Source organism: Paenibacillus algorifonticola (genome assembly GCF_050481745.1).
GTDB classification, from domain to species: Bacteria; Bacillota; Bacilli; order Paenibacillales; family Paenibacillaceae; genus Pristimantibacillus; species Pristimantibacillus algorifonticola_A.
This window is the reverse complement of the sequence record NZ_JBCNGR010000017.1, coordinates 230,686-288,356: the sequence shown is the minus strand read 5'-3', so window position 1 is coordinate 288,356 and position 57,671 is coordinate 230,686. Positions and strand designations below refer to the sequence as shown.

The following is a 57,671-nucleotide window of genomic DNA, read 5'->3' as shown; positions in this document are numbered from 1 at the left end:
GCCCGGGCAATTGCTACCCGCTGCTGCTGCCCGCCAGACAGCCTGGATGGATATTCATCCAGCTTGCCTTCCAATCCGACGCGCTTCAGCATTTTTTTGCCGATAGCGATGGCTTCGCTTTTGGGCAGCTTTTTCACGATGAGCAGTGATTCAATGACGTTGCCTAACGCCGTTTTGTGCGGGTACAAGTTAAACTGCTGAAAGACCATCCCGCTATGGCGGCGAATGGTTCGGACATTCTGCTTGAGCTCGCGTGGCTTCATTTGTGTATTCAGGCGAACACCGTTCATCTCAATACTGCCTCCACTCAGCGTCTCCAGCCCATTCAGGCAGCGAAGCAGTGTGCTTTTTCCCGAACCGCTTGGCCCGAGCAGCACAATGATCTCCCCCGCGTTAACCTGAAGATTAATCCCCTTCAGCACCTCGGCGCCCTGAAAAGACTTCGTTAATTTTTCCGTCGTAATCATAGTATTTCTCACGCCCCAACCCAAGCGCAAACGGCTGTCGCCGTCCTCTGGCGGCAAAGCTTCCGTTTCGCGATGAAATATAAGCCCATTATAAGAGTGAAACTTATCATTTCTTATATTTTTAATAGGCTTTGGACAAGCGCTTCTCAATAGCTTCCAAAATAGCTGAAAAAGCGGTGCTCATCACCCAGTACATAACTCCAATTCCCACATAAAACGGCATATAGACGTAATACTGTGCGATAAGCAAAGTCGCTTGGCGCAGCAGTTCGGTTACAGTAATAGCTGAAACAAGCGAGGTCTCCTTAAGCATTCCGATAAATGTATTGCCCATTGGCGGAATGGCCACCCTGGCCGCCTGTGGAAGCACGATCCGGTACAACGCCTGCCATGAGGTCATACCCGTTGCATAAGCGGCCTCCATCTGTCCTTTTGGAATGGACAAAATCGCCCCGCGGAACGTCTCCGATAAATATGCACCCACATTAATGCTTAGCGCAATTGTTGCTGCCGTCAGTGGCCCTAACACAATGTTATAATCTGCAAGCCCATAATAAACGACAAAAATTTGGATGAGCACCGGGGTCCCCCGAATAATCGAGACATACCCCCGAGCCAATAGCCGAATGGGGCGGTTACCTTTCAAACGGGCAATCGCTACTACTCCGCCGATAATAAGGCCAAAAAACATCGACATCATCGTCAGCAGCAGTGTATAATAAGCGCCCTTAAGCAGGAAAAAGAAATTTTCAAAAACGAGATTCATATCGTGAAGGTTCCCTTCATATGAGCGAAAAATGTTGACGAGAGCCGGGCTTATTCAGCCGCTGGCTCCTCGCCGAACCATTTTACAAAAATAGTTTTATACGTGCCGTCGGCTTTCATCGCCTTCAAAGCTTCATTCAGCGCGTCGCGGAATTCAGGATTGTCTTTGCGCACCGCGATGCCTGCATTGTCCGATTTGATTGGATCGCCAACTGCTTTGATTTTAAAGCCATTTTTCTCAACGATCGGTTTCAAAGCATACATATTGTTGATCGTCGCATCAATACGGCCTGCATTCAGGTCCTTTAGAGATGTGATGACATCATCATAGGTTTTGATGGTGAAGTTGCCGACTTCAGGCAGCACCGTTTTGCGAAGATACGTTTCGTCGTTCGTACCAAGTCCTACACCAATGTTTTTGCCTTTAAAATCAGCCAGCTTCGTAATTGTATCGTTTTTCTCGGCAACGATGATCTTGACTGAGTTCGTAATATACGGTTCGGTAAAATCCATCTGCTCCTTGCGCTCGTCAGTAATCGTCATTTGGCTAATGACGACATCAAATTTCTTCGCCTGCAGACCGGCAATCATGCCGGAAAACTCCTGTGCGACAAACTCAGCTTTTACGCCAAGGCGCTTCGCCATTTCTTTGGCAATATCCGCGTCGAAGCCATCCATTTCCTTGTTTTCGTTCAAAAAGTTATACGGGGCATAGGTTCCCATCAAGCCCACCTTGAGTACGCCAGCCTGTTTCACCTGCTCCAGCAAATTGGAAGAAGCTGTTGCTCCTGCTTCCGTTGTTGGCGAAGCTGAACCTGCATTACCGCTGTTGCCGTTTTTCGAGCCGCAGCCCGCCACAATAACCGCCAACAGCAAAATAGCTGACATCATCCATAACGTTGATTTTTTCATTTGAATCCTCATCTTCCACTCTCTCCTTCATAGCTTCTCTAATATTTATATTGTTGCTTATTAATGTGTCCGGCTTTCTCAGGGAAATGCAGCTAAATACCTAATAAGCCGAAAAATTCAAAGCGCGCCGTTTCCGCAGCCAGCAATTCAGCAGATTTCACCGCAATAGCATCGCTTTCCGGCGAGCTGCGAAACAGCCATCGGGACAGTACGCCTTCAATGAGGCTCATCAGAAATGCCGCTCGCAGCTTGGCATCAATGGTAGCCGGCAGCATGCCCAACTCAGTGGCGCGTTCAATATTGAGTACAAAAGATTGCTCCATCGCCATTTGAGTAACCGTTATTTCTTGTCTTACAACTTCGCTAAAGCCCGTGCCATCCAACAGCATGCCCATTAAATAACGATTTTCCTTGGCAAAATGGAACAGCTCGGTCAGCAAATGCTCGGAGGCCGAAACCATGTCCTGCACCGAACCAGCATTTTTACGGTAGCCTTGTCCAATAACCGTAAGCAGCCGCTCCCGGCCATCCTGTACAATCTCTATAGCTATCGCTTCTTTGCTTTTGAAATACCAATAGAAAGTTCCTTGTGCAACCCCTGCATCCGCTACAATATCCGAAACTTTGGTCGAATGGTAACCATGAAGGGCAAAACGCTTCAGTGCGGACTCCATAATCTGGTGTTTGCGCTCCGCATTGTTCGCCGTATTCCGATCTACGGTTTCGATAAAGCATCGCCCCCATTGATTGACTCGTCAGTCAGTTTTGATTAAATCCTATCGGATCACTGGTATATTGTCAAGTAGGCAAAAAAAATCCGCCCAGGTTGGATTCAACTTGGACGAACTTTTTTCGTTTTTCCCTATGCCAACCATACTTTGGTGATCATGATGTAATCAATAAACAAAAACAATCCCAAAGATACAGCTGTGAAACCAATCGCAAAAATGTTCTTCTTGCGCTCTTTGACCAACCGGACAAAGCCGATCAATAACAAAATAGTAAACGCAAGCATGAACCAGTCAAACGTGTTAATGTTGCTGGTCGTTTGTGCTGCTTCTTCTGCCAAAAACATTTGAATGACCCCTCCCACAGTTAAGCTTTGCTCCATTCCACTTGCTTAAGGACTTGTCTTCCAAACGAAGGTGAAACGGCATTCGCCGTCCTCTGACGGCGCGGCGCGTTTCATTCCGAGAAATATAGAGAAAGGATGAAAACATTATGCTTTCCTATATTTTAAAAACCCATTTGGCCATACGCATCCTATCCTAACCTATATGTTATCTTTTCCATGCGTCTGACGCAAGTCCGAATCTGTTTTCGTAACAACTTTGTCACGTTTGTCCATGAAGTACGCCGCATCCTAACTATCCGTTAGCGGGAGGCTTTGCTGCTATCTTCTTATACAGTGTCCAGCTTTGTCCAACCTTATAACCTGCGGCGGTCATGAAATGTAGCTAGAATCCAAATCAAACATAGAAAAGGCTAGCCCACATCGGTTGGCTAGCCTTATAATACCAAGCTTAATTAGATGCTGCTGCAACGGAAGATTCCGTCTCGCGCCGCTGGATAGTCCGTTCCCGGTCGCGCTCCATAATGGGCTTCAGGTATTTACCTGTGTAGGACTTGTCTACCTTGGCTACTTCCTCAGGCGTTCCCGTTGCCACGATCATTCCGCCGCCGCTTCCGCCTTCCGGTCCCAAATCGATCAAATAATCGGCAGTCTTAATAACGTCCAGATTATGCTCAATGACGAGTACCGATTCACCCGAATCAACAAGACGGTGCAATACCATCAGCAGACGGTCAATATCATCGGCATGCAAGCCTGTCGTCGGCTCATCCAAAATGTACATCGTTTTCCCCGTACTCCGGCGATACAGCTCGGAAGCCAGCTTAACACGCTGTGCTTCACCCCCAGACAATGTAGTGGCAGGTTGTCCCAGGCGCATATAGCCTAAGCCTACATCAAGCAGCGTCTGCAATTTGCGCTGGATTCTCGGAATATTTTCAAAAAACTTGCAGCCATCCTCAATCGTCATTTCGAGAACATCGGCAATGCTCTTGCCTTTATATTTCACTTCCAGCGTTTCGCGATTGTAACGCTTGCCCTTGCAAATTTCACAAGGAACGTACACGTCAGGCAGGAAATGCATCTCAATCTTGATAATGCCATCTCCACGGCAAGCCTCGCAGCGGCCACCCTTCACATTAAAGCTGAATCTGCCCTTCTTATAGCCCCTTACCTTGGACTCATTAGTCGAGGCATAAAGGTCGCGAACGTCATCAAACATGCCTGTATACGTAGCGGGGTTCGAGCGCGGCGTTCTGCCAATCGGCGATTGGTCAATGTCAATGACCTTCTCCAAATGCTCGATACCGCGCATTTCCTTATATTGTCCTGGACGTGTTCTCGCTCGGTTCAAATCACGAGCAAGCGTCTTATATACGATTTCATTGACGAAGGTCGATTTGCCCGAACCAGATACGCCAGTAACCGCCGTAAAAATGCCCAGCGGAATTTTCACATTGACACCGCGCAAATTATTTTCCTTCGCACCGCGAACCTCCAGCCATTTATCGCCCGCAGCGCGGCGCTCAAGAGGAACCTCAATAAACTTGCGCCCGCTCAAATATTGGCCTGTCAACGAATGCTCATTGTGCATAATCTCCGCTGGTGTTCCTTCAGCGATGACGGTACCGCCATGAATACCCGCACCAGGGCCAATGTCGATAATGTAGTCAGCCGCCAGCATCGTATCCTCATCATGCTCTACAACAATAAGCGTATTGCCGATATCCCGCATATGCACAAGCGTCTCAATCAGCCGATCATTATCCCGCTGATGTAGTCCGATACTCGGCTCATCCAAAATATAAAGAACGCCCATCAGGCTCGAACCGATCTGCGTTGCCAATCGAATCCGCTGCGCTTCACCGCCGGACAACGTTCCTGCCGCACGGTTCATTGCCAAATATTCCAGCCCGACATTAACAAGGAAGCCCAGCCGGCTGTTGATCTCCTTCAAAATCAGATTAGCAATCGTTTGTTCCTTCTCCGTTAATACCAATCCTTCGAAGAAACGCTGCGAATCGCCAATGGAAAGCGAAGTGACGTGAGCGATGTTCTGGGAGGCAATCGTTACAGCTAGTGTTTCCTTGCGCAGCCGCTGGCCTTTGCAGCCGCCACATGGCTTGGCACTCATATAAGCTTCGATATATTCCCGCATGGAATCAGACGCCGTCTCGCGGTAGCGCCGTTCCAAATTGTTAACGATACCTTCAAACGGCACATAGGCCTCTTTACGATGGCCAAAGTCATTCTCATATAGGAAGCGGACACGTTCTCCTCCCGTACCATAAAGCAGCTTATTCATTTGCTCGTCGCTGAGCTCAGAAACGGGCACATCCTGCGGAATGCCATAATGCTCACAAACCGAGCTTAAAAACTGCGGATAATAATTGGATGTGCTTCCGGCCCAGGCAAGAAAAGCTGCATCTTTAATGGATTTGCTCGTATCGGGAACGAGCAAATCTGGATCGACGATCATCTTCGCGCCTAATCCGTCGCAATCCGGACAAGCACCGAACGGGCTGTTGAACGAAAACATCCGCGGCGCGAGCTCCTCTACGCTAAAGCCGCATACTGGACAAGCCAGGTTTGAGCTGAACAACAGCTCTTCTTTCTCCATTACGTCAACGAGCACCCGGCCATCGGCCAATTTAAGCGCCGTCTCTATTGAATCAGCCAAGCGGCTGTGGACGTCTGCCTTCACAACGATGCGGTCGACAACGACCTCAATGCTATGTTTTTTATTTTTCTCCAGCTCAATCTTCTCACTAAGCTCCCGCAGCTCGCCATTTACGCGAACGCGAACAAAGCCCTGCTTCTGAATATCGGCAAACAGCTTCGTATGCTCGCCCTTGCGGCCGGATACGAGTGGAGCCAAAATTTGCAGCTTCGTCTTCTCGGGATATTCCATAATACGGTCAACCATTTGGCCTACGGTCTGCGAAGTAATCTCGATCCCATGCTCCGGACAATGAGGCTTGCCAATCCGTGCGAACAGCAAGCGAAGATAATCGTAAATTTCCGTTACCGTACCTACAGTCGAACGAGGATTGCGGCTGGTCGTCTTCTGATCAATCGAAATGGCCGGTGACAAGCCTTCAATGGAATCCACATCGGGCTTCTCCATCTGGCCGAGAAACTGTCTAGCGTAGGCAGATAAGGACTCCACATAACGGCGCTGTCCTTCGGCGTAAATCGTATCAAATGCCAGGGACGATTTGCCTGAGCCGCTCAAACCCGTTAATACAACAAACTTGTCGCGCGGAATGGTGACATCAATATTTTTCAAATTGTGTGCACGAGCGCCTTTGACTACAATTTTGTCGCTACCCAATCTTATTTCCTCCTCTATCCTATCCATCCTCTTGCTTCGCTTCTACAATCCTGCCCGCAGTTCCAGCAACGCATCCCGAAGCTCGGCTGCCCGCTCAAATTGCAGGTTCTTCGCCGCATCCTTCATTTCAACTTCCAATCTATTAATCATCGACTGACGGTCTTTCTTCGACATCTTGCCAGATCCGGCATCTGCCAAATAATCGGCCTTCTGCTCGGCAACCTTGGTCGCTTCAATCACTTCCAATACTTTCTTGCGAATCGTCTGCGGCGTAATGCCATGCTTCTCGTTGAACGCTTCCTGGATCGTCCGCCGACGTTCTGTCTCCTTCATCGCACGGCCCATAGAATCCGTCACCTTGTCGCCGTACATGATAACCCGGCCTTCGCTGTTGCGTGCCGCGCGTCCAATCGTTTGAATGAGCGAGCGGTCTGAGCGCAGGAAGCCTTCCTTATCCGCATCCAAAATGGCTACCAGCGATACTTCAGGCAAATCAAGCCCTTCCCTAAGCAGATTAATGCCCACCAGCACGTGGAACACGCCAAGCCTTAGGTCGCGCAATATCGCAATCCGCTCCAGCGTCTTAATATCCGAGTGCAAATAACGCACCTTCACGCCAATTTCCTTAAAATAATCGGTTAGATCCTCCGCCATCTTCTTCGTCAGCGTCGTCACCAATACCCGTTCATCCTTCGCCACCCGATCGCGAATTTCGCCCAGCAAATCATCGATCTGTCCCTTCGTTGGCCGAAGCTCAATGATCGGATCAAGCAGGCCAGTAGGGCGAATAATTTGCTCTACCATTGTCGGGCATTGCTCCAGCTCAAAAGGACCCGGTGTAGCAGAGACATAAATCGTCTGCTTAGCCTTCGCCTCAAACTCCTCGAACTTAAGCGGCCGATTGTCCATCGCCGATGGCAGCCGGAAACCGTGATTGACGAGCATTTCCTTTCTGGCCCGGTCGCCATTGTACATAGCGCGAATCTGCGGCAGCGATACATGCGACTCATCAATCACAATGAGCATGTCATCCGGAAAATAATCGAAAAGCGTATAAGGCGTTGCCCCCCGTTCCCGGAACGTCAATGGACCCGAATAGTTCTCGATGCCTGAGCAAAAACCCATCTCACTCATCATCTCAATATCATAGCGCGTACGCTGCTCAAGCCGCTGCGCCTCCAGCAGCTTGCCCGCTTCCTTAAGCTCGGCAAGCCGCTCCTCCAGCTCTCGCTCAATATTAACGAGCGCAAGCTTCATCGTCTCCTCATGAGTTACAAAGTGAGACGCTGGAAAAATTGCTACATGCTCACGCTCGCCCACGATCTCGCCGGTTAATACGTCAATTTCCGTAATCCGTTCAATCTCGTCGCCGAAAAGTTCAATTCTAATCGCCCGCTCATTATTGGCAACGGGAAAAATCTCTATAATATCGCCGCGGACACGAAATGTCCCCCGAATAAAATTAATATCGTTGCGTTGATATTGAATATCGACCAGCCTATGCAAAATCGCATCGCGGGGCTTCTCCATTCCTACGCGCAGCGACAACAGCATGCTGCCGTACTCCTTCGGCGAACCTAAGCCATAAATACAGGAAACGCTGGCTACAACTATGACGTCTCTTCGTTCGAACAGCGAGCTGGTCGAAGAGTGGCGCAGCTTATCAATCTCTTCATTGATGCTCGAATCCTTCTCAATATACGTATCGGTTGAAGGAATATAAGCTTCCGGCTGAAAATAATCGTAATAGCTGACGAAATACTCCACGGCATTATCGGGAAAAAAAGACTTAAATTCGCTGCACAGCTGAGCTGCGAGCGTCTTGTTATGCGCAATAACGAGCGTAGGCCGATTAACCTGCGCAATCATATTGGCAATCGTATAGGTCTTTCCTGTTCCAGTCGCCCCAAGCAGCGTTTGAAATCTCTGTCCTGCTTCAACGCCTTCAACCAGCTGCTTAATGGCACGCGGCTGGTCGCCTTGCGGCGTATAATCGGACTTAATCTCAAAGTTACGGGCTTGCGGTGCAAAATTACTCACTTCAGCCATCCACTCCTTCTTCGTTCCTCAGCTATCTATCATTATAGTCAATATCGTGCAAAAGAAGCAGCAAGCCTCAATTTGTTCATGCTATTACAAGTAATTCCAATTTACGTAGGCAAATCTACTCTATTATAAGAATATGTGTTCCCGTTTATTATAGCTCTAAGCATTCTCCGATGCAACCAGCTAATTTTCCCTACATGATGCCAAATAAAAAAGCGTAGTGACAGAATCGAAAAATCTGTCACTACGCTTTTGGAACAATATTTGCTATCAGCCTGTCCAACAAGACTAGACAAAAACCATTTAGAACGGAAGTACCGCAGCTTGTGCTATACGGACGTTTTTTCGCCAGACGCAGCATTATTTACAGAATCCGGCACTTTAGATGAACCCCGGCGATGCGCCGTACGCTTGCGCTTCAACAGGTCAATCAGCGAAGCAGGGCCTGAGGCCGCATAGAAATTCGCATCCTCGTCTGGCGCCAAAATAACTCCGAGCTGATGATGCTCATTTTCATAACGCGCACGCTGCACAAACTTTACTTCTCCGGCATAGTTCAGCACTTCCAGCTTGCAGAAAGCCGAGTTGAGATGCAGCGCGGCATGCAGATCAGCCTTCGAATGCACGCGAACGCCATTAACCTTGGAAATAATCTCACCTGCATGAAGCCCCAGCGCCTCAGCCGGCGTTTGCGGCAAAATGCCTAGCAAGCGCAAGCCGCGCTGGTCATGAACGAATAGCGGGCTGCTGGCATTTTCCAGCCTGCGGCTGCGCCAAATGATCGCTTCATGCAGCAGCAGCGAGCAGAGCGCGGCAATTGGCAGCAGCACGGGCAGCCACCAAGCGAGCAAAGCTGCTGCTGCGAGTGCGGCGCTGTAAAGCAGCAAGCCCTTCGCAGCGTGTCTGGCCTTCTCCTCAGGCAGCATCGAGCGTGTCAATTCGCTAAAGCCGATAATCATCGGCAGCGCGGCAATCGTCCAGCCCTGCGACCAGTCCGCGCCGAGCAGCGGCGTCCACGGCAATGCTGCTGTTGCAGCGCCAGTGCCAGCACCTCCACCAACAGGAACGAGCAGCAGCAAAGGCACCGGCCAAAAGCTTTGCAGCATGTAGCCGCCGACAATTTTCCCTCTCTTGCCCGAGAGGAACAGTGGCGTCGCCAGCTTGCCGCCCTGATTTCGCACAAGCAGCGCCTCTGCCAAGTGCAGCAGAGCTACCAGCATGAACAGCCCTATCATATCCATGGCAGCGAGTGAAGCCGCAACTTGACTGACTATGCCTTCGCCCGAAGCCAGCGGAGTAAACCCAACGATCCATTGCAGCAGACCGAGTACGCCAGCAGCATAAGCGAAGCATAAATAACGGATGCGAAACAGCATAAGCAGCGCTGAGACGCCCCATAACCACATCACGGATTGCTGGGTAACTGCAACGCCAATAAATGCGCCTACAAGGGATACAGCTAGTCCTACCAGCAAGCCTGTGACGATCGCCCGGCCGAGCAGCCGGGGCCATATATGCAGCTTGACGGCGAACAATTGCCGTTCAAGCTTAATCTGCTTTGTATATTGGAGCAAAATAAATAAAATAGCCACATAATAAAAAGGTTGTACCAGCAGTTGAAGCAACGCCAGCTGGAATTGCTGCAACAAAGCAAGAGCCTGATTCACCGCATACACTCCTTCATTTTTACCAACTTATTCCTTCAGCCGCCTTAGCGGCGTTTTCCCGTCTCACACCTGCTGCCGATTCAAAAGAAAAGGCTGACTCCGAAGACAGAGTCAACCTTGTAATGGATTCGACAACGAGGCGTTATTTCCTGCCTACCCGTTCAATCGCTTCCTGAAGCTGCACATCGTTGTTCTTGTCTTTAATCCATGCAATAACCGCCTTCTCCAATGCTGCGGCTGTTGACTTGTCCAGTTCTCCCGTTACCGAAAGACTTGAGTTTCGCTGAAATTGCTTAACTGCCTGCACGGTTTCCTCATTGAAATAACCATCATCACGCTTCGGCTCATACCCAAGCCCTTTTAGCATAATTTGCGCACTGCGAATTTGCTCATTGTTCATATCGCGCTTCAGCGTTTCGGTTATTGTCAGCCGCGCAACGGTGTAAAGCGAAGGCGGAGCTACGGCAACGGTCGGCTCAACGCCCTTCTCATGAATCCAGATGCCTTCTGGCGTCAGCCACTTGGCAATCGTCATTTTCACAAGACTGCCATCGCCCAGCGCTTTATTGTAGCTCACCTGTACCGTTCCTTTGCCAAACGTCGTCTCGCCGACCAGTATCGCACCGGCTTCCTCACCCAGCGCACCAGCCAATATTTCCGAGGCGCTGGCGCTGCCTTTGTTCATGACTACGGCGACCGGATAAGCTTTGCGGCTGCCCTTGGACAACGTCTTCTCCCGCTTGCCGTCGCGATCCTCCACCTGAACAATCGCATCACCCTTCGCAATAAACTGCTCGGCAATTTCCACAACGACCGGCAATACACCGCCAGGGTTATTGCGGACATCAATGACGAGGCCCTTAAGCCCTTGCCGTCCCTTATCGCCTGCTCCTTCGCTGACCTGAGCACCAGACTGTACCTGAGACTGCCCTACTGCCTGCTGCTTTGCTTCCTGCTCCAGACGAGCAAGCTCTTCCTTGAAGCGTTCGGCCGTATTGAGCGAAAATTGACGGATTTCAATGACGCCAATCCGGTCATCGGACATATGGGCATATACGGTTTCCACATCAATATCATCCCGTATTAAAATCAGCTGGATCGATTCGCTTGTGCCTGCCCGCTGGATCTGCAGCTTGGCCTTCGTCCCTTTCGGGCCGCGAATTTTGTCTACGGCCTCATTCAGCCCAAGACCCTCCAGCTTCTCTCCATTGACCGAAATGACGACATCCTTCGCCAGCAGTCCCGCCCGTTCGGCAGGAGAACCTTTGATCGGGGATACGACGACGAGCTTGCCGTTTTGCAGCGTCACTTCCGCCCCAATACCTGTGAAAGATCCTTCAATGGATTCGGAAAAATGCTGCGCTGACGTCTTCTCCATATAAACGGAGTAAGGATCATCCAGCGATTCCAGCATGCCTTTGACTGCGCCGTCTACCAGCTCTTCACGATCCGTCTTCTTCACATATTTGGTTTCAATCAAATCCAGTACCGCATTCATTTTGTCAATCTCGGCTTCATTCAGATCATGTTGCCCGCTAGTTTCGGCAGTTGCCGGAGCGGAGCCTGACGCCTGATAGCTGCTCACGACAAGATCGCGAGCCACTACAAGCGTGACCAGAACAGAAGCGAGCATCGTAATCATTACAAAAGCAATGACTGTACGGCCTCTAAACTGCATATTCAGGACACCACCTTCTCGTTTGACCACAGCATTAAATAGAACCTACTTCGGTTCATGCCTTCCCTCTTGGAAGGCACGCCCTAGTATATGACAAGTTCTGTCCATTTATTTGCGTCTGACCAGCGACCTGCTCATTCCATATTTTTCATTCCGAGAATATTTCAAGCGTAAATGGCGCTGCCATCCTTTGACGGCAACGCCCGTTTCACGCAAAAGCTGAACTAGAAGCTGACTTATTATCAAGTCATGTATAATTGCCTATATTTCGAACAAGGGCAGCCCAAAGGCTGCCGCTTGTTGTTGTTCCTTTATTTTAAATAGCTGCTTGGATCAGTTGTTGTCCCGTTAATACGCACCTCAAAATGCAAATGCGGTCCGGTAGAATTACCCGTACTGCCAACTTCGGCAATTTTTTGGCCTTTTGTAACACTGTCGCCTTTGCTTACTTTAATGCCGCCTTCGCGAATATGGCCATACAGCGTCCACATGCCGCCGCCATGGTCGATAATAACGGCATTGCCATAACCGCTCCAGCGCTGCGCCAGAATAACAACGCCGCTTTCCGCTGCATGAATAGCCGTTCCCTGCGGAGCTGCAAAGTCGATGCCTGTATGGAGCTTCTTAGCGCCCGTAATCGGGTGAATTCGATAACCATAGCCCGAGCTGATACGATACGAGTCAAAAATAGGCATGCCCAGCTTACCGCCCGTATAGACCGCACCGCCGTTTCCGCTGCTTCCATTGCCTTTACCCGCAGCAGCCGCCGCAGCTGCAGCAGCTTTTTCCCTCGCGATTCTTTCCGCTTCCAGCTTCGCCACCTTCTCGGCTTCCAGCTCGGATACCTTTTGCGCGAATTCAATCATAAGCGCTTCCTGCTCTGCGCTTATATCTTCGAGATCCTCAAGCTGATGATCATATTCAGCAACGAGCTTATTTTTCTCGGCTTCTTTTTTCGCTAGATCGCTTTGGTAGTTTTGCAGCTTGGTGTACATCGTTTTGACTTCTTCAAGCTTGTGCTCTACCTCAGCTTTTTTCTCCTCAACGAGCGCCTGGTCAACCTTGTTTTGCTCTAAAATGCTGCGATCCTGACTTAAGATCAGCTGAAGCGAATCGAAGCGGTCGATAAAATCGGAAAAGCTGCTCGCATTCAGCAAGACGTCAAGATACGACACCGAGCCGTTCTCATACATCAGCCGCAGACGCTGCTGAATTAGAATGTCGCGTGTTTTAACGCGGCCTTCCGCTTCGACCAGCTCCGCGCCAGCCTGTTGCAGCTCCGACTCCGTTTGATCAACCTTTGCTTGCGTATTATTCATATTGACTACAACAGCATCCAGCTGCGCCAATACGGCTTTGATAGAAGCTTGTACATCAGATTTGAGTGTCGATACTTCCGTCTTTTGCTGCTCTGTCGCGTCAGCTTCCTTCTGCGCCTTGTCAATGGCCTTCTTGGCATCCGAAAGCTGCTTATTAATGCTGTCCAGCGATGCAGCACTGCTGCTTAGTGGCTGAACAAGCAATACCGTCATTATCACCATAAGAACGATTAGATTTCTTCTCTTCACTGACGCGTCCACCTACACTTTCAAATATTTTCGAATGGATATCGTACTTCCCCATATGCCGATCAAGGTGCCCAGTCCAATTAATACACCGCTAATTTCAAGTCCAACCTGCTGAACCGATACGAGACTAAGCATCATCAGCCCAAGTCCCTCCTGCGTCAATGTAACAAACTGTGCGTAGCTGATGAGCAGCACAACCGTCGTCAATATCGAAGCAATCATGCCAATAAGCGCACCTTCAATGAAAAACGGCCAGCGGATAAACGCATTCGTCGCGCCTACCAGTTTCATAATGCCAATTTCCCGGCGCCTGGCTACAATCGTCACTTTAATCGTGTTGGAAATGAGGAACATAGCGGTTACCGTAAGCGCCAGCACGATCACGAGGCCAATGGTACGTACCGCATTCGTAATTTTGAACAGCGTCTCGATTTTGCCTTCCCCATATTTCACGCTCGTAATTGGCGCTGTTTCATCGCCTGTGTTAAGCGCCTCGATCTGCGCTGCTGCGCTGCTGACAGACTGAGGTTTAAATACTTCTACGGTAAAAGAGTCCGGTAGCGGGTTGCTCGCATCATCATAGCCGTCAAGCAAGCCTTCGTCGCTCAAATTTTTGCGGAGCTCCTCAAGTCCCTCTTCCTTCGTAACCAGCGTAACCTTCTTCACCTCAGGGATGAGGCGGATTTTATTCTCGACCTCCTCCATCTTCGCCTTGTCTATATCCAGCTGCAGAAATACGCGAATTTCCACCTTGCTCTCCACCGAGGAGGCAAAATTGTTTACATTCAGCGCCAGCAGCATAAACGCCCCAAGTAAAAATAACGAAATAAAAATTGAGCTAATGGAAGCAAACGACATCCAGCCGTTGCGAATAATATTTTTACAGCCTTCTCTAAGGTGGCGGAGCAGGGTTCTAAATTTCATAACCGTACTCCCCTCTTGCCTCATCCCGAACGACCAAGCCATTCTCGATTGCGATGACACGCTTGCGCAAGCTGTTTACTATATCGCGGTTATGCGTCGCCATGACGATGGTCGAGCCGCGGAAGTTGATTTCCTCCAGCAAAGCCATAATCTCCATGGACGTCTCCGGGTCCAAATTGCCGGTGGGCTCGTCCGCTACAATAACCGACGGGTTATTCACTATTGCCCGGGCAATCGACACGCGCTGCTGTTCTCCTCCTGAAAGCTGGGCTGGCAGGCTGGCATGCTTATGCTTTAGACCGACGAGGTCAAGAACCTCCATCGTCCTTTTTTTGATAATCCGCTTGGGAGCTTCGATAACCTCCATCGCAAAAGCGACATTTTCAAACACGGTCAGCTTCGGAAGCAATCTAAAATCTTGAAAAATAACGCCTATGTTGCGCCGTACAAATGGAATTTTGCGCGGCTTCAGCTTGCCTATATTAAAACCATTTACGGAAAGCTGCCCTTTCGTAGGCACTTCCTCGCGATAGATCAGCTTCATGAAGGTTGATTTCCCTGCCCCGGAAGGCCCTACCAAATACACAAATTCATTGCGGTCTATGCGTACGGACACTCCTCGCAGTGCATGAGTACCGTCGACGTAAGTCTTCCAAATGTCTTGCATTTCAATCACGTTATCACATCCTGTTTTTAGTCAGCATTAGTAATTCGACAATGACATGGGAAATCCTTTCTTTTCGACGGTTTCTTTCCTCATTTTTCACAATTCTCATATTCATTCTAGCTGCTTGCATATACATAACAGAGTCGCTTTCGAAATATAAGAATTTATAAGTTACGCACTTATAAATGGGCTTATATTTCTCGGAGTGAAACGAGCTGCGCCGCCAAAGGAAGGGGGATTGTCCCATTGAAAAAATTGCATCTCACCAGCATTTTTGTATTTGCCCTGCTGCTTGCAGCATCCGTCAGCTGGGGTGGACTCACCTATTATGCCGAGCAGCGCACCGTGCCGGCAGGCGTAACCGCGGGCGGGCTGAATATTGGCGGGCTGCCTATCCCGGAAGCGATTAAACTGCTGAGCGACTATGAGCAGGCGCTTGGCGCGCGTGAGCTGACCGTCGCTACCGGCAGTGCCGGCTCGGACAGACGCACGTGGAAGGCCGAAGCGTTTGGCTACAAGGCCGATACCTCGGAGGTGCGCGGGGCTTTGCAGCAGCTCGGCAAAGGAGCTTTATGGGAGGCGGTGAAATACCGCTATCATTTTCCGCGAAACTTTGAGCTTGCGCAGACATTTGATCAAGCTTTGTTCGAAAAGCTTATTCGCCAGCAGTGGGGCTGGCTGGAGCAAAATGAGCCCAAAGATGCCGTCCGCACGATTACGGACCAAGATGAAATTTTATTTGAGCCGGAAGCAGAAGCGTACCGTATTGAAATGAGCCGACTGGCCGCTGACGTGAAAAGCTGGCTTTGGCTCGCCGCCGATGCTAAATCCCCTGCGGAGCAAGCGGCATATAACACCGAACTCCCTATCCTTACCCTGTCTCCTTCCGTAACGCTCGAGCAGCTTAAGGCGCAAGGGGTTGAGCGCAAAATGATGTCATTCACGACCGACTTCGCTGCAAGCGCCGAGGGCCGCGCCTATAATGTCGCCTCAACGGCGGCTGCTCTCGACAACTGGCTGCTGGCACCGGGCGAGGTTTTTGATTACAGCAAAGTCATTCGCAGGGTCGAGGAAAAATACGGTTTTCGGGAGGCTCCCGTCATCTTGAATGGCAAGCTTGTTCCCGGTATCGGCGGCGGCATCTGCCAAGTATCCAGCACACTTTACAACGCTGCACTGCGCGCAGGCCTTGAAATTGTCGAAAGACGCAACCACTCGCTGCCCGTCTCTTATTTGCCCGTTGGACAAGACGCTACCTATGCCGACGGCGCCATTAACTTTCGGTTTCGCAATTCAACGGACAAGTACATCGTCATTCGCGCGACATCTGCGGGCCGCAAGCTGACCGTCAAGCTATTCGGAAAAATGTCCGAGGATGTACAATACCGCATTGAATCGGTTACCGTCGGCACTCTGTCTCCAGAGGTGCAGCAGCTTCAAGACCCTGCGCTGCCAGCTGGCTCACGCAAGGTGATTGCACCAGGACGCAACGGCTATGTCGTCGACACATTCAGAGTGACGCTGGAAAATGGAAAACCACCAATTAAGGAGCGTATTTCGCGCGACACATACCGTGCCCAGCCTACTGTCATTCATATTGGCACGGGGAAAGCAGGGGGCACCGATCAGACACCAGGACCACAGCCCGCTCCAGCTCCAAGCGCGCCCAACGAACCCGGTACACCGACAGAACCGCTGCTTGAGGATGGCATCAGCTGAATTTTAATATTAACTATCACAATTAGATAACATAAATATAACGTCAGAAAAATCGAATCTATAATTTATGTAATATTTATTAACACAATGAGATAACGGGACAAAATAGCTGATATAACTAGAAATTCAGTCATTCAACCGCTTACTTGGATGATTTACGAACCTTGCATACTCTATGCTCCCTACTATACTCTTAATTATGTTAGGTTACATTACATAATAGAGAGGGAGTTTAAAGATGCCACATCTTCTTTCATCATGGAAAAAACACAGTGCCGCTTTGCTTGTCGGGGCATTGCTGCTCACAGGGCCTTTAACAGCCTCTACTGCTGCGGCAGCAGCTGTCTATCAAGGAGAATCTTCGAAAGCGATAGAGCTGCAGCTGGGGGATGCCAGTATTTCCTCTGACAAGCTTATTCCTTCGGCAGAGCTAAAAAAACTATTTGACCAAAGCGCCAAGCTCGCAGGCGGAGACGCTACGTTCAAGGCCGCGCCGAAAGGGGCGACCGTCACTCGCAAGGACGTCGCGGTCATGATCGCGGAAGGACTGCACTTGTCCCCAGCCGCCGAGCCATACAAAGACGTGCCGGATAAAGCATCCTATGCCTCATCAGTAGGAGCGGTCATGGAAGCGAAGTTGATGCTTGGCGTTAGCCAGACCCATTTTGCACCAAACCAATCGCTGACTTATTCGGGGGCCTATGCGCTTGCCTATCGCATTTATAATTACAGCATGCCATTCCTGCTGCCGGAAGCGACGATTGCCAGCATTCAGCAGGCTGTCGGCCAGGGCAAGCTTACTTACAAAGAACTGGTTCAGCAATATTTGGATCGCATTGAGAAATACGATGACCAAGGCATTAAGCTGAACGCAATTTTGACGATCAATCCAAAGGCGCTTGAAATCGCAGGCGAGCTGGATAAAGAACGTGCAGCCTCCGGCATTCGCGGCCCGCTGCACGGCATTCCCGTCATCGTGAAGGACAACTATGACACGAATGACATGCCCACGACGGCAGGCTGCCTCTGCCTGAAGGATTCCATTCCTTCCGAGGATGCCGATCAGGTTGCCAAGCTTAAGGCAGCAGGCGCCATTATTTTAGCCAAAGCCAACTTGCATGAGTTTGCATTCGGCATTACAACGAGCAGCTCCTTAGGCGGCCAAACCTTGAACCCTTATGCGCTGGACCACTACCCCGGCGGCTCCAGCGGCGGCACAGGCGCTGCCATTGCAGCAAACTTCGGCGTCATCGGCATGGGCACCGATACAGGCGGCTCCATCCGCATCCCATCGACCTATAACAGTCTCGTCGGCATTCGCCCAACGATCGGCCTCTCCAGCCGCGACGGCATCATTCCGCTCGCCCTGTCGCAGGACGTAGGCGGACCTATGACCCGGACCGTGACGGATGCTGCCATCGTTTTGGACGCAACGGTTGGTTATGACCCTGACGATGTCGCGACAGCAGCAAGCATCAGCCATATTCCAAGCAGCTACACGAGCTATCTGGATGCGAAAGGCTTGAAGGGCGCACGCATCGGCGTGGCCACCGAGCTATTCGGAACTGCGGAAGCAGAGCAGCCGACCACTGAAGTGGTACAAGCGGCTGTTAAGGACTTAGCTAAGCTAGGTGCGGTAACTATCGATATTACCATTCCTAACCTGAAGGAAATTATGGCTTACCCAAGTCTCAGCGGCTATGAATTCAAATTCCAGCTGAATGAATATTTGGCAGAGCTGGGCTCCAAAGCCCCTTACCACTCGCTTACTGAAATTATTGCTTCCGGCCAATTCGACAAATCGATGGAAGCTTCGCTCAAATCACGCGATGCCAGACAATCGCTGAATACAGAGGATTACAAGGACATCGTGCTGTTCCGTACGAAAACGACAAAAGACGCGCTGCTGAAGGTGATGGCTGACAACAACCTTGATGCGATCGTCTATCCTTCGACTACGCAAACAGCTGCATTAATTGGCGAAGCACAAAGCGCAGGCGGCAACAATCGCCTCAGCCCGTTCTCCGGGTTCCCAGCCATTACCGTGCCTGCCGGCTACACAGCTGAAGGGCTCGGAGCGAGCATTGAATTCCTCGGCCGCGAATATAGCGAGCCGACACTGATCAAGCTGGCTTACTCGTACGAGCAAGGAACAAAGCATCGCGTTGCACCCGTGCTTGCCCCATAAGAAAGCAGCACATGTTCATAAGCATGCGATTACTATAATTGCAAGCTCACTCGAGAAAGCAAAAAAATCTCCAAACCCACTGTAAAGGTGGATTTGGAGATTTTTGATTTTAAACCCCAAGCAAAGCTTAACGGCTGCGCTCAGCGTATTCTGTTACCCATGCGGCTACCTTCAGCAGGTCCTCATCGGCACGGCCAATAGCTGCTTCAACCTGTACAGTCGCTGTGCCGCCATAGACGTTGCGGGCATCGACAACCTGCTCCGGCTGGAGCACCGCATAAATGCGATCATCAAACAGCTCGGAGAATTGCTTGAATTCCTCCAGATTCAGATCTAGCAAGTATTTGCCCTGCTCGATGCAATAAAGCACCGTTTTACCGATCACTTCATGTGCTTGGCGGAAAGGCAATCCTTTGCCCACGAGGAAATCGGCAATATCCGTCGCATTGGAGAAATCCTGATTGACCGCTTGACGCATCCGGTCTTTGTTGACCTTCATCGTCGCAATCATCGGCGCGAACAGCTGCAGCGCGCCTTGCAGCGTGCGAACCGTATCAAACATGCCTTCCTTGTCTTCCTGCATATCCTTGTTGTATGCCAGCGGAAGCGATTTTAAAACCGTCAGCAGGCCGACCAGGTTGCCGTAGACACGGCCTGTTTTGCCGCGCACAAGTTCAGGCACATCCGGATTTTTCTTCTGCGGCATAATGCTGCTGCCTGTGCAGAAAGCATCATCCAGCTCGACGAAATTGAACTCTGTGCTGGACCACAGGATGAGCTCTTCACTCAGACGCGACAGATGCATCATAATGATCGAAGCATGGGAGAGAAATTCCAAAATAAAGTCGCGGTCGCTGACTGCATCCAGACTATTTTCATAAACACGATCAAATTTCAGCTGGCTCGCTACAAAATGGCGGTCGATTGGGAACGTTGTTCCCGCAAGCGCGCCTGCGCCAAGCGGCAGCATGTTGATGCGTTTGTAGCTGTCTTGCAGGCGCTCAATGTCGCGTCCGAACATTGCTACGTAAGCCATCAAATGATGAGCGAACAAAATCGGCTGGGCACGCTGCAAATGCGTGTAGCCCGGCACGATTGTAGCGGTATTCGCTTTCGCCTGCTCCACAAGCGACGCTTGGAGCTTTTGCAGCAAATCCACAAATTCAACAACACGCTTGCGCAAATAGAGATGCATATCGGTCGAAACCTGGTCATTACGGCTGCGTCCGGTGTGCAGCTTGCCGCCTACCGAGCCAATATCGTCAATGAGCGTTTTCTCGATATTCATATGAATATCCTCGTCGGACACCGAGAACTCCAGATCATTGCGCTTAATGCGCTGCAAGACGCGGTGAAGGCCGTCCTGAATCGTCTCCACATCTTTATCCGGCAAAATGCCCTGCTTGCCCAGCATCGTTACATGAGCCAAGCTGCCTTGAATATCCTCTTCCGCCAGTTCCTTGTCGAACAGGATGGATGCTGTATATTCCTCCACCAGCTGATCAGTCTTCTTCGTAAATCTGCCGCCCCATAACTTGCTCACGTTATCGCACTCCCTCCCGGAAAAGGCGCGGGGCCGCTGCAAGAAGCGGCCTCTCCTTTGCTTCCGGCATCTATTAATAAATGACGTACTTTTATGGTTATTTACCGCTGTATTTCGTTCCGACCTTCAAACGCAGCGCGTTCAGGCGGATAAAGCCTGTAGCATCGCCTTGGTCATAAGCTTGTGTCGGATCAGCTTCCATCGTAGCGATTTCTGGGTTGTACAAGCTCACCGGGCTTTGTACGCCAGCGCCGATGATATTGCCTTTGTACAGCTTAAGGCGTACAGTACCGGTCACGTTTTTCTGCGATTCCAGCACAAGTGCTTGCAGCGCAAGACGCTCAGGCGCAAACCAGAAGCCGTTATATACAAGCTGGCTGTATTTTGCAATGAGGGAATCACGCAGATTCATGACTTCACGGTCCATCGTGAGCGACTCCATTTTGCGGTGTGCGCTGAACAGGATCGTGCCGCCCGGCGTCTCATACACACCACGGCTCTTCATGCCGACAAAACGGTTCTCGACCATATCCACGCGGCCAATACCGTGCTTGCCGCCCAAGTCGTTAAGCTTGTCCATGACCTGCAGCGGAGTAAGCGGCTCGCCGTTAATTGCCGTACAGTTGCCCGCTTCAAAAGACAGCTCTACGTATTCGGATTGATCGGGCGCATCTTCCGGCGCTACGCTGAGCACGAACATATCTTTGTTCTCATCGGAGCTTGGATCGAACCAAGGATCTTCCAGCATGCCGCTCTCAAAGCTGATATGCAGCAGGTTGCGGTCAGTAGAATATGGCTTGGCAGCCGAAGCCTGAACGGGAATGTTGTGCTTCTCGGCATAAGCGATCATCTCTGCGCGTCCTGGGAACTCTTCACGGAACTGCTCTTCACGCCAAGGAGCGATCACTTTAATATCAGGAGCAAGCGCGGCAACACCGAGCTCAAAACGAACTTGGTCGTTTCCTTTGCCAGTCGCGCCATGAGCGATAATAGTCGCACCTTCAGCGCGTGCAATATCAACCATACGCTTTGCGATCAGCGGACGGGCAATCGAAGTACCAAGCAGGTATTGGCCTTCATAGAAAGCGCCAGCCTGGAACATAGGGAAAATAAAATCAGACGCGAACTCATCGCGCAGATCGTCGATATAAACTTTCGAAGCGCCAGTCGCAAGCGCTTTTGCTTCCAGTCCGTCCAGCTCATCCTTTTGTCCGATGTCAGCTGTGAACGCGATAATTTCCGCATCATACGTTTCTTTCAGCCATTTGAGAATGACGGACGTGTCCAGACCGCCCGAATATGCCAATACGATTTTTTCCTTAGCCATTGTTATTGTCGCACTCCTTAAAATCAAAATGAATAATTCCGGCGAATATCCCACTATGCGGGTGGCAAGCCGAATAACGCCGGGTTAAGCTTTGTTACATAATCGCGGCCATAATGGCCTTTTGAGCATGAAGACGATTTTCCGCCTGGTCAAAAATAATCGAGTGGTCGCCGTCAATGACGCCCTCACTCACTTCCTCGCCGCGATGTGCAGGCAGGCAGTGCATGAATAAATAGTCTTTCTTCGCATGTGCAGCCAATGCTTCATTCACTTGATAAGCGGCAAAAGCAAGCTCGCGTTCCTTCTGCTCCGCTTCTTGTCCCATGCTTGCCCATACGTCCGTATAAACGACGTCAGCGCCCTCAATCGCTTCTCTCGGATCGCGGCACACATGAATGCGCGAGCCTGTCTCAGCTGCATGATCCTTCGTTTGCTGTACGATGTCTGCATCCGGCTCATAGCCTTCTGGAGTCGCCACCGACATATGAATGCCCAGCTTAGCTGCTCCCATCAGCAGGGAGTGCACCATGTTGTTGCCATCGCCGATATAAGCCACTTTCAGCCCTTCCAGCTTGCCTTTGTGCTCCAGAATCGTCTGGTAGTCGGCCAGCGCCTGACAAGGATGGGAAAGGTCGGTCAAGCCGTTAATAACCGGAATCGTTGCACCGCGCGCCAGCTCCACTACTTTGCGATGAGCGAACGTACGAATCATGATGCCGTCCAAATAGCGGGAAAGCGTCTGTGCCGTATCCCAAATGGACTCGCCGCGCCCGATTTGCAAATCATTGCCGCTCAGGAACAATCCGTGACCGCCGAGCTGGTAAATACCTGTCTCGAACGATACGCGCGTACGCGTCGACGATTTTTCAAAAATCATCCCGAGTGTTTTTCCTTTAAGCAAATGATGCGTTTCGCCCGCTTTCAGCTTTTGCTTAAGCTCGATAGCGAGATCGATCAGGTAACGGATTTCCGCTGGCGCATAATCGACCAGCATGAGAAAATCGCGGCCTTTCAGGCTCGCAGCCATTTCTTCTTTTACTGCTTCTTGCAATCGTATCTCCTCCACTTCCATCTATGCGTTTCATTTATGATAGCTGTTATTTATGGTCGCCCGCGCCTGCCAGCAGCTCGGCCAAAATGCTCACCGCTTGATCAATCTCCTCATTCGTAACGAGCAGATTGGGCAGCAGACGGATGACATTCGGCCCCGCCGAAATGACGAGTAGCCCTTTATCCTGCGCTGCAGTGAGCAATCCAGCAATTGGCTCCGCGCATTCGATACCTACAAGCAGCCCTTTGCCGCGAATGTCCTTCACGAATGAATGGCCTTCAAGCTTCGCTTTCAGTTGCGACGTCAAGTAGTCGCCCTTCTCCTCCGCGCGCTCAGACAGACGGTCGCCGACGATGGTCTCCAGCGTCGCCTTCACAACAGCTGTTGCAATAGGTGTTCCGCCAAAAGTGGAACCGTGGCTTCCTGGGCTAAACGCTTCACGCAGCTCTTCCCGGCACACCATTGCTCCTACAGGGAAGCCACTTCCCAGCCCTTTGGCCAGCGTGAAAATATCCGGTTCAATGCCGTAATGCTCGTAAGCGAACAGCTTGCCTGTACGGCCCATGCCCGTCTGAATTTCATCGACGATAAGCAAAATGCCATGCTTGCGGCATAGCTTGCACAGGGCATGCACAAATGCCGGATCAGCCGGATAAATGCCTCCTTCCGCCTGAACCAGCTCCAGCATAACTGCCGCTGTTTTATCGCTGATCGCCGCCTCCAGCGCTTCAATATCATTATAAGGAATGTAGCGGAAGCCCTCCGGCAACGGAGCAAAGCCTTCCTTTACCTTCTCTTGGCCCGTAGCTGTCAAGGTTGCCAGCGTCCGTCCGTGGAAGGAATTTTCGAATGTAATAATTTCATAACGGCCATTGCCTTTAATCTTCTGCTGGTATTTGCGCGCAAGCTTGATTGCCGCCTCATTCGCCTCTGCGCCCGAGTTGCAGAAAAATACCGCATCGCCGCTGCTGTTGTCCGTCAATAGCTTGGCAGCTTCCTCCTGATTCGGAATATGAAACAGGTTGGATACATGCCACAGCTCATCGAGCTGCTTTATTAAAGCTTCCTTGATTTTGCGAGGCGCATGTCCCAAATTCGTAACGGCGATGCCGCTCATGAAATCGAGGTAACGCTTGCCCTGATCATCCCACAGCCAGCTGCCTTCGCCCTTCACCAGCGCGATTGGGTATCTCGCATAAGTAGGCAGCAGCGAATTTGCCGCTGCCGCAGTTGTTTTCTCACTCATCGTTTATATCCTCCCTCCCGCTCTCGCGATTTAAACCCCTTTGACGATACGCGTACCGACTCCACCCTCGCGCACCGCCTTAGTCAATACGCCTGGCTCCTCGCCGCTGACGATGACGACTTCCTGCACCTGTCCTTGAATGCATTGCACAGCCGCGCGAACCTTCGGAATCATTCCGCCATATATTTCTCCGCTTGCGATCATCTCGTCGATATCGGCAACGGTGACCACAGGCAGCACCTGCTTCACACCATCAACCGTGCGCATAATGCCCGGCACATCGGTTACTACGATCATTTGATGCACACCCAGATGGGAAGCTACAGCCCCAGCCGCGGTATCCGCGTTAATGTTGTAGCGCTGCCCCTGTGCATCAATGCCTACAGGCGCAATAACAGGAATATAACCCATTGCCATCACGCCTTCTATAACAGCAGCGTTAATGTCCGTCACATCGCCTACAAAGCCGATCTCATCAGCATTCGCCACGGGACGTGCGGTAATCAGCTGGCCATCCACACCGGATAAGCCGAGCGCCTGTGCACCGCAGGAAGACATTTTCCGCACAATTTCCTTGTTGATGCGTCCCGACAAAACCATTTCGACGACATCCAGCACCGCTTCGCTCGTCTTGCGCAAGCCGCCGACAAACTCCGTCTCAATGCCAAGCTTCGCCAGCGTCTCCGAGATCGCCGGGCCGCCGCCGTGCACAATAACCGGGCTAACGCCAGCTTGCTGCAGCTCCCTCAGCTCGCCGAAGAAGGATTCAGGCAGCGCAGCAAGTGTGCTGCCGCCGCATTTCATTACAAATCGTTGCGTCATGCTATTATGAGCTCCTTTATCGCTTAATGCCGCCTCATGCACCGTTATGTACGGTAAGCCGCATTAATTCGCACGTAGTCATAAGTCAGGTCACAGCCCCAAGCCGTTGCTGCGCCTGCTTCCATATGCAAATCCACATGAATGACGACCGTATCGCCCTTCAAATACTCCAGCGCCTTCTCCTCGTCAAAAGCGACCGGCTTCGACTGCTGCAGCGTCACAATGCTGCCCAGCGAAATGTCGACCGTATCCGGGTTGACAGGCTCGCCAGCGCGGCCTACTGCCGCAATAATCCGGCCCCAGTTCGCATCTGCGCCAAAAACTGCCGATTTCACAAGGGAAGAACCAATGACCGTCTTCGCAATCGCTTGCGCCGATGCATCGCTAACCGCTCCGCGCACCTGAACCTCGACAAGCTTCGTTGCGCCTTCGCCGTCACGCGCGATCGCTTTCGCAAGCACCTCGCACACATGGCGAAGCGCCGCGCCGAAAGCTGCCCAGCCTTCGTGCTGCGCATTAAGCTCGCTGTTGCCGGCAAGTCCGCTCGCCATCGCAACGAGCATATCGTTCGTGCTTGTATCGCCATCTACCGTAATCATATTAAAAGTATGGTTCGTCGCTTCACGCAGCAGCTGCTGCAGCGCCTCGCTGCCAATTGCCGCATCCGTCGTAACGAAACCAAGCATCGTTGCCATGTTCGGGTGAATCATGCCGGAGCCTTTCGCCGCTCCTGCGATATGAATGAGCTGTCCGTCAATCTCAACGGATACGCAGACCATTTTTTGCACCAAATCGGTCGTCAAAATCGCTTGGCAGAAGCTTTCTGCCGCTTGCTTATCCGAGCCCAGCTTGACTGGCAGCTCGCTGATGCCGCTGCGCACTTTGTCCATCTTGAGCAGCTCGCCAATGACGCCGGTAGAAGCTACCGCCACTTCATCTGCTGCAATGCCAACACGCTCAGCGAATTTATTGCGCATTTCATAGGCATCCGCTTCGCCCTGCTCGCCAGTGCATGCATTGGCGTTGCCGCTGTTGACCAGCACAGCACGCAAGCGGCCGCCTTCGCCAATGCTCTCGCGCGTCACCTTAAGCGGTGCCGCCTGAAATACATTTGTCGTGTACACGCCTGCCGCTGCCGCCGGAACCTCGCATACGATTGCGCCAAGGTCATTGCGCGTCGTTTTTTTGAGGCCGCAGTGAATGCCGCCCGCTGTAAAGCCCTTTGGTGTTGTAATCGAGCCTTCCGCCACAACCTTATAAAGGGGTGCCGTGTGTCCCTGTCCCATAATTACATCGTTCTCCTTCGCTTCATGCTAATTTAGGTTATGCTGCTTCTTATGGATAAACAGGAACAAACTGCAAACCAAGCGTCTCATCCCAGCCCATCATAAGGTTCATGTTCTGAATCGCTTGTCCCGCTGCGCCTTTGACCAAATTATCAATGACCGAAACAATCGTCACTCTGCCCGTACGGCTATCGAACGCAAAGCCGATATCGCAATAATTCGAGCCCCATACTTCCTTCGTGGAAGGCAATTGTCCTTCAGGACGAATGCGCACAAATGGACGGTTCTCGTAATAGCTGCGATACAGGTCCATAAAATCATCCGCGCTTCTGCTATCTTTCACCGTTGCATACATCGTCGTCATAATGCCGCGCGTCATCGGCACGAGATGCGTCGAGAACGTAATCACAACCGAGCGGCCCGCAACATCGGAAAGCACCATTTCGATTTCCGGCGTATGCTGATGCTGATTCAGCTTGTAGGCTTTTAAATTCTCGTTCAGCTCGGAATAATGCGTACCAAGACTCGCGCCGCGTCCCGCTCCAGAAACGCCGGATTTCGCATCAATAATAATGCTGTCCGGATCGATAAAGCCAGCTTGCACAGCTGGAACAAGGCCGAGAAGCGCCGCCGTAACGTAACAGCCCGGGTTCGAAATGAGATTCGCACCCTGTACACGGTCGCCGTACACTTCGGCCAATCCGTATATCGCTTGCTTCAAATACTCCTCGTCCGCGGCGGGCTTTTTGTACCATTTTTCATATAAAGCTCTATCTTGCAGGCGGTAGTCGCCGGATAAATCAATCACTTTAAGACCTACAGCCAGCAAATCAGGTGCCAGCCTGGAAGCGACAGCCGCTGGTGTTGCCAAAAAAACAACATCCGCCTTGCTGCGGATCGCTTGTGGCTCTACATCATCTAGCAATTCTTCGCGAATGCCCGTTAAGTGCGGGTATCCTTCCGTAATCGGCGTCCCCGCGCTGGATGATGAAATAACCGAGGTCACCTCAGCAAGAGGATGTGAGGCTAACAATCGAATAAGCTCAACGCCGCCGTAGCCGGTTGAACCGATAATAGCTATTTTCAGTTTATCGCTCATATCCATCATCTCTCCCTATGAGACTATCTAAAAGTATATTGTACATGATTCGGCAGTCGATTAAAATACACTGTTTTTCCGTATTATTATACATGTCATTTCATATTAATACAATGAGCGAATGGATGTATTTTTGTGCCTCGCACGCTCGTACAACCCGTTGTTTGGGATCAATGTCGCTATTCCTATTCCAGCTTAAAACCTTCCCCTACTACCTCTGATGTATTGCTAATGATGACGAATGCAGATGGGTCAACTGTCCGAACGAGCTGCTTGAGCTTCGCCACTTCCATTTGCCCCACGACAACCATCAGTACGGTCCGCCCTTCACCGCTGTAGCCGCCATGCCCATCAAGCTTCGTCAAACCGCGGTCGAGATCATAAAGAATCGTCTCTGACAATTTTTCCGGCTCGCTGCTAATAATAAAAGCAACCTTCGAAACCGGCAGCCCGCTTTGAATAATATCAATTGTTTTGCTCGTTACAAACAGCCCGACTAAAGCATACAACGCCACTTCCGGCGAAATAAGCAGGCCAGCCGCAATGATGACACATCCGTCAAAAATAGCGACGGAGAGCCCCAGCGACAATCCCGTATAACGATGCAAAATTTGCGCTGCCAAGCCGAGGCCGCCCGTTGAGCCGCCTCCGCGAAAGACGATGCCAAGCCCGAGCCCAACGCCGATCCCGCCATAAATAGCTGCAAGCAAAGGATTATGTGTCGGTGTATCCCAATGGGAAGTAAGCAGAACGAATAACGGCAGCACGACGGAGCCAAGCGCCACTTTAAGCGCATAACGTTTGCCCAGCAGCCACAGCCCTACAAAAAACAAAGGGATATTAACAGCCCACTGCGTATAAGCTGGCGAGATGTCAGCAAAACGCTGGACCAGAATCGAAATGCCGGAAACACCGCCAGAAGCAATCTCATTAGGCACCAGAAATAAATTAAAGCTGGCCGCCATTATAAAAGAGCCCAGCAGCACCAGAAGCATGCTCCAAACGAGCTGTTTGCCAGGGCTGAGCGGTTTTTTCATCCGTTTGTTTATTACCTTCGAATTGGCCGCATGCGGCTTGCCGTTTTGTGTATCATTCATTTCTTTGCTCATCTCGAATCCCACCCAAATTCATAAAGTCTCACCTATAAGCGCTCATAAAAAAAGAAGAGTTCCACCCTTGTTCGAGTCGGAACTCTTCTTAGCTTACGTCAATATGGCTTGATCCATGCGTATTCATCCATATCCTATTTCCTATAACCACTTTTGCCAGATGCGGCAACTAACTGCTAGCAGCGCTATAATAGCCCGCCGTTTAGTCGTGGCGTATTTGATGGCGCAAATATCCGTTAATGAAGGCATTCAGGTCGCCATCCATAACGGCGCCTACATTGCCTGTCTCCACCGAGGTGCGATGATCCTTGACCATGCTGTACGGATGAAAAACATAGGAGCGGATTTGGCTGCCCCAGGCAATATCCGATTGCTCACCGCGAATTTCCGCGAGATGCTGCCGCTGCTCTTCAATTTTCCGCTCATAAAGCTTGGAGCGCAGCATATTCATCGCCCGCTCACGGTTCTGGATTTGCGAACGCTCCTGCTGGCAGGCCACGACAATCCCCGAAGGAATATGGGTAATGCGAATTGCCGATTCCGTCTTGTTGACGTGCTGTCCGCCCGCTCCACTGGCGCGGTATGTATCAACCTTCAAATCCTCACTGCGGATTTCAATATCGATGTCATCGGTAATTTCCGGAACTACATCGCAAGATGCGAAGGACGTATGACGACGGCCTGACGCATCAAACGGCGAAATACGAACGAGGCGGTGTACGCCCTTCTCCGCTTTAAGATAGCCGTAGGCGTTGTAGCCTTTGACCAAAATCGTAACGCTCTTGATGCCTGCCTCATCGCCCGGAAGATAATCAAGCAGCTCGACCTTGAAGCCGCTTTTCTCCGCCCAGCGTGTATACATGCGGTACAGCATTTGGCCCCAGTCCTGCGACTCGGTACCGCCGGCACCTGGATGCAGCTCAACGATAGCGTTAAGCTTATCATACGGCTGGTTGAGCAGCAGCGTCAGCTCAAAGTCATTCAGCTTGCGCAGCAGCTGGGCTGTACCCTCCAGCAGCTCAGGCTCAAGCGTCTCGTCCTGCTCTTCCTCTGCCAGCTCCAGCATCGTTTGCAAATCTTCCATTTCGCCGTTCAAACGCAAATATTGATCGACGACCGATTTGACCGCATTCATTTCGGAAATAACGTTTTGCGCCTTGTCATTGTCATCCCAAAAATCAGGCGCCGTCATTTTCTCCTCATAATTGGCGATTAATTCATTTTTTAGATCTAAGTCAAAGAGACCCCCTGAGATCTTGGAGCCGCTTCGCTATTTCCCGCAAATCTTGTTTCACCGTTGGTTCTATCATAGCGTACGTTTCACCTCAAATTTCTTAGCTTGTCTGGTTGCCCAGCTTTTTCTTGCTCTGCTGCTGCCTGATGGCATAAACGCGCCTGCTGCGAAGCGCTGCAGCTTTTGCCGCATTGCTCCGCACACTGGCGCGTTAAGCCTTGCCTATCCGATCACAGCATCTTATTTACCGTGGCACTGCTTGTATTTCTTCCCGCTGCCGCATGGGCAATCATCATTCCGGCCAACCCGGTCCAAACGCTTCGCCGGACGTTTTTCCTGGCTTTCGCCTGGGCTGTTCGTCGTCGTCTGGCCTTGAGCTACCTCTTGGCGCTCCAGGTTGCTTTCTACGCGCGACTTCATAATGTATTTGGCAACTTCCTCTTGGATCGTATCAATCATCGCCTTGAACATCTCAAAGCCCTCAAATTGATATTCGCGAAGCGGATCCGTACCGCCGTATGCCCGAAGGTGGATACCTTGGCGCAGCTGATCCATTGCATCGATGTGATCCATCCATTTGCTGTCAACCGCACGAAGTGAAACGACCTTCTCGAATTCACGCATCGTCGTTTCGCCAAGCTCTGCTTCACGCTCGTCATAATAAGCAACGACTTTGTCATAAATAAATTCGGTAATTTCCTCAATTTCCTTGCCCCAAATATCGTCTCTCGTCACAGTGCCTTCATTCAGAAGGTTCGCATCTACGAAGTCGACAATGGTTTCCAAATCCCACTCTTCCGGAATGTCCTCCGTACAGTGGGCTTTAACCGTGCGATCAATGACCGCTTTAATCATTTCCATGACGATTTCACGGATGTTATCGGAAGTGAGCACGTCCAGACGCTGCTTGTAAATCACTTCACGCTGCTGGTTCATGACATCATCATATTGAAGAACGACTTTACGCAGATCGAAGTTGTTTCCTTCTACACGCTTCTGAGCCGATTCTACTGCACGGGTAATCATCCGGCTCTCGATCGGTTGATCCTCTTCCAGACCGAGACGATCCATCATGGCCATAATGTTATCCGAGCCAAAACGACGCATCAGTTCATCTTCCAGCGACAAATAAAACTGGGACGAGCCCGGATCGCCTTGACGTCCGGCACGACCACGCAGCTGGTTATCGATCCGGCGGCTCTCATGGCGCTCCGTACCAATAATATGAAGGCCGCCAAATTCAGCTACCCCTTCACCGAGCATAATATCGGTACCGCGTCCCGCCATGTTAGTAGCAATAGTAACGGAGCCCTCTTGACCGGCACGCGAAATAATTTCAGCCTCTTCCGCATGGAACTTCGCATTCAGTACTTTATGTGCAATACCGCGGCGTTTAAGCATTTCTGCCAGCTTCTCGGAATTCTCAATGGAAATCGTGCCAACCAGTACAGGCTGTTTGTTCGCGTGGCGAGCTACGATCTCTTCCACAACGGCATTAAACTTGCCTTTTTCCGATTTATAAACGACATCCTGAAGATCTTTACGAATCATGGAGCGGTTCGTTGGAATTTGAATAACGTCCAAGCCGTAAATCCGCTTGAATTCTTCTTCCTCCGTCTTCGCCGTACCCGTCATGCCCGCAAGCTTGCGATACATCCGGAAATAGTTCTGGAACGTAATCGTCGCCAAGGTCATGCTCTCATTTTGTACTTTGAGCTGCTCCTTCGCTTCAATCGCTTGATGCAAGCCATCGCTGTAACGGCGACCAGACATTAGACGTCCAGTGAATTCATCAACGATGAGGACTTCGTCATCTTGAACGACATAATCGACATCGCGCTTCATAATGACATTAGCCTTAAGCGCCTGTTGGATATGGTGATTGAGCGTCACATTTTCATGGTCAAAAAGATTTTCAATGTGGAACGCCTTCTCAGCCTTCTCCACGCCTTCTTCCGTCAGCATAACGTTACGCAGCTTCACATCAATCGTGTAATCCTCTTCCGCCTTCAAACGGCTTAGGAAGCGGTCTGCCGAATAATAAAGCTCAGTCGACTTGGCAGCTTGTCCCGAAATAATAAGCGGTGTACGCGCCTCATCGACAAGGATGGAGTCCACTTCATCAATGATTGAGAAATAAAGCGGACGCTGAACCATTTGTTCTTTGTAAAGAACCATGTTGTCGCGCAAGTAATCGAAGCCAAACTCATTGTTCGTACCGTACGTAATATCGCAAGCATAGGCGCTTTGCTTCTCCTCATGCGACAAGCCGTTCAGGTTGCAGCCGACCGTCATGCCGAGGAAATTGTAAAGCTGAGCCATCAGCTGGCTGTCACGAGAAGCCAAATAATCATTGACCGTTACGACATGCACGCCTTTCTCCAGCAGCGCGTTCAAATACACAGGCAGTGTCGCTACGAGCGTTTTACCTTCACCGGTTCTCATCTCTGCAATTTTGCCCTCATGGAGAACGATACCGCCCATCAGCTGCACATCAAAATGACGCATGCCGAGCGTACGCTTCGAAGCTTCACGCGTAACTGCGAAAGCTTCTGGCAATATTTGATCAATCGTCTCCCCTTTAGCAAGGCGAGCTCTGAATTGTACAGTTTTAGCTGCGAGCTCCTCATCGGACAAAGCCGAGATGGTGGGCTCCAGTGCATTGATTTCTTCTACTTTACGCGTGAGGCGCTTAACCTCGCGCTCGTTCGCATCACCAAATATTTTTTTCACTAATCCGAGCATGGGGCTTCCCCTTTCACCTTACGCTTGTTTGCCTTAAATTGTAACAGTTTGCAGGATGCACCGCAACGCATCACCATTATTTTCAGGTAAGAATATAACCATTTTTACCAAAAGGAAAAAAGGCGTATCGCCTACGTATTCAACTGAGTTCATTATACATCGCGCAGAGGGCGAAATCAAAACGACTTCCTATTAAAAAGCGGCACTCTCTCCTATGGTTAAATGCACCATATCAAGCGTAAACGGCTGAAGCCGTCCTCTGACGGCTAAGCTGCCGTTTCGAGAGTGGAATATAAGCATATAAGCCCATTAAGTGTAAAACTTATAGGGGCTTATATTTCAAGGTGAAACGGCTGTCGCCGTCCTTTGAAGGCGCAGCGCGTTTCATTCCGAGAAATATAGAGAAATATAGAGAAATATAGAGAAAGGGTGGGAAAATCATATCCTTTCCTATATTTCAAAAAAATGAAAAAGCCCTCCCTCCCGCAGGAGGAAAGGCTTGAATTTGCAATAGATGTATAAGTACGACCGGCCTTCTATCAGCCTTGTTCAATTAATCCATATGTTCCATCATCGCGTTTGTATACGACGTTCACCTCTTCATTTAAGCTATTGGCGAATACGAAAAAGTTATGGCCGACCATATTCATTTGCAAAATGGCCTCCTCCACATCCATCGGCTTAAGCAGAAATTTCTTCGTCCTTACGACTTCGAAATCCTCTTCCTCATGCTCGAGAACGCCTACGGCGGAGCCTTCTTCCCTGAACAGCGATTTCACACCGCTATCATGGCGGAATCTACGGTTGACTTTCGTTTTGTGTTTGCGAATTTGTCTTTCCAGCTTATCCACAACTGTATCAATTGAGGCGTACATGTCGGCACTTTTCTCCTCTGCTCTCAAAAAGTTGCGGGCAATCGGAATCGTGACCTCGACAGCGTGTATGCCTTTCGTTACCGATAAGGTTACGGTTGTTTCGGAGGTAGGGGCTTCAAAATACTTCTCTAAGCGGCCGAGCTTCTTCTCGACATAATCCTTGAGTGCATCTGTCACTTGTAAATGTTGACCTCGAATGATGTATTCCATGGGGCATGCCTCCTTTACATGTTCTTATTATAACATAGTAGGGGAGGTATAGTAAAACTATTTTCTATTTATTTAGAATTTTCTAATAATTTATGTCGAAGGTTTGAACGGAGGTTTATTCGGGTATCTCCTGCAGTTTCAGGGGCACTTTTGTAAAAAATAAAAGCCCCGGTTGCCCGGAGCTTAAAGTTACATATAAATGAATCCTATAGACTGGCTAATGCAGCCTGATGATTACAGTTTAGTGACGTTAGCAGCTTGTGGACCGCGTGCGCCTTCTACGATGTCAAATTCAACCGCTTGGCCTTCGTCAAGAGTTTTGAAGCCTTCTGTTTGAATAGCCGAGAAGTGAACGAAAACGTCGCCGCCTTGATCAGTTTCGATAAATCCATAACCCTTCTCCGCGTTAAACCATTTAACTTTACCTTGCATGCATAAACAGTCCCTTCATCTTCAAATACTGTGAAACACCTTACTCATGTGGCCCACAATTTGACTATAACACCGCGTTATTAGAATTGTCAAACAATTTATTGTAAGCGAATACATTGTGACTGGATCTTGGTTACAGCATCTCGGATTGGGTATTTATTAAAGGCTCTTATAAGCCCCCATTACTTGAGTAGAGCTATTAAGCCTTCTGTAACCAAGTCATTTCGTCGCTGAAGTCCTAATAGCCATATAGCATTATTTTGGAGTCAAACAAAAACAGCCCTTCCTTGGTTAAGGAATGGACTGTTTTAAAGTTTTCCATATTCTTTTTCAGTTCAATATTTTGTTGATATACATATATCCAATCATTGAGTTGCATTCTGCTTACTAATTACTTTAACGTATATTTGCTAACTTCAAAGGTCAAGATTTTATCAAAAATGATATATTCCGTTTGAGTTGTGAACGGACCATTGTTCCAGTTTTTTTCAAATCCATATTTCGCCGAACCTGTGCCACCTGCTTTAGCATCATACCAATTTAAAAAAGCGTTAAGTTCAGTTGCAGTAAGGTCGTATTCTTTTTCAAAACCATTATCCAAAGTTATCGTCAAAATTGCATTTTCGTTTTCTGAAGGATCCGGGCTTTGTGTCGGCTCAGGACTAGGATTTTGTGTTGGTTCTGGACTAGGGCTTTGCGTTGGCACTGGTGTAGGATCTTGTGTCGGTTCTGGACTAGGGCTTTGCGTTGGCTCCGGTGTAGGTACGGTAACTTGTGAGTCTGTTCCAAGTATGCTTAGTTTAACGATTCCAACATACATATTTACTTGTGAAACCTTTACTTTCTTCACACCAACTATAGGCTGCACCGGATTCGTATCAAATCTTAAGCGCGGAAACGTATGTAAAACATTATCGTCAGCATCCAATAAATCGACTCTCGGAGAGTCACTTCCATTATAGGAAAAGCCAGCTACATCTTTAGGTACATCAAACTCCCATATAAATTCATCATATGCAAGAGTTTTTCCAAATAGAGTAGTATTTGAGGCATTATCTGTAATAGCCGCCAACTCTTCGGCACTGTACTGCGTGGGATATACATCTGGTATTTTACCTGCTATCAAATCTGTGCTTTCAGCTGAGACAGAGAAAATACCAAATAAACTTAATGACAATATCAACACCAAAACCAAGGAAACCTTCTTTTTCATACCAAACATCATCCTTTTCAATAGTAGTTTTTCCTACAAAACCCCATATGCCGTTAGCTCTATTCTAGAAAAAGAGCTTTTATGCCAATGAAGTTTAGCATCTAAATATTATATCGGAATTTTTTCCTATAATATTAGTTCTATTCTCAATATTTAATTAAAAAAATAGTAACAGAATAAAAGCCCAACCACTCAAGAATCCTAATTCTCCGTAAACGCCGATGTTAAGATGGGAGTAGTTTCTATTGGTTTCTTTTCTAATCATGGCATTATAGTCATTTCTCATAGCACAGAACCATTCAGTTTTTTTGTTTTTACAGGTCAAAAACAAGAAAAATCCCCTGTAAAACAGGAGATTTTTCTTGTTTTAATATTCTATTAACTGATATTAAGGAGTTACATTTTTTCCAGTTATATAGTTACTCATTTTTAATTAATAGAGACAAATGACCGATCGTGTCATAGTTTTCCTTTTTCAACTCTGCACATACATCCTTAACGAACTGATTATTGTGCTCATAATTTTTCGAGAAGGACTGAATTAATTTAACTACTATTTCATCTGTCAAACCCTCATGATATTTTGCTATGCCTATCAGATGCATCTTTATTAATGAGAAATTAACAGCAAGCATCGTAAATTGTTCGAATATATTCAACTTTCCCGAGACAGGAAACAGCGTATGATATACGGTATTAACCAAATAGTTTTCCAAAATATATTCATGATCTTTTATATAAGGCAAATAATACTCCATATACGCTTGTGTATAGTGTTTCATAATATTTTCTGGATCCTCATGTTCATTTTCAAGGCCATTAATATAATCGTCCAGGCATTCCCTGTATCTTACATTCCAAATCTTTTGCTCAGCACGATTCACAATCAGTTTATTAAGGAATGTCAGCTGAAATTCAGTATTTGAAGGAAAAACTTTATAATCCCTAAGTTCGGAATTCGTTTCCATTTGATATTTAAACTTGGCTATTTCGTCGGTTACTACTGAAAAATCACCGTTTTTTGTAGCTTCATAAATTTGATCGCAAAGCCAACCAAGAAGCAACAGGCGATGTGGTAATTCAAATTCCCGGTTTTGCAAAATTTCAATTGCTGCTATACGAATATCCCATAAAAACGAAGAAAATTCCCCAGTATTAGCGCTTACTTTACGATTCACGTAAATATTAGGCTTTCTAAGTGACTTACCTTGAATAAATTCGATTCCATTTGGCTCAAGCAACATGATTCTGGCAATCTCGGGGCAAGAAGGAGTAGCTGATATCTCTTGCACACCACTAACCTCATTAATCTTTCTAGGATAGGTAGCACAAGTTGGACTGAGATAATCCTCTCCTAAATTAGCTTGAATCGAGCATAAGCCGTTATCAAGCATGGTGCAGCCGCCTGTTTGTCCATCCAATTTCATAGATGCATAATGGGCATCATGAGCATTCGTCTCTATTTTAGTAACGTTCCCTTTAAAGCGTTCCCGCCATGCGCGATCCTTCACATTCATATATTTATTATAACTACGTTTATCAATTGAGATATGCCATAAAGCACAGCAGGTGTCCTCGCATTCTGCTCCAATACATTGAAAATGTTCCATATACTTAGGAATCAGCGCATAGTCTTCGGTCATATGTATCCTCCTCGTAATAACTCTTGGTCCGTTTACGTTTCTTACTGTTATATCGGCATTCATTCCTTAAAAAATGATAGAAGTCGCTTGGATATAAATCCCAAGCGACTTCTATCAGCCAGCATTATTTTTTCTGATCAAAAAAATAGCTTTCAGTGGAATATCCCATATCGTATGCATTTTTTTGTAGACGGAACGATTGAATTTTACCAAGTGCTACGGAGGCTTCACTTCTGATAGTATTCATTCTCTCCACAATAACCTGATCATACTCTAATATTTTAGAGAGCAGTTGCTTATCCGATTCCGATATCTCAGAATTTGCTTGGAGATTTTTTAAAACCTCGTCTCGAAGCTCAACTAAAGTATAAAAATCTTCTTCTGTGTTTTCCATTAGTACCGCTGCCATGGCTTGTGTCATATCATATAATTTCTGGATTGCCATATTATTCAGCGCTCTGTTGGAGTTGAATGGTTGAAGTCGTTCCTTTAATCGCTTCTTTCCATGTTACACGAAGCTCCTCCAAGTAATTCAATGCCTCTTCAGCTGGGACTGTATCCTTCTTAATATTAGCTTGAATCGTCAAATGCAGCATATATTCATAGATACGATACAATTCTTTTGAAAGTGGAATATCAAAATTAAGCGCTGCAATAAGCTCATTAATAATAGACTGGCATTTCTGCAAGCTCAAATTAGCTTGTTCATAGTTCCGAGTACGAATACCCTCAATCCCGCCCTTGATAAATCTAATGGCTCCATCATACAGCATAATAATGAGTTGCTCAGGCGCAGCGGTTTGAACGGATGACTGTTTGTATATTTGATATGGTGAATTAATCACTGCAGTTCACTCCTTTTAACCTGAGAAGCTGGACAAGCTGGAGGCTTGGGAATTAAATTTATTGATTGCCGTCTCCATAGCGGTAAATTGCTTATACAATTGGGTTTCAGTTTTGTTTAAACGAGTAAGCATGCTGCTTTCACGTTCTTTCATCAGACGAAGCTGACCACTTATTATGGAGCTTTCTAAAAATGATCCTTTCAGCTCCGTACTAGTAAGGGATGTACCCGCCTTGGAGGACAGACTTTGCAAAGAATCTGCTGCAGAAGCAGACATTTTTGCAAACACTCCGGATTCCGTGCTACCAGGCGATACATTTGTCCCACGCTTCGTAAACATTTCGATGACTTTATCAGGATCCTTCTCCAGTGCAGTTCGAAGCGTCTCCTCGTTCAGAACCAGTTTACCTTTCTCCGAATAAGACCCCGTCGAAATACCAATTGATTGAAATATTGCTTTACCACCGCCATCAACTTGACCAGTATCAAAGCCACCCACAAGTGAAGTTGTGGCTATACGAAGATCTGATACTAACTTGGTCAAAATACTGTCATTACGAATTAATCCGCTTTTCGCTTTGTCTTCCCATAACTTAATCTGGCTTTCTTCCATACCTTCTTTCTGCTCGTCAGTTAATGGAAGGTAGGTTCTGTATTTATCCTCAGATAACTTAGAATTAATCGACCCTATTAAATTATTATAGTCGTTAACAAATGATTTAATTGAATCCATAATCTTGTTCGTATCCGATACAGAAGTTAACGTTGTTACACCATTCGTACCAGATTCCGACTTAATCGTAAAATCAAAGCCGTTAATTACAAATCGATTGCTGCTTTGTGTATATTCTACTCCGTTGAGTGAAATCACTGCATCCTTACCCACAATAGCCTTCTGATCAAAACCAGTCATTGTGTTGAACCCTTCTAATTTCACCGCAGTTGAACCTGTCTGGCTATTCATAATAGATAACTGACCCGTCGTTTCATTATAATAAGATGTTGCTTTCGCGTTCTTGTTATCATTAATTGCCAAAGCTAATTCTTTGAGAGTAGCTGTTGCTGCATCTAACTTAATTTCAACATCATTGACTTTAACAATAACATCACTACCAGCCGCGGTAAATCCAAGATCCGTAAGCTTCATGCCTGCAGTGCTGTTAACCGTATTTGTATCTGCATCTGGATTATAGGTAAAGACAGTTCCGGCAGCAGATGCCACTTGGTTGACACTTACATTTAATGATCCTGCAGCAGATGAATTAGTCGCATTTACTGTTAGAGCAGATGCATTGCCTGTAACCTCGGTTGTCTTAGCCGTTATCGCGTTTGACATATTATATGATTGTATCTTATTATTGCGAAAATCAACAATCTTGCTGCTCATTTCCCTATAAGCTTCCCGTTGATATTCTATTGATAACCGTTTCTGAACCATCGTATTATACGACGTCCGTTTGGCTTTCATCATTTCCTTGACCATATCGTCAACTTGCATGCCTGATGCCAATCCTGATATTCTCATCTTCTCTTCCTCCTCTTAAACTCTTTTATCAATTAGAATGCCGTTTATTTCCATAAATTTCGCTACCAGATCGAGCGTTTTCTCGGGTGGAATCTCCCGGATCAACTCCCCTGTCTCCTTGTTTAACACTTTAATAACAATTGCTTTGGTTTGTTCATGTACCGACATCTCAAATGTCGTATCAGGGCCCTGAATCGCTTTGAGAACACGATCAATGGTCCTCACCACCTGCATGTCTCCAATAGTAACCTTCTCGCCTTGCAGCTCTGCTTGCTGTAAGGCATCAACTGTCTTAATCTGAGAAACTACACTCTCCCTACCTGACAAGGATTCGTTATTTACGTTTTTGTCAGGCTTATAACCTGTTGACTGATTGACTGAGGAAATGTTCATTAACAAACCTCCCATACCGACTCAATATCTCTATTACTAATATCGGAAAAAACAATAAACTTTATTAGAGCAAATATAAAAAAACAGCCTGTTGATTTTCTCAACAGGCTGTTGGTTATTCCGAAAATTAACGAAGCAGGGAAAGAACGCCTTGCGGCTGCGAGTTTGCTTGAGCAAGCATCGCTTGCGAAGCTTGAAGAAGAATGTTGTTCTTCGTAAGATCGACCATTTCTTTCGCCATATCTGTATCGCGAATACGGGATTCGGACGCAGTCAGGTTCTCTACTGTAGTACCCAAGTTGTTGGATGTGTACTCCAGACGGTTTTGTGTAGCACCGAGTGTTGCACGTTGTGTTGCAACGTTTGTAATAGCAGTTTCAATGAGAGGAAGTCCACTTGCCTTAGTCAAACCGGAGAAGCCAGTTGTATCTACTTTTTTGATAGTGATTTGTTGAGCATTATCATCAGATTGAATCTTCACATCAGCAGCAGTCAAAGAAATGTTGTTGAATTTCGTGTCCGTCATAATTTTATCGATTTGAACACCCAGCTCATCAAGCTCAAGGTCGATGTTAGCTTTATCAGATGCTTGGTAAGTTTCGTTAATTTTCTGAACGTTCAGCTCTTTCATACGAGTAAGCATGGAGCTCACTTCATTCATTGCGCCCTCAGCTGTTTGTACGAACGAGATACCATCTTGAACGTTGCGTTGAGCTTGCTCAAGACCGCGGATTTGGCCGCGCATTTTCTCGGATACTGCCAAGCCAGCAGCATCGTCAGCCGCACGGTTAATGCGAAGACCGGAAGACAATTTCTCCATACCTTTACCTGCAGCAGCAGTATTCAGACCCATGTTACGGTGAGTGTTCAAAGCAGTAATGTTGTGATTAATACGCATTGTTATTTCCTCCCTGAAATGAAATGAATGATCCACATCCTTGTGGTATGCTGAGCCAGGTCGGCCGCCCTTTATCAGCCATAATATATATATCGGCCAAATTCAGTCAAAGTTTATAGCTTGTTATTATTTTTTTTCAATTCACCAAATTGGTTTTTTAGCTCCGTGTTGCTGATAAGAGATTTCTCAGCTGCCCGATTCATATCCTCTACAGAAACATATAGTTCCTTGCGCAAAATAGATATATCTTTAGGTGCTGTTATGCCAATCTTCACAATATCATTGGTCACCTCTAAAATGCTTTTCTATATCATTACCTATAACAGGGCAGGACCGAAAATCTGCAGTTGATATGATTGTCTGGAAAAGCTCTCAGCAGCAATATCACCAACTGGATCACCATCATATAATATATTGCCAATCCGATCATAGTCCTGAATCTCGTATTAGAGCAAATATAAAAAAACAGCCTGTTGATTTTCTCAACAGGCTGTTGGTTATTCCGAAAATTAACGAAGCAGGGAAAGAACGCCTTGCGGCTGCGAGTTTGCTTGAGCAAGCATCGCTTGCGAAGCTTGAAGAAGAATGTTGTTCTTCGTAAGATCGACCATTTCTTTCGCCATATCTGTATCGCGAATACGGGATTCGGACGCAGTCAGGTTCTCTACTGTAGTACCCAAGTTGTTGGATGTGTACTCCAGACGATTTTGTGTAGCACCGAGTGTTGCACGTTGTGTTGCAACGTTTGTAATACCAGTTTCAATGTCAGAAAGTATACTTGCCTTAGTCAAACCGGAGAAGCCAGTTGTATCTACTTTTTTGATAGTGATTTGTTGAGCATTATCATCAGATTGAATCTTCACATCAGCAGCAGTCAGAGAAATGCTGTTGAATTTCGTGTCCGTCATAATTTTATCGATTTGACCACCCAGCTCATCAAGCTCAAGGTCGATGTTAGCTTTATCAGATGCTTGGTAAGTTTCGTTTGCTTTCTGAACGTTCAGCTCTTTCATTCGAGTAAGCATGGAGCTAACTTCATTCATTGCGCCCTCAGCTGTTTGTACGAAGGAGATACCATCTTGAACGTTGCGTTGAGCTTGCTCAAGACCGCGGATTTGACCGCGCATTTTCTCGGATACTGCCAAGCCAGCAGCATCGTCAGCCGCACGGTTAATACGAAGACCGGAAGACAATTTCTCCATACCTTTACCTGCAGCAGCAGTATTCAGACCCATATTACGGTGAGTGTTCAAAGCAGTAATGTTGTGATTAATACGCATTGTTATTTCCTCCTTGAAATGAATGATCCACATCCTTGTGGTTTGCTGAGCCAGGTCGGCCGCCCTTTATCAGCCATAATATATATATCGGCCAAATTCAGTCAGAGTTTATAGCTTGTTTTTTTTGATTTCACCAAATTGTTTTTTCAGCTCCGTGTTGCTGATCAGAGATTTCTCTGCTGCCCGATTCATATCCTCTACAGAAACGTATAGTTCCTTGCGCAAAATAGATATTTCTTTAGGTGCTGTTATGCCAATCTTTATAGTATCATTGTTAACTTCTAAAATACTAATTTCTATATCATCACCAATAAACAGGGATTGTCCTTTTTTCCTGCTCAAAACAAGCATATTATCGACTCCCTTCCACTATTAAGGAATCAGCAAATAGAGGCTGACGAATGGAATACTTCTCATCTGAGATAATATATTGCATTCCTGTTCTGTTTGCTAAATTTATAATTAATGGGGCAGCAAGATTTAATGTAGCTGTCGTTAGATCTCCATTAACACTTATAATATTCAATATTTTAATGTCTGTCGTTCGCTTTACATCCATTTCCTGCTCTACAAGTTCAGGCAGCTCAAACTCATAGTCAGGGAAAAAATCAAACGGAGAAACGACTATAAAAGCAAGTGACTTTTCTTCTACAGATTGCAAATATATAAAGGGACTGTCATCAATCACAATTAAGAAATATTTTAGATATTCTTTAAAGCCTGGTATTCCATTAGTAAAAGTCAGCAGCTCTTCATCCTTACATTCTATCTCACCAAACCGTGTCGTTTGTATTAACAATACAGTCACACTCCTTTAATCGTTACACTAAAGCAAGAAGCTATAGCATCGCATTACGATTCTATAGCTTCTTGTTTTCATTATGGCAGGTTTATAAAGTCAAATCAATTTGAGGAGGCGTTATTTGTACGGAAGGATACCGTTCCATATAGATGTTGACGCCCCCTCTCTGATACTCAATTTGCGGCTTACTAGTTTGAACATTCATCTCCACATGGCCTGGGGTAATATTAATTTCCGGCTTCTGAATTACTGCTTCAAAGCTAATATTACCAGCTGATGCAGGACCAAAAATCTGCAGTTGATATGATTGTCTGGAGAAGCTCTCGCCAGCAATATCCCCGACTGGATCTCCATCATATAATATATCGCCGATTCGATCATAATCCTGGATCGTTTGTGATATGCCCTCTTGTACAAATCGACCGAATTGATTATAAATACGATTCCAGAAAGCCTCGGGCTTCCCCCCTGTTAGGGCATCCCACATTTTAGATTGATCAATAACTACAATAGGCTGGGATGATTTAATATCCATTGTAGTATGAACAGTTGAAATGTCTAATGTAGCACTGCTCTGCTTAATATCATATTTACCTAATTCAGACTGTATACCGATTTTCCCTAATGTCGATTGTATGTTCAGTTGAGGTAACTTCATCTCTATCTCAAGAAGTCAACTAATGATTTGCTTATTACTTTGGCACCTACGGAGAGTGATGCTTGGTATATATTCTCATTAATTTGTGTATCAATAAGCAGCTTTTCGAAATCAGCATCTTCTGTTTTGGACTGCATATCCGTTAAGTTGATAGCAAGGTCTGATAGTCTCCCCTGCATCAACTCAACACGATTAACTCTCGCTCCAACTTCAGATCTCACATTCAAAAAACGATCCATGCTGGATTCAATATTTCCAAGCTCAGCCGTAACACCGCTATAGTTCCCTGTGCCAAGCGCCGTTATCACCCGATCTATTACGGAGAATACATTATCTCCAGTACCTGCTGGATCAGGTTCTCCAAATACCTGATTTCCCGTCAGATTAATATCCAGCTTCACATTCACACCTACTGCATATTGAATCTTGCCATCGTCCGTTTCTAGAGCTTTAGCATCCGAACCTGGAACGGAAAGATCATAAGGCATTTGATCAAATTGTTCACCGTTAAAAATATACTTCCCGTTCAGCTTACTGTTTGCAATGTCGATAAGTTGACTTTTCAGCTGTTGAATTTCGCTTTTAATGTTATCAAGGGCAATTTGTGGATTTGTCCCCGTAGCACCTTGTGTAGCCAATTCCTTTACACGTTGCAGAACATCGCCGGCTTGACCTATTACAGTGTCGTTGAAATCCAACCAAGATAAAGCGGAATCCACATTTTTCTGATATTGATCATTGGCGGAAATCTCCGAACGGTAACGAATAGAATAAGTAATGCCCACCGGATCATCGGAAGCTTTATTTAACTTGCGACCTGTTGTCGTTTGCTGCTGCAATTGCTCCATCTGGGACATATTTCGATTCAGGTTTCTAGTAAGCTGCATGTGCATCATACCTTGTGTAACACGTAGTGACATGTTCGTAGCCCTCCTCTTTCAAATAAATCTAATTTACTTGTCGTTCAGCTATATTTGAATTATCTTCCAACCACACCTGTTCCATTAATAAGCTTCTCTAGCATTTGGTCAAAAGTAGTCATAAATCTTGCGGAAGCACTATAGGCATATTGATACTTAATGAGCTCAGACATTTCTTCATCAAGAGACACGCCGCTAACTGACGCTCGGCTAGCATCAACTTGATCCAGTTGGGCCTGGGTATTTTGATATAAACGAGAGGACTCCTGACTTTGAACCCCTAAAGCACCGACTACCGCACTATAAAAATCACCAACCGTTGCTTCAGTAATTCCTCCACCCTGCGCTGTCTCGTCAAAGGAAAATTTGCTCCCCTTTAATTCTGACATCAGAAGGGCTAACCCATTATTACCTTTGACTACAGTAGTAGCCCCTGTTGTATCAGTAGTTGTACGGAGAGAAGTTGCAATTTTATTAGAGTCGGCAGCAATATTAGGATTAAGCTGTATACTTGATGCTGTAATTCCAGTCGAGCCTGTTTTGAAGGTGAAAAAATTCTCCCCTACTTCAACAGGGTTTCCAAGCGTATAGCCAAGCTTATGCAGTCCATTAATCCCTTTAACCGTGATAACTTCATCAGCAAGTATACCCGTTGTCTCTCCCGGTTTTACCGTGCCTTTCGGGAGCGTTACTTGAAACTCACCATTTGCAAGCGTATTTGCAAGCGTATCCAGCTGTTGGGAAAAATCTGCTACATAGACATCGCGCGATACGATCATCCCGTACGCCTCACCACCGATCAGTGATCCGTTCGCATAGGCTGTCTCTAAAGCCAGAGAAGTTAGAGGGTTTACATCGCCTGCTTCCACAAGTTCATTACCACCTAAGGAAATCGTATATCCTTGATCCGTATCAGTAACTGTTATATTAATGATCGCGGATAGCTTGTCTGTCATCAAATCCCGTTGGTCTCGTAAATCATTGGCATCGTCACCAATAGACTCTATTTTGCGAATTTCCATATTTAGAGAAGAAATGATAGTAAGAAGAGAGTTGGCTTCGTTTGCCTTCACTTCAATATTAGACGTTAAATCTGCGTCTAAATCAGTAAGCTGGCGGCTCAGTTCATTGAATGTATCCGTTAAGCCACGGGCTGTTTCTTGCAAAATTTCGCGGCCCGTTACATTTTGAGGGTCTTTGCTAAGGTCAGACCAAGCATTCCAGAAATTTTCTAATACCGTTCTTATCCCTGTATCTGAGGGTTCATTCACGAACTGTTCAAGCTTACTTAAAGTATCTGTTTGGATAGATAAATTACCCAAGCCTTGACTTTGTTCACGGTACTGTGAATCGAGAAACGCATTTCGAATTCGAGTAATTGAGGTGAATTCAACGCCCGTTCCTAGTTGACCCGGAGCTAATGACCGATCCATACCATAGGCTTCAATTGGCCTAGAAGCTACCATCGTAACTTTTTGCCTTGAGAAGCCTTCAGTATTTGCATTCGCAATATTATGACCAACGGTGTTAATAGCCGCCTGCTGCGTGAATAAACTTCTTTTCGCTGTTTCCAGCGAATGAAAAGTTGATCTCATCGTTTCATCTCCTCATTATGCTTTGGAATCAAATAGTTTATTGAACTTATTTCCATATCCTTGATTCATCGGATGCTGGTAGGTGAGATCCTCGTTCGGGTCATCCATCATTAGGCCGATAGAGAAATCCAGAAAATCTAATGATTGTTTAATTAGTTGTTGATTCAAATCATTCGCTTCCTTCAGCTTCCCCAGTACATCATTGAGCTGGCTATGAAGCTGCAGTAGCTGCACTTTAATTTCTGGATTCGTGACGGAACGAATCAGCTCAGCTAAAATACCGCTGCGAATTCTAAACCCAATATCCTTAAAATAACGGGAAGTCAGTTGGGTACGCATTCGTTCTAGCTCTTCCGCTTTTGCAACAAGCAGCTTCTGCTTCTGGGTCTGTACATTTAACTGCAGAACATGATTCTGAATAATCATGCCCTTCTTACTAAGTTCAATTTCCAGAAGTGAATGATACAGCTTTAGCTGCTGCTGCAGAGTATCTGCAATTAACTCAAGAGACATCTCCGTTCACCCATCCTCATTCGCTTGGATTGTTGCCGAAATAAGGAAGCAGCTTCTCAGCCAGCTTGCCCGAATCAACATGATACGTTCCAGTTGCTATGGATTGCTTCAGGCTCTCAATATGCTTTGCGCGTTCGGGGCTGTTCATCTGACTCGTAGAGAGCATCTCCTTCGCGGCGGCTGAGATCTGCACCTCATCCTTCTTCTGTTTCTTATTGGCATTGTTCACTGCCATTTCATTCTTCTTCTGGTACTGGTTAATGGAATGGATACGACCAGGTTCATTTATCTTCAATTTATTCACCTCATTTATTTGGACACATGCTAATAAGCCGATAACCTTTAACAGTATTATCGGCTGATTCCCCAAGAAATTTATAGTTATATCGACGATTGACAAATATTAATAAATTCTAACGATCCTTATAGCGATCCAAACCTTTATAAATGTTCTGATTAGCCTTCTGTGCTTCCAGCTCCTCAGCCCTTCTGGTATCCTCGTTGCGCATTTTCCCCGTATCGCTAATTAAACGCGCTCTGCAGCTGTCACACATATTGTTTTCCCGAATTAGAGTACCGCAAACCTCACATGGATAAGCCATATTAGGCGCATTCATAATAGATATTCGACCTTCTTTGACAAACTTCGTAATTTGGCGGATACTTACCCCTGTTTCATTGGACAGATCCTGTATGTTCGCTCCTTTATGTTTACGCAAATAATCGGAGCAAAGCTCATACTCTTTATCTATTTCCTTAATGCAAGCCGGACAGACGTCACGAAAGTTCTTGGAGAACAGCTTGCCGCAGCGTGGACAATTATCTAAATTCATCATTAATTTCCGACCTCCCTAGTCTACCTTTTTGAAGATATGATTAGCTCTATTCTAGCCGAAAAAAAGGGAAAATTCACTAGTTATCTTTTAACAATCATTTTACAAGCTATATCCCGCTATCTAATAATCTTTCATTTCTTATTCTATCATCCGCAACTTTTGATCCACTTAAAGACACTACTCACCATATAAAAATAGAAAGGAGCCAAATGTATGAATTGGATGACTTCTAAAATGGATGATCGATTGCGAACTGGAATTTTACTGATCGAGCAGCCCATTACGTCAATCAAAGAAGTTTATTTTCAACATGATGGGAAGAGATTGTTTTTGGCTTCCATTACAGAAGCAGGATTAAAGAGGTATAGGGTGAACATGATTGAGGAGTGGCTTGAAGAAGTAATAATTAATCTGCCACCATACGAGGATCTCATAAAAATCGCCCAAAATGAAGGCGAACGGGTTCAAGAACAAATGAGGGCAATACCATGCCCAGACTAATTTCATGCGTTTTAACAATCACTATACTTTGGACCTCGTACCTGCCACATGACAAAAATTCCTCAACACCTGCAACGACTATCGATCAGGAAGAGGAGAGTCTAAACGTTCCGCCAGTTGCAACTAATCATGCAAAAGATTCTGTACCTTCACCTGTTAAAAAAACAGACCAAACTACAAGTAATCTAATCGCTCATATGCTCAAAAATAAGGTAGCAAAAGCCAGTGCTAAAGAATGGGCTTCTCTAATTATGAAAAACAGTCAAGCTTACAAAGTTGATCCTTATACCATTTTAGCAATGATTCAAGTAGAAAGCCAATATGATGCCAAGGCAGTTGGCACGGCTAACGATACGGGACTGCTTCAGATTTTGCCCGCTACCCAGAAATATATGAAAGTAGTTGGAGATTTGCACGAGCCCGCAGTCAATATTGAAGTGGGCTCCAAATACCTCGCCTATACCCAAAAACGATTTGGAAGAGAATTAGGGATTGTAGCTTACAATCAAGGGGAAGGAAATGTAGCCAAAGGAAACTACAGCACAAAGTACCTTGAAAAAGTAAACAAAACGCTTGAATCGATTGAACGACATGAATAAGTTTTTACTAGGCCCTAGCTATAGGGTCTATTTTTATGTCCGCAACTCCTCGTTCCGATACAACGACTACTTAAAGTATAGAGCCTTACAATTTAGGAAATTAAATAGAAAGTTAGAGGTGAATCCATTGACGAGCCATTGCTATCAAAAGCTTCGAAAATACGGACTCAAAGATATGCATAATATGGAGCTCATAAAAAAATGCAAACAGGACAATGAGCTGCTTGGCGAATTTTTGAAAGAGAATCGCGATTTTATTTTTTCGATTATAAAGCATTTTAAAGGAAGTATTGAAGAAATTAGAATGAAATTCCGGGTGACAGACGATGAGCTATATCAGCATGCTTGCATCGGCTTCCTCACAGCGCTGCAGGATTTTGATTTCAATAGGGGAATTAAATTCACCACATTTGTCGTACGTCCTATTTTATGGGAAATCAATCACTTATTATATAGCGATTCTCAGTCCGTTCGTTTAAGTCGTGGTGCGGTCGAGCTCCTAAAAAAAATGGGGGAAATTGAGCATACGTTAGGACATAGGCCTAATGAAGAAACGATGGCCAAGCTTTTAGAAATATCCGTAGAGCGATATAGAGAGATTGCTACGTTCAGTGACGATCTGGAGCATTATGATGGTATCGCTAATTTCGATATTGCGGAAACATCCGAGCTCAACCTTGAGCAAAAAGTAACCGATCGCGTCTATGTACAGCAGCTATTAAACGATCCCATATTCACGGAGTTTGAGAAAACGGTCATGATATTAATTATGAAGGAGGCAAGCTATTCGCAAATTGCTGATAAACTAGGTGTTTATCCCATGACCATCAATCGGACGCTGACACGTATTCGCTCCAAAATTCAGCAGCAAGAAAATAACGCTCCAGCCGGCCACTCGAAGGTCACCTCTAAATATGATCGAGAAATCCATGCAATTTCGCAAAAAATAAAAGAGAACACATCTATTCCGAGTGTAGAAAAAGTTCTCGCCCTCTTGAACGAGCAAGGGTTCGATTGCAGCCTCTATTCGATAAGAGTGTTGTATTACATTAGGCAAAAAGCCATTCATAATTCAAGTGAATAATTGGGTTAGTTTATAACTGGCCCATTAATTATCAGAATTTTCAGTCTTTATAAAAAAATGAAAGTGGGTATACGAAATGAATAACGCTTCTTATTTTCAAAGTTTGCTTGATCAAGCATTGACGCCTGACTCTCGATCATACAACGAGCTAGTTGAACAGTTGGCCTGGGCAGAAGCCGAAGTAACAAATACCCAAGATGCTCTCACTAATCTGCAATTCCGTCTTCAGCACGGCATTCTAGTGATGGAAGACATTGCTGCCGAGGCAGAAGAAATTATTACTCGTCATCAAGCTGTTCTAATAACAGCCCACGCCCGGCGGAGTGAGTTCCAACAGCAAATGTCGCAAATCGAATCTGTTATCGGCATAGCTGAAGATATGTGGACGTTTGGAGAAGAATAATACATGAATGAAGAGAAGCTTGCTGAAATAAACCTACTGCTGTATACGAATGAAGATTGTTTTTATTGTCGACAGTTAAGCACCACTTTGGCGCAGATTACACAAGAAAGACCCCATATTATTGTGACTAAGATAGCCTATAATCCTCAACTGCATACCTCCATCAAATCTACTCCTTCTGTAATCGTGCAATATAACAATGACGAGCTAGGCCGATTCAGCAGCGCTTTATCCAAAAAAAGTCTGGATAGCTGGCTTGACCAGCTTCAAGACTATATTCGGTCGCATCTTAGCTGTTAGAGCTTAGTTTGCATTAACTCTTTCCCCTATTATTTATTAGAAAAGAGGGTATCCCAAAAGCCATAGGCTTTAGAGACACCCTCTCGTTTTTTATTTATTTTCAGCTGATGCCGGCATGCCTAGCTTCTTTAATAAGCTATTTAAATAATTTGCTCCACGGGAAGCCAGAACGCCTGCAGCCATTGTCGATACAAACTCTGCTGTTCCATTCAGGCCAAAAGGATTAAGCTGGAAGGCAAAGGCAAGACCGATGCCAATGATAATGGAAAGGCCATAGGTTGTTTTTTCCTTTATAAAAGTAGGCAATACTTGCTTGAAAATTTCGGTAATCGCTTCTGTCAAACCGGCTACTAACAGCCAAATTCCGACTGTTGAAACTACAGCATCCACAGTTGAAGGTAAAGTTGTTATTGTCATTGTGCTTTCAAACCTTTCGAAAGAATAATCGTATTTAAGAAAGCCAGCTCTGATAAAGTAAGCGTCTTGTTTTTAGCCTTTTCAATCCACTCCATACTTTCGAACGTCCCCGCCCTTTGAAGCTTCGTTAAAGCTTCTACTAGCATATCGACTTGCCATTGTACTAGAAGCAATCGGTCGTCCTCCTTTACTATTTTTTCAGCTATTGAAGCTAGCTCCGCGTCTATTCTAGCCATTGTCAATGGTCCAACTCGGCCATCCTGGGCCACATCAAATGATTTTTGCAAGGCTCTTACAGCCAGATCTGTCTCTGCTCCGAAATTCCCATCCACGGTCAGTTCGCAGCCTAGCTTGTTCAGTTTCACTTGAAGCTTGCGGACCTCTTCCCCAGTGCTCCCTTTACATAAAATCAGTCCCGTCGATTCTTTCATCGGATACGCTACTATTACTCCCGCACAAGCTTTATACTCATTTGCCACATCTGCAATCAACTGGTTAAAGTTTTTTCCCATTCGTGATAAGGCGTTCGTCGGGTCCACTTTCCGCTTAGGATCTAGAGTATTATGCCCTATAATGTCCTTTAGCGGATTCAGATTGAATTTGTAGCAAATATAAGCCAAATACCATACATATCTTTTGTAGGACTCTGTATTATTTATAGACCCTTTCAGATGGGAGTAACATAACTCAACGCCAATTGCTACATCGTTGGCATCCGCCCCATAAATGGCATTGTCCACTGTTGTGTTATAAAGCACATGCCAGGCTTTTTCCTTTAAACCTATTGTGGCAGGAATACATTCAATAATTTGTTTGTCATCGATAAAAGTATGGGCTGATGCGCTCATCTCATTGGCTGAGTTTATATAGTATCCGACATTGCCAGCAGCTGTACTTCCATCATTTCCAGTATCATGCGCAACCGCGAAACCTACACGATTCATAGCAATACCAGAGCGACGTTTCGTCTTTACAGGAAGCAGGCGTTGTTCAATCAAGTATTTCATTGTGAAAGACAAGCGGACTCCTCCTTTTTAAAATCCAGCATTTATTCTCTCTCCTCTACCGGCCGAAAGCTGATTCACTAGCTGCTCTACTTTTGCATTCAGCAGCCGATTCTCAGTGACCAGCTCCATGTTTTCTTTGCGTAGAATAACAATTTCTTGGCTAAGCTTCTGGATTTCTTCTTTATGATCCAGCAGCTCTGCCCGCAATTCTGCGCGAAAAGCTTGTTCGTCCTTGGATAGCAGCTCACGATCTGAAATTCTATCTTTGCTACGACCGCCGAGATAACCCATAACGCCTGTAATAACAGAGACTATGGCCCCAACTACAATCGTCAATATTCCTTCATTCATCATACTTTCACCCTTTCTTTGCTTATTCAATATAAGGAAATAGGGACGAAAAATAACCCTCTCCAGGTAAGCAGAAGCTCACTTCGGTAGAGGGCTATATGACGTTCATTACATAATGAAAGCGTAAGATCCATCTTCATCCATTGAAACGAGGATTGAACTATTCAAATCACTCGCATATTTTTCACTAATTATAATGGTAGACCTAAAGTCACTAACCTTTGCAAATGGTATTATAATAGCAGAAGCAAGATAACCCGATTTAACTGTAATTCCACTTATTAAGCTGCTGATAGACCATACATTTACTACTGAATGAATATCTTTATACTCGCTTCGCCTTACCAATATTATACTTTTCAAGTCACTGTCGGTACTTTTAATTACAGTGATTTCACCTGAAATAAGCGATTTCTCAAAAATTGAGATTCCCCCGGATATTTCGGGATTATTCGCTGAAAGACCGGAGAACAAATCCGAAAAGCCCGTCCTTCTCACCTGAAACCACGATTCTAAACTAGAAGAATCCTTCTGTCTAACAATCATATTCCCTATGGCCGAATCTCTAGAGATGGAAATAACGGAAGCTATTACACTATCCCTCTTATTTCGTATGACAACTGTGGAGGATATTCCATCGATCTCATTCCTTTTAACTGTCAATTGGGTTTTCATGCTGTCTCTGCTTACGGAAAGTGAAGTCTCCAGCATATCGGGGTTAAACACTTTGAATGTACCCCGCAGCTCAGTTTTATCCCACGTGCTCTTTACAACTAAGCTTACCTTTAGGTCTTTATATTTATTTTGCTGGGCTGTTATTGTTGTACTCACATCTGCATTTCCGAAACTCCCAATAAAAGAGCTATAATACTCTATTTCAAGCCTTGGAGCATAATGGGCACCTCTCTCACGTGTCCCTATACGCGCAAAGTTACCTGGTACTAGTTTTTCAGACTTTAAGATTAAACCTTTATTATATGACTCTCCACTGTACCAAGATTGAATGACGCTTAAAATATCAATTTCTATATATTCTTTAGCTCTATTAACACTAATGTCAAGAAACTTACGTTCATGTAGTGGTGTACTCGCCCATGTTACACCATTTTCAGTCCAATCGTCTAATATTTCATATAGGCTAATAGGAATTTCTTGAAGGCTCGTCTGGTCGACATAAAGCTTTAAAATGGCCTTGGTTATTTTTTGCCCAATGGGAATATTACTTATGTCAAATGCAAGAAACGAATTAAATTCTTCCATATTTCCCGTCATACCCACCAGCATCTCTTGCTCTGCTCCATAATTAAGACGAGGCACACCGGACCTTACAAAGGCGTCTTTAAATGGAGTAATATTGATTTTTGTAGTTGGAGGGGGGATAATACTTAAGCTTCCTCGCATTCTTCCTCTTGCCGATATTGAAATATGGCTCTTTAAATCATTTGGTGCTTTAATCTGTAATTGTGTCAGATGATCGTCTATATAAACTGGTGTCACGTCAACTGTAGCTATCATTCTTCCAGTAGGTTTAATGTAAATGCTAGAGAGTAGGTCTTCTCTATGGGAAACACATATAAATGTCCTTCTTTGGGTATACCATTCGCCCCTCAGTCCAAAAATCTCTATTTCACCAATTGAAACCCAACCACTAAAATTAGAAGTTACGTTGAGCCTATACCACTGGTACATATTAACTTCTGAGCTAATGTTATAATATCTTCGCTCTCTCGAAGACCATGAAGGCACATCTGTTTGGCTATCAAGAATCACCCAGTTTACACCATCATTACTTCCTTCAAAGTTCCATGATTGAGCCATTTGCTCAACATTAATATGAGGCGCCTGAAGGAGATAAGTGGTGGGAACCGCCTTCTCCACAATATCAATAGCTAGCCAGCCATTCCCACTCATCCCCGTAGACCACAACCCGGTTCCTTCAATTACATTATCAAATGCTCGATACATATCATAACCACTGGCAATATAGTTTCTTGAGGCTTTTAGTGTATACCCATTTGATGTGTTTGATGACATGGGGAGGGTCAAGTCTCCCTCAACAGGTTGTAGCGTATTGAAATCATCTCTATAAATATGGAGACCCGTTGATAAGTCTGATCGAAAGGGAACTTTTATATAGGATTTTGATTGGAAAGCTGAGCTTCTCCAACAATGAATAGAAACGTCTATCATTGTAGCATCAATAGCATTGGAGGTTATGTCATACATTATTGTACCGTCATATGATTTCATATTATAATACAAGACTAATCCTTGCTTTAAGGGGTTATATTCAAACATCGAATCGTATACCTCTGAAGCACTTAGAATGGTTTTCCATACTCTAACTTCTCTTATTTCCCCTGTAAAACTTTGAGCGTTTGAAGGGTTACTGCCATTACCTATTGCTAAACTAGTATTTTGATGACTTAAACCAACAGTCGTTGTCAATACAAGTTTACCATCTAAATAAACTTTAGTCCCATTCGTTACGCCCAGTTGAAATGCAACAGCTACATGATGTTCTTCCCCATCATTTAAAGTTAAGCCTGTTGTCCTAAAAACTGATGAGGACCAATCATATAACCCGAGAATATTATTGTTTAAAAAAACACTATAGGCACCTTGTTTGACAATGATACCTCGATAACCACTTCCTGCATTTAATGTCCTTATTCTAGCTTCAATAGTTCCATTCGTTAACCTAAGATCAGTATGATTATTCAAAACAAACAGGCCGCTGGATGTTCCAGCAAATCCTGCTGTACATATCTTATCATCAAATGGATCACTTCTATAAACATGTATACTAGTTGATAAATCATTGATTTGATTAATGTTAATATTTGCAGGAATTTGATAGCCAAATGCTTTCCATTCTCCCCATGCATATGTTCCGCCGTACAATCCAATATTTGAAATGGTTCCATCTGGGTTTGCCCCTGTCCCCTTGCCTTCCCAATTGGCGCTTGTAACGTAGAAGTTCCCGTCAAAGGTAGCACTTGTTAAATTAGTAGTTTGAATTGTTGCGGTATGTGCCGTTTCCGTATTGGGCCTGTCTAAAGAGGTAAAGTTTGTAACAGTGTTTGTAATCCTCACTGCTCCTAATACAGTACCATCATTCCACATACTGAAAATGGCAGTTCCGACACTTAAACAGTTTATAAATTCACACTTCAAATACGTGTTTTTTACAGTGCTGGATGAATCGCCGATAATATAAGTATTATGTCTGGCACCTTTATTAACCTTATTAAAAGGATCATAAAATAAACAGTTATAAAACCCTACATTTATAGTTGAAGATGTAGTCGAAAATGTCCAAAAACCATAGGAGAGTATTGGACTAGTTTTTGAGGCTCTGAAACAAAGCTTATAGTAATTGCATCTGGTAGGAACCTTATTAATCGCTCCGTTTAATTCAATAACGGTAGACAAGCCTTGACCATATAACGAAATACCCGTTTTCACTATCTCAGAAAAATTGTTTATTTGAAAAATACCTTCACTAATGTAAACTAAATCCCCATCACTTGCCTGGGCTACTGCAAACGGTAAAGTGAGGAAGGGCCTATCTACTGTTCCAGCTCCACTATCGGACCCATTTGCACTAACATAAATAATGTTTTTACATTCAGGTAATGGCATGTTAGTTGGAGCATTAACATAATTTGGATTTATAGCAGCAATAGATGACTCAAGTTGTGTAAGTCCTCTATAATTTGCCGATTCTGGCGTCCAAGCATCCGTTCCACCCCTTACACCAATGTGAGACCTAGAACCGTCTAAATTCAATTGATTAGGATCACCTTTACCATTAATATCAGAAGGTAATGGCAATGTGGCATCCCAATCATTCGCTGTAATTAACCTTGTTATTCCGTAGGTGATGCTCCCCTCATTGGGCAGAAAATCATATATACAGTTAACATATGTTGCATTTCCAGCTCCTGCATTCATACTTTTAATTGCCCCGTTGCTGCCCGCATCGAAGATGCAATTATAAAACTTGTTGCTTTGTGTATAGCTGAATGCCCATGCAACCCCCGTTCTATCCCTTTTAAAGTAAACATTTTTAAAGGTCGCATTTCCATTTTTCGCTATTGCTTTTGAATAAGAATACGTTGCTGCCCGCGGTTTAAAAGACAAAGTCAAGTTTGCTATAATCGTTCCACTATTTTGAAAATAGCAAAGGACACTATCACGATAAGTTGCTTTTGTACCATCGTAAACTAAAATCGTGTTCTCATTTTCACCTGCAATTATTAATTTTTTATTTAAATCTCCAAATCCGTATTGAGAAAAGGTATCCGACACTTTTGGACTCAAATTATACGTTCCTACTTCAATATAAATACCGTCTCCACTAACTGCAGAATTTAAAGCTTTTTCAAAAGTGGCATATGGCTCTAAGAAACTTCCAGTTCCTTTAACATCATCTCCATGAGTGGAAACAATCCAAACTTTATTTGTAGTTTCCATTAATATAGCTAAATTCATTGTCCTGCCTCCTCATTGTATTGAGATATTACAAAGGCTGACCTAGATTTTTATAAAGGGCCAGCCTTGGCATATATGTTAAAATCCCCACCTGTAAGGGTTTCCTCTTGCGTGATTATTCTCACATAGAAAGGAACTTCGTCCCCATCTTCAAAAGTACCATTAAATATTAACGTCTCTTCTGGAATAAAGGGGCTATTGTATCTACTAATCTCGATTTTAAGATTATCCGGAAACTCGACAGGTCGAATAAATGCTCTTAATTGAATGACCTTAAATCCTGACAAATTTTTAAGATATACCCTTTTTGTTTCTGACACCTGCCCTGCAACAAGTGTTCCAAAGTCCAACAGTTTAAAAATTTCTTCACCATTTCCGTTATAATATCCATCTTCGTTTATGTTTCCATTATGAAAAACCAATAGTGGCTTTTCAATATAAACCATTGTTATTTTAGGCCTAATAGCTGCATTAGAATTTCGAGTACTTGCAAAGCTTGTTGAATGTGAACCACCATTAAATCCTTTGTCCGCAACTAATTCCCAAGCAACCCCAAATGGCTCACTTATATCTCTATATGCTTTCGTTATGTCTATATTGTACCAAGTGCCTACAGCCCCGCTTCTCGCTGCTACTTGCTTTCCAAGGCTTACTACTGTAGGATGGACATCTAGCTTGGAGCTCCAAGAAGAAGTTACTCTATAAACATTTACCTGCCCAGTGAAATTTGAGTTTGAATTAGTTGTAACGTACAAGGCCAGACCAATATTAACAGGTATAATGCCTAGGGGTAAATCAATATCAAGTATTCCTCTATTAATGGCTAAATTGGGACTACTCGTAGAGTTTCGCATTGCAATTTCCACGGCACTTGCTTGCCCTACAAATGACGAAGCAGTACTCACCGGATAGCCCATATCATATTTTATTAGTGAATTAGTTATATTAGATATTACTGTAGGATCTATACTCACAGGGTAAATAGCCTTTTTTAAAAACTCTTCGTCTTCTACTTGAACGGTAAGTGTCTCGTACTCCCCATCGTGGTTTAGAGCATATTTTATACCGCAACTAATATTTCCAACGGAATCTATCATATAAGGATCATCGATTTCCCATAATACTTCCTTAGAAAATGCATCTATGATTGTAAAATCATCATCAATCTGAACTATTTCAGTATTTCTTTTCTTTATAGTAAATATAAATTCTCTTAAATTTGTTTCTTTATTTAAAATAATGTTTTCTTTTACGCTATTGTTTGAAACAATATATTCAATATCTACACCATCAAAGCAACTCATAAATTTATGAGTTGAAGTTAAAGTTTGTACCCTTTCTGGTGAAGCATCTTTGAGTTTAAAGTTTATCCATCTTTCATAAGCTTCAGTAGAGGATTCTAAACC

53 protein-coding genes (2 of these 53 only partly in view) are annotated in these 57,671 nt (G+C 45.9%); 7 read left to right on the top strand and 46 right to left on the bottom strand.

Annotation, left to right across the window (positions count from 1 at the left end):
* The 12 genes from ABEW34_RS17490 to ftsE all read right to left on the bottom strand — a co-directional run.
* On the bottom strand, positions 1–467 hold the 5' portion of the coding sequence (locus ABEW34_RS17490) for an amino acid ABC transporter ATP-binding protein (RefSeq protein WP_430160439.1). Its footprint begins 304 nt before the window's first position; only the first 467 of its 771 coding nucleotides appear in the window; it begins with the start codon at positions 465–467; its stop codon lies beyond the left edge, outside the window.
* 121 nt (positions 468–588) lie between these two features.
* Positions 589–1,233 carry an amino acid ABC transporter permease gene (locus ABEW34_RS17485; protein ID WP_430160438.1) on the bottom strand — a complete coding sequence of 215 codons (645 nt, stop codon included), beginning with the start codon at positions 1,231–1,233 and terminating at the stop codon, positions 589–591.
* Positions 1,234–1,283: 50 nt separating this feature from the next.
* Positions 1,284–2,156 carry a transporter substrate-binding domain-containing protein gene (locus tag ABEW34_RS17480; RefSeq protein ID WP_430160437.1) on the bottom strand — a complete coding sequence of 291 codons (873 nt, stop codon included), beginning with the start codon at positions 2,154–2,156 and terminating at the stop codon, positions 1,284–1,286.
* Positions 2,157–2,236: 80 nt separating this feature from the next.
* Complete coding sequence (locus ABEW34_RS17475; RefSeq protein ID WP_430160436.1) at positions 2,237–2,818, bottom strand: TetR/AcrR family transcriptional regulator; 582 nt, start codon at positions 2,816–2,818, stop codon at positions 2,237–2,239.
* Positions 2,819–3,006: 188 nt separating this feature from the next.
* Complete coding sequence (locus tag ABEW34_RS17470; protein WP_430160435.1) at positions 3,007–3,219, bottom strand: hypothetical protein; 213 nt, start codon at positions 3,217–3,219, stop codon at positions 3,007–3,009.
* 448 nt (positions 3,220–3,667) lie between these two features.
* On the bottom strand, positions 3,668–6,550 hold the full coding sequence (gene uvrA, locus ABEW34_RS17465) for an excinuclease ABC subunit UvrA (protein WP_099518268.1): 2,883 nt from the start codon (positions 6,548–6,550) through the stop codon (positions 3,668–3,670).
* Positions 6,551–6,592: 42 nt separating this feature from the next.
* The gene (uvrB, locus tag ABEW34_RS17460; protein ID WP_430160434.1) at positions 6,593–8,590 is read right to left on the bottom strand and encodes an excinuclease ABC subunit UvrB; all 1,998 of its coding nucleotides are present in this window, start codon (positions 8,588–8,590) and stop codon (positions 6,593–6,595) included.
* Between the two features lie 335 nt (positions 8,591–8,925).
* A complete protein-coding gene (locus ABEW34_RS17455; protein ID WP_430160433.1) occupies positions 8,926–10,263 on the bottom strand; it encodes a serine protease in 1,338 nt (445 codons plus the stop codon).
* Positions 10,264–10,405: 142 nt separating this feature from the next.
* Positions 10,406–11,941 carry a S41 family peptidase gene (locus ABEW34_RS17450; RefSeq protein WP_430160432.1) on the bottom strand — a complete coding sequence of 512 codons (1,536 nt, stop codon included), beginning with the start codon at positions 11,939–11,941 and terminating at the stop codon, positions 10,406–10,408.
* Positions 11,942–12,252: 311 nt separating this feature from the next.
* Positions 12,253–13,509 carry a murein hydrolase activator EnvC family protein gene (locus tag ABEW34_RS17445; RefSeq protein WP_430160431.1) on the bottom strand — a complete coding sequence of 419 codons (1,257 nt, stop codon included), beginning with the start codon at positions 13,507–13,509 and terminating at the stop codon, positions 12,253–12,255.
* Between the two features lie 12 nt (positions 13,510–13,521).
* Positions 13,522–14,433, bottom strand: a complete 912-nt coding sequence (gene ftsX, locus ABEW34_RS17440) for a permease-like cell division protein FtsX (RefSeq protein WP_430160430.1) — start codon at positions 14,431–14,433, stop codon at positions 13,522–13,524.
* Entirely contained in the window at positions 14,423–15,109 is a 687-nt protein-coding gene (ftsE, locus tag ABEW34_RS17435; protein WP_046229739.1) for a cell division ATP-binding protein FtsE, read from the bottom strand. The genes ftsX and ftsE overlap by 11 nt, the downstream gene beginning before the upstream one ends.
* Positions 15,110–15,346: 237 nt before the next feature.
* On the opposite strand from ftsE, the gene ABEW34_RS17430 reads away from it, so the two are divergent.
* Both ABEW34_RS17430 and ABEW34_RS17425 read left to right on the top strand, forming a co-directional pair.
* Positions 15,347–16,819 (top strand): VanW family protein, encoded by a 1,473-nt coding sequence (locus ABEW34_RS17430; protein WP_430160429.1) that lies wholly within the window; start codon positions 15,347–15,349, stop codon positions 16,817–16,819.
* Positions 16,820–17,057: 238 nt separating this feature from the next.
* Complete coding sequence (locus tag ABEW34_RS17425; protein WP_430160428.1) at positions 17,058–19,007, top strand: amidase family protein; 1,950 nt, start codon at positions 17,058–17,060, stop codon at positions 19,005–19,007.
* 127 nt (positions 19,008–19,134) lie between these two features.
* Here the strand turns inward: ABEW34_RS17425 and argH are convergent, their stop codons facing one another.
* The 29 genes from argH to ABEW34_RS17280 form a co-directional block, all read right to left on the bottom strand.
* Positions 19,135–20,550 carry an argininosuccinate lyase gene (gene argH / locus ABEW34_RS17420; RefSeq protein ID WP_430160427.1) on the bottom strand — a complete coding sequence of 472 codons (1,416 nt, stop codon included), beginning with the start codon at positions 20,548–20,550 and terminating at the stop codon, positions 19,135–19,137.
* 97 nt (positions 20,551–20,647) lie between these two features.
* Positions 20,648–21,877 (bottom strand): argininosuccinate synthase, encoded by a 1,230-nt coding sequence (locus tag ABEW34_RS17415; RefSeq protein WP_430160426.1) that lies wholly within the window; start codon positions 21,875–21,877, stop codon positions 20,648–20,650.
* Between the two features lie 94 nt (positions 21,878–21,971).
* Positions 21,972–22,949: an ornithine carbamoyltransferase gene (gene argF / locus ABEW34_RS17410; protein WP_430160425.1), complete on the bottom strand. Its 978-nt coding sequence runs from the start codon at positions 22,947–22,949 to the stop codon at positions 21,972–21,974.
* 25 nt (positions 22,950–22,974) lie between these two features.
* Positions 22,975–24,174 (bottom strand): acetylornithine transaminase, encoded by a 1,200-nt coding sequence (locus ABEW34_RS17405; protein WP_430160424.1) that lies wholly within the window; start codon positions 24,172–24,174, stop codon positions 22,975–22,977.
* A gap of 30 nt (positions 24,175–24,204) precedes the next feature.
* Positions 24,205–24,996, bottom strand: a complete 792-nt coding sequence (gene argB / locus ABEW34_RS17400; RefSeq protein ID WP_430160423.1) for an acetylglutamate kinase — start codon at positions 24,994–24,996, stop codon at positions 24,205–24,207.
* A gap of 44 nt (positions 24,997–25,040) precedes the next feature.
* Complete coding sequence (gene argJ, locus ABEW34_RS17395; RefSeq protein ID WP_430160422.1) at positions 25,041–26,282, bottom strand: bifunctional glutamate N-acetyltransferase/amino-acid acetyltransferase ArgJ; 1,242 nt, start codon at positions 26,280–26,282, stop codon at positions 25,041–25,043.
* A gap of 49 nt (positions 26,283–26,331) precedes the next feature.
* Positions 26,332–27,381: an N-acetyl-gamma-glutamyl-phosphate reductase gene (gene argC / locus ABEW34_RS17390; RefSeq protein WP_430160421.1), complete on the bottom strand. Its 1,050-nt coding sequence runs from the start codon at positions 27,379–27,381 to the stop codon at positions 26,332–26,334.
* Positions 27,382–27,566: 185 nt separating this feature from the next.
* Positions 27,567–28,490, bottom strand: coding sequence for a YitT family protein (locus ABEW34_RS17385; protein ID WP_430160420.1), 924 nt, complete (start codon positions 28,488–28,490; stop codon positions 27,567–27,569).
* 202 nt (positions 28,491–28,692) lie between these two features.
* Positions 28,693–29,800, bottom strand: a protein-coding gene (gene prfB, locus ABEW34_RS17380) for a peptide chain release factor 2 (RefSeq protein ID WP_099518255.1) whose coding sequence is annotated in 2 segments (ribosomal slippage) — positions 28,693–29,727 and positions 29,729–29,800 — 1,107 coding nt in all. Because the reading frame shifts where the segments join, the coding sequence is not laid out codon by codon here.
* Positions 29,801–29,964: 164 nt separating this feature from the next.
* Entirely contained in the window at positions 29,965–32,469 is a 2,505-nt protein-coding gene (secA, locus tag ABEW34_RS17375) for a preprotein translocase subunit SecA (RefSeq protein ID WP_430160419.1), read from the bottom strand.
* Positions 32,470–33,008: 539 nt separating this feature from the next.
* A complete protein-coding gene (gene hpf / locus ABEW34_RS17370; protein WP_099518253.1) occupies positions 33,009–33,554 on the bottom strand; it encodes a ribosome hibernation-promoting factor, HPF/YfiA family in 546 nt (181 codons plus the stop codon).
* A 234-nt stretch (positions 33,555–33,788) separates the two neighbouring features.
* Entirely contained in the window at positions 33,789–33,986 is a 198-nt protein-coding gene (locus ABEW34_RS17365; RefSeq protein ID WP_056036940.1) for a cold shock domain-containing protein, read from the bottom strand.
* A 391-nt stretch (positions 33,987–34,377) separates the two neighbouring features.
* Entirely contained in the window at positions 34,378–35,199 is an 822-nt protein-coding gene (locus tag ABEW34_RS17360) for a hypothetical protein (RefSeq protein ID WP_430160418.1), read from the bottom strand.
* A 419-nt stretch (positions 35,200–35,618) separates the two neighbouring features.
* Positions 35,619–36,842: a flagellin lysine-N-methylase gene (gene fliB / locus ABEW34_RS17355; protein WP_430160417.1), complete on the bottom strand. Its 1,224-nt coding sequence runs from the start codon at positions 36,840–36,842 to the stop codon at positions 35,619–35,621.
* A gap of 124 nt (positions 36,843–36,966) precedes the next feature.
* Complete coding sequence (locus ABEW34_RS17350) at positions 36,967–37,287, bottom strand: hypothetical protein (RefSeq protein WP_430160416.1); 321 nt, start codon at positions 37,285–37,287, stop codon at positions 36,967–36,969.
* A gap of 1 nt (position 37,288) precedes the next feature.
* The gene (fliS, locus tag ABEW34_RS17345) at positions 37,289–37,687 is read right to left on the bottom strand and encodes a flagellar export chaperone FliS (protein WP_430160415.1); all 399 of its coding nucleotides are present in this window, start codon (positions 37,685–37,687) and stop codon (positions 37,289–37,291) included.
* Between the two features lie 15 nt (positions 37,688–37,702).
* Complete coding sequence (gene fliD / locus ABEW34_RS17340) at positions 37,703–39,211, bottom strand: flagellar filament capping protein FliD (protein ID WP_430160414.1); 1,509 nt, start codon at positions 39,209–39,211, stop codon at positions 37,703–37,705.
* A gap of 15 nt (positions 39,212–39,226) precedes the next feature.
* A complete protein-coding gene (locus ABEW34_RS17335) occupies positions 39,227–39,604 on the bottom strand; it encodes a flagellar protein FlaG (protein WP_430160413.1) in 378 nt (125 codons plus the stop codon).
* 127 nt (positions 39,605–39,731) lie between these two features.
* A complete protein-coding gene (locus tag ABEW34_RS17330) occupies positions 39,732–40,502 on the bottom strand; it encodes a flagellin (protein WP_430160412.1) in 771 nt (256 codons plus the stop codon).
* Positions 40,503–40,615: 113 nt separating this feature from the next.
* On the bottom strand, positions 40,616–40,792 hold the full coding sequence (locus ABEW34_RS17325) for a carbon storage regulator (RefSeq protein WP_430160411.1): 177 nt from the start codon (positions 40,790–40,792) through the stop codon (positions 40,616–40,618).
* A gap of 219 nt (positions 40,793–41,011) precedes the next feature.
* Positions 41,012–41,782: a flagellin gene (locus ABEW34_RS17320; protein ID WP_430160410.1), complete on the bottom strand. Its 771-nt coding sequence runs from the start codon at positions 41,780–41,782 to the stop codon at positions 41,012–41,014.
* Positions 41,783–41,890: 108 nt separating this feature from the next.
* Positions 41,891–42,133 carry a carbon storage regulator CsrA gene (gene csrA, locus ABEW34_RS17315; RefSeq protein ID WP_430160409.1) on the bottom strand — a complete coding sequence of 81 codons (243 nt, stop codon included), beginning with the start codon at positions 42,131–42,133 and terminating at the stop codon, positions 41,891–41,893.
* A 1-nt stretch (position 42,134) separates the two neighbouring features.
* The gene (gene fliW / locus ABEW34_RS17310; RefSeq protein WP_430160408.1) at positions 42,135–42,581 is read right to left on the bottom strand and encodes a flagellar assembly protein FliW; all 447 of its coding nucleotides are present in this window, start codon (positions 42,579–42,581) and stop codon (positions 42,135–42,137) included.
* 91 nt (positions 42,582–42,672) lie between these two features.
* Positions 42,673–43,242, bottom strand: a complete 570-nt coding sequence (locus tag ABEW34_RS17305; protein WP_430160407.1) for a DUF6470 family protein — start codon at positions 43,240–43,242, stop codon at positions 42,673–42,675.
* Positions 43,243–43,244: 2 nt separating this feature from the next.
* On the bottom strand, positions 43,245–44,162 hold the full coding sequence (gene flgL / locus ABEW34_RS17300; protein ID WP_430160406.1) for a flagellar hook-associated protein FlgL: 918 nt from the start codon (positions 44,160–44,162) through the stop codon (positions 43,245–43,247).
* A 59-nt stretch (positions 44,163–44,221) separates the two neighbouring features.
* The gene (gene flgK / locus ABEW34_RS17295; RefSeq protein ID WP_430160405.1) at positions 44,222–45,757 is read right to left on the bottom strand and encodes a flagellar hook-associated protein FlgK; all 1,536 of its coding nucleotides are present in this window, start codon (positions 45,755–45,757) and stop codon (positions 44,222–44,224) included.
* Positions 45,758–45,772: 15 nt separating this feature from the next.
* Positions 45,773–46,270, bottom strand: a complete 498-nt coding sequence (locus ABEW34_RS17290) for a flagellar protein FlgN (RefSeq protein WP_430160404.1) — start codon at positions 46,268–46,270, stop codon at positions 45,773–45,775.
* Positions 46,271–46,286: 16 nt separating this feature from the next.
* Positions 46,287–46,574 carry a flagellar biosynthesis anti-sigma factor FlgM gene (gene flgM, locus ABEW34_RS17285; protein WP_430160403.1) on the bottom strand — a complete coding sequence of 96 codons (288 nt, stop codon included), beginning with the start codon at positions 46,572–46,574 and terminating at the stop codon, positions 46,287–46,289.
* A gap of 109 nt (positions 46,575–46,683) precedes the next feature.
* Entirely contained in the window at positions 46,684–47,103 is a 420-nt protein-coding gene (locus tag ABEW34_RS17280) for a TIGR03826 family flagellar region protein (RefSeq protein ID WP_430160454.1), read from the bottom strand.
* Between the two features lie 216 nt (positions 47,104–47,319).
* On the opposite strand from ABEW34_RS17280, the gene ABEW34_RS17275 reads away from it, so the two are divergent.
* The 5 genes from ABEW34_RS17275 (at position 47,320) to ABEW34_RS17255 (ending at position 49,993) form a co-directional block, all read left to right on the top strand.
* A complete protein-coding gene (locus ABEW34_RS17275) occupies positions 47,320–47,607 on the top strand; it encodes a hypothetical protein (RefSeq protein ID WP_430160402.1) in 288 nt (95 codons plus the stop codon).
* Positions 47,595–48,206, top strand: coding sequence for a lytic transglycosylase domain-containing protein (locus tag ABEW34_RS17270; RefSeq protein WP_430160401.1), 612 nt, complete (start codon positions 47,595–47,597; stop codon positions 48,204–48,206). Before ABEW34_RS17275 ends, ABEW34_RS17270 begins: the two co-directional genes overlap by 13 nt.
* The gene (locus ABEW34_RS17265; protein ID WP_430160400.1) at positions 48,199–49,290 is read left to right on the top strand and encodes a sigma-70 family RNA polymerase sigma factor; all 1,092 of its coding nucleotides are present in this window, start codon (positions 48,199–48,201) and stop codon (positions 49,288–49,290) included. The genes ABEW34_RS17270 and ABEW34_RS17265 overlap by 8 nt, the downstream gene beginning before the upstream one ends.
* Before the next feature lie 76 nt (positions 49,291–49,366).
* Positions 49,367–49,693: a hypothetical protein gene (locus ABEW34_RS17260; protein WP_430160399.1), complete on the top strand. Its 327-nt coding sequence runs from the start codon at positions 49,367–49,369 to the stop codon at positions 49,691–49,693.
* Positions 49,694–49,696: 3 nt separating this feature from the next.
* Complete coding sequence (locus ABEW34_RS17255) at positions 49,697–49,993, top strand: hypothetical protein (protein WP_430160398.1); 297 nt, start codon at positions 49,697–49,699, stop codon at positions 49,991–49,993.
* Between the two features lie 90 nt (positions 49,994–50,083).
* Here ABEW34_RS17255 and ABEW34_RS17250 read toward each other — a convergent pair whose 3' ends face one another.
* From ABEW34_RS17250 to ABEW34_RS17230, 5 genes are all read right to left on the bottom strand, one after another.
* Positions 50,084–50,410: a hypothetical protein gene (locus ABEW34_RS17250; RefSeq protein WP_430160397.1), complete on the bottom strand. Its 327-nt coding sequence runs from the start codon at positions 50,408–50,410 to the stop codon at positions 50,084–50,086.
* Positions 50,407–51,429 (bottom strand): peptidoglycan recognition protein family protein, encoded by a 1,023-nt coding sequence (locus ABEW34_RS17245; RefSeq protein WP_430160396.1) that lies wholly within the window; start codon positions 51,427–51,429, stop codon positions 50,407–50,409. Before ABEW34_RS17245 ends, ABEW34_RS17250 begins: the two co-directional genes overlap by 4 nt.
* Positions 51,430–51,444: 15 nt before the next feature.
* On the bottom strand, positions 51,445–51,771 hold the full coding sequence (locus ABEW34_RS17240) for a hypothetical protein (RefSeq protein ID WP_430160395.1): 327 nt from the start codon (positions 51,769–51,771) through the stop codon (positions 51,445–51,447).
* Positions 51,772–51,876: 105 nt separating this feature from the next.
* Complete coding sequence (locus ABEW34_RS17235) at positions 51,877–56,265, bottom strand: DNRLRE domain-containing protein (RefSeq protein WP_430160394.1); 4,389 nt, start codon at positions 56,263–56,265, stop codon at positions 51,877–51,879.
* A 50-nt stretch (positions 56,266–56,315) separates the two neighbouring features.
* Positions 56,316–57,671, bottom strand: partial view of a hypothetical protein gene (locus ABEW34_RS17230; protein ID WP_430160393.1) — the 3' portion only. The gene runs 237 nt beyond the window's last position; 1,356 of the gene's 1,593 nt are visible here — the last part of the coding sequence; the start codon falls outside the window, past its right edge; the stop codon is at positions 56,316–56,318.

What these genes read in the sequence shown, in the direction of transcription:
- ABEW34_RS17485 (WP_430160438.1), bottom strand. Translation starts at nt 1,233, where the DNA reads ATGAATCTCGTTTTTGAAAATTTCTTTTTCCTGCTTAAGGGCGCTTAT.
- ABEW34_RS17480 (WP_430160437.1), bottom strand. Translation starts at nt 2,156, where the DNA reads ATGAGGATTCAAATGAAAAAATCAACGTTATGGATGATGTCAGCTATT.
- ABEW34_RS17475 (WP_430160436.1), bottom strand. Translation starts at nt 2,818, where the DNA reads ATGGAGTCCGCACTGAAGCGTTTTGCCCTTCATGGTTACCATTCGACC.
- ABEW34_RS17470 (WP_430160435.1), bottom strand. Translation starts at nt 3,219, where the DNA reads ATGTTTTTGGCAGAAGAAGCAGCACAAACGACCAGCAACATTAACACG.
- ABEW34_RS17450 (WP_430160432.1), bottom strand. Translation starts at nt 11,941, where the DNA reads ATGCAGTTTAGAGGCCGTACAGTCATTGCTTTTGTAATGATTACGATG.
- ftsX (WP_430160430.1), bottom strand. Translation starts at nt 14,433, where the DNA reads ATGAAATTTAGAACCCTGCTCCGCCACCTTAGAGAAGGCTGTAAAAAT.
- ABEW34_RS17425 (WP_430160428.1), top strand. Translation starts at nt 17,058, where the DNA reads ATGCCACATCTTCTTTCATCATGGAAAAAACACAGTGCCGCTTTGCTT.
- ABEW34_RS17415 (WP_430160426.1), bottom strand. Translation starts at nt 21,877, where the DNA reads ATGGCTAAGGAAAAAATCGTATTGGCATATTCGGGCGGTCTGGACACG.
- argF (WP_430160425.1), bottom strand. Translation starts at nt 22,949, where the DNA reads ATGGAAGTGGAGGAGATACGATTGCAAGAAGCAGTAAAAGAAGAAATG.
- ABEW34_RS17405 (WP_430160424.1), bottom strand. Translation starts at nt 24,174, where the DNA reads ATGAGTGAGAAAACAACTGCGGCAGCGGCAAATTCGCTGCTGCCTACT.
- argB (WP_430160423.1), bottom strand. Translation starts at nt 24,996, where the DNA reads ATGACGCAACGATTTGTAATGAAATGCGGCGGCAGCACACTTGCTGCG.
- argJ (WP_430160422.1), bottom strand. Translation starts at nt 26,282, where the DNA reads ATGGGACAGGGACACACGGCACCCCTTTATAAGGTTGTGGCGGAAGGC.
- argC (WP_430160421.1), bottom strand. Translation starts at nt 27,381, where the DNA reads ATGAGCGATAAACTGAAAATAGCTATTATCGGTTCAACCGGCTACGGC.
- ABEW34_RS17385 (WP_430160420.1), bottom strand. Translation starts at nt 28,490, where the DNA reads ATGAGCAAAGAAATGAATGATACACAAAACGGCAAGCCGCATGCGGCC.
- secA (WP_430160419.1), bottom strand. Translation starts at nt 32,469, where the DNA reads ATGCTCGGATTAGTGAAAAAAATATTTGGTGATGCGAACGAGCGCGAG.
- hpf (WP_099518253.1), bottom strand. Translation starts at nt 33,554, where the DNA reads ATGGAATACATCATTCGAGGTCAACATTTACAAGTGACAGATGCACTC.
- ABEW34_RS17365 (WP_056036940.1), bottom strand. Translation starts at nt 33,986, where the DNA reads ATGCAAGGTAAAGTTAAATGGTTTAACGCGGAGAAGGGTTATGGATTT.
- ABEW34_RS17360 (WP_430160418.1), bottom strand. Translation starts at nt 35,199, where the DNA reads ATGAAAAAGAAGGTTTCCTTGGTTTTGGTGTTGATATTGTCATTAAGT.
- fliB (WP_430160417.1), bottom strand. Translation starts at nt 36,842, where the DNA reads ATGACCGAAGACTATGCGCTGATTCCTAAGTATATGGAACATTTTCAA.
- ABEW34_RS17350 (WP_430160416.1), bottom strand. Translation starts at nt 37,287, where the DNA reads ATGGCAATCCAGAAATTATATGATATGACACAAGCCATGGCAGCGGTA.
- fliD (WP_430160414.1), bottom strand. Translation starts at nt 39,211, where the DNA reads ATGAGAATATCAGGATTGGCATCAGGCATGCAAGTTGACGATATGGTC.
- ABEW34_RS17335 (WP_430160413.1), bottom strand. Translation starts at nt 39,604, where the DNA reads ATGAACATTTCCTCAGTCAATCAGTCAACAGGTTATAAGCCTGACAAA.
- ABEW34_RS17330 (WP_430160412.1), bottom strand. Translation starts at nt 40,502, where the DNA reads ATGCGTATTAATCACAACATTACTGCTTTGAACACTCACCGTAACATG.
- ABEW34_RS17320 (WP_430160410.1), bottom strand. Translation starts at nt 41,782, where the DNA reads ATGCGTATTAATCACAACATTACTGCTTTGAACACTCACCGTAATATG.
- csrA (WP_430160409.1), bottom strand. Translation starts at nt 42,133, where the DNA reads ATGCTTGTTTTGAGCAGGAAAAAAGGACAATCCCTGTTTATTGGTGAT.
- ABEW34_RS17305 (WP_430160407.1), bottom strand. Translation starts at nt 43,242, where the DNA reads ATGAAGTTACCTCAACTGAACATACAATCGACATTAGGGAAAATCGGT.
- flgL (WP_430160406.1), bottom strand. Translation starts at nt 44,162, where the DNA reads ATGTCACTACGTGTTACACAAGGTATGATGCACATGCAGCTTACTAGA.
- flgK (WP_430160405.1), bottom strand. Translation starts at nt 45,757, where the DNA reads ATGAGATCAACTTTTCATTCGCTGGAAACAGCGAAAAGAAGTTTATTC.
- ABEW34_RS17290 (WP_430160404.1), bottom strand. Translation starts at nt 46,270, where the DNA reads ATGTCTCTTGAGTTAATTGCAGATACTCTGCAGCAGCAGCTAAAGCTG.
- ABEW34_RS17280 (WP_430160454.1), bottom strand. Translation starts at nt 47,103, where the DNA reads ATGAATTTAGATAATTGTCCACGCTGCGGCAAGCTGTTCTCCAAGAAC.
- ABEW34_RS17275 (WP_430160402.1), top strand. Translation starts at nt 47,320, where the DNA reads ATGAATTGGATGACTTCTAAAATGGATGATCGATTGCGAACTGGAATT.
- ABEW34_RS17270 (WP_430160401.1), top strand. Translation starts at nt 47,595, where the DNA reads ATGCCCAGACTAATTTCATGCGTTTTAACAATCACTATACTTTGGACC.
- ABEW34_RS17265 (WP_430160400.1), top strand. Translation starts at nt 48,199, where the DNA reads ATGAATAAGTTTTTACTAGGCCCTAGCTATAGGGTCTATTTTTATGTC.
- ABEW34_RS17260 (WP_430160399.1), top strand. Translation starts at nt 49,367, where the DNA reads ATGAATAACGCTTCTTATTTTCAAAGTTTGCTTGATCAAGCATTGACG.
- ABEW34_RS17255 (WP_430160398.1), top strand. Translation starts at nt 49,697, where the DNA reads ATGAATGAAGAGAAGCTTGCTGAAATAAACCTACTGCTGTATACGAAT.
- ABEW34_RS17250 (WP_430160397.1), bottom strand. Translation starts at nt 50,410, where the DNA reads ATGACAATAACAACTTTACCTTCAACTGTGGATGCTGTAGTTTCAACA.
- ABEW34_RS17240 (WP_430160395.1), bottom strand. Translation starts at nt 51,771, where the DNA reads ATGATGAATGAAGGAATATTGACGATTGTAGTTGGGGCCATAGTCTCT.
- ABEW34_RS17235 (WP_430160394.1), bottom strand. Translation starts at nt 56,265, where the DNA reads ATGAATTTAGCTATATTAATGGAAACTACAAATAAAGTTTGGATTGTT.